The 56445-nt window shown below is 70.8% G+C and carries 48 protein-coding genes and 2 pseudogenes (2 of these 50 running past the window's edge); 24 read left to right on the top strand and 26 right to left on the bottom strand.

All coding sequences use genetic code 11. From position 1 onward, the window contains the following. Positions 1–1126, top strand: the 3' portion of a protein-coding gene (locus ACTOQ3_RS26415) for an ROK family protein (protein WP_440086051.1). It extends 137 nt beyond the left edge of the window; the window shows 1126 of its 1263 coding nt (coding positions 138–1263); its start codon lies beyond the left edge, outside the window; its stop codon occupies positions 1124–1126. A 465-nt stretch (positions 1127–1591) separates the two neighbouring features. Here ACTOQ3_RS26415 and ACTOQ3_RS26410 read toward each other — a convergent pair whose 3' ends face one another. Further along, positions 1592–3010, bottom strand: a complete 1419-nt coding sequence (locus tag ACTOQ3_RS26410) for an oxygenase MpaB family protein (protein WP_440086050.1) — start codon at positions 3008–3010, stop codon at positions 1592–1594. After that, on the bottom strand, positions 3007–3741 hold the full coding sequence (gene uppS / locus ACTOQ3_RS26405; protein ID WP_440086048.1) for a polyprenyl diphosphate synthase: 735 nt from the start codon (positions 3739–3741) through the stop codon (positions 3007–3009). Before uppS ends, ACTOQ3_RS26410 begins: the two co-directional genes overlap by 4 nt. Before the next feature lie 85 nt (positions 3742–3826). Between uppS and ACTOQ3_RS26400 the strand changes: the two are divergent. Further along, positions 3827–4138 (top strand): annotated as a pseudogene (locus tag ACTOQ3_RS26400) (acyl-CoA dehydrogenase family protein); the annotation flags it as partial. A gap of 151 nt (positions 4139–4289) precedes the next feature. Here ACTOQ3_RS26400 and chrA read toward each other — a convergent pair. Genes chrA through ACTOQ3_RS26385 form a run of 3 tightly spaced genes read right to left on the bottom strand, consistent with a single transcriptional unit; the run spans position 4290 to position 6722 of the window. Then, positions 4290–5669, bottom strand: a complete 1380-nt coding sequence (gene chrA / locus ACTOQ3_RS26395) for a chromate efflux transporter (RefSeq protein WP_440086047.1) — start codon at positions 5667–5669, stop codon at positions 4290–4292. A gap of 13 nt (positions 5670–5682) precedes the next feature. Further along, on the bottom strand, positions 5683–6114 hold the full coding sequence (locus tag ACTOQ3_RS26390) for a chromate resistance protein ChrB domain-containing protein (RefSeq protein WP_440086046.1): 432 nt from the start codon (positions 6112–6114) through the stop codon (positions 5683–5685). After that, on the bottom strand, positions 6111–6722 hold the full coding sequence (locus ACTOQ3_RS26385; protein ID WP_440086045.1) for a Chromate resistance protein ChrB: 612 nt from the start codon (positions 6720–6722) through the stop codon (positions 6111–6113). Before ACTOQ3_RS26385 ends, ACTOQ3_RS26390 begins: the two co-directional genes overlap by 4 nt. 164 nt (positions 6723–6886) lie before the next feature. Between ACTOQ3_RS26385 and ACTOQ3_RS26380 the strand changes: the two genes are divergently transcribed. After that, positions 6887–7642 (top strand): ABC transporter permease, encoded by a 756-nt coding sequence (locus tag ACTOQ3_RS26380; RefSeq protein ID WP_440086071.1) that lies wholly within the window; start codon positions 6887–6889, stop codon positions 7640–7642. A gap of 12 nt (positions 7643–7654) precedes the next feature. On the opposite strand, the gene ACTOQ3_RS26375 is transcribed toward ACTOQ3_RS26380, so the two are convergent. The 3 genes from ACTOQ3_RS26375 to ACTOQ3_RS26365 are packed head-to-tail and all read right to left on the bottom strand — an operon-like array spanning position 7655 to position 10104. Then, positions 7655–8566 (bottom strand): M56 family metallopeptidase, encoded by a 912-nt coding sequence (locus ACTOQ3_RS26375; protein ID WP_440086043.1) that lies wholly within the window; start codon positions 8564–8566, stop codon positions 7655–7657. Next, positions 8563–8934 carry a BlaI/MecI/CopY family transcriptional regulator gene (locus ACTOQ3_RS26370; RefSeq protein WP_440086042.1) on the bottom strand — a complete coding sequence of 124 codons (372 nt, stop codon included), beginning with the start codon at positions 8932–8934 and terminating at the stop codon, positions 8563–8565. The genes ACTOQ3_RS26375 and ACTOQ3_RS26370 overlap by 4 nt, the downstream gene beginning before the upstream one ends. Positions 8935–8964: 30 nt before the next feature. Beyond that, on the bottom strand, positions 8965–10104 hold the full coding sequence (locus ACTOQ3_RS26365) for an MFS transporter (RefSeq protein ID WP_440086041.1): 1140 nt from the start codon (positions 10102–10104) through the stop codon (positions 8965–8967). A gap of 107 nt (positions 10105–10211) precedes the next feature. Between ACTOQ3_RS26365 and ACTOQ3_RS26360 the strand changes: the two genes are divergently transcribed. Then, positions 10212–10994, top strand: coding sequence for a cytochrome c biogenesis protein (locus ACTOQ3_RS26360; RefSeq protein ID WP_440086040.1), 783 nt, complete (start codon positions 10212–10214; stop codon positions 10992–10994). A 76-nt stretch (positions 10995–11070) separates the two neighbouring features. Here the strand turns inward: ACTOQ3_RS26360 and ACTOQ3_RS26355 are convergent, their stop codons facing one another. Together ACTOQ3_RS26355 and ACTOQ3_RS26350 are read right to left on the bottom strand one after the other, a co-directional pair. Beyond that, a complete protein-coding gene (locus ACTOQ3_RS26355; protein WP_440086038.1) occupies positions 11071–11379 on the bottom strand; it encodes a class I SAM-dependent methyltransferase in 309 nt (102 codons plus the stop codon). Between the two features lie 34 nt (positions 11380–11413). Next, on the bottom strand, positions 11414–12520 hold the full coding sequence (locus ACTOQ3_RS26350; RefSeq protein ID WP_440086037.1) for a cation diffusion facilitator family transporter: 1107 nt from the start codon (positions 12518–12520) through the stop codon (positions 11414–11416). A gap of 48 nt (positions 12521–12568) precedes the next feature. Between ACTOQ3_RS26350 and ACTOQ3_RS26345 the strand changes: the two genes are divergently transcribed. Further along, the gene (locus ACTOQ3_RS26345; protein WP_440086036.1) at positions 12569–12928 is read left to right on the top strand and encodes an ArsR/SmtB family transcription factor; all 360 of its coding nucleotides are present in this window, start codon (positions 12569–12571) and stop codon (positions 12926–12928) included. Between the two features lie 119 nt (positions 12929–13047). Here the strand turns inward: ACTOQ3_RS26345 and hisG are convergent. From hisG to ACTOQ3_RS26330, 3 genes and pseudogenes are all read right to left on the bottom strand, one after another. Then, positions 13048–13890, bottom strand: a pseudogene (hisG, locus tag ACTOQ3_RS26340) (ATP phosphoribosyltransferase); the annotation flags it as partial. Between the two features lie 219 nt (positions 13891–14109). Then, positions 14110–15147, bottom strand: coding sequence for an ATP-binding cassette domain-containing protein (locus tag ACTOQ3_RS26335; protein ID WP_440086035.1), 1038 nt, complete (start codon positions 15145–15147; stop codon positions 14110–14112). 6 nt (positions 15148–15153) lie between these two features. Next, complete coding sequence (locus tag ACTOQ3_RS26330; RefSeq protein ID WP_440086034.1) at positions 15154–15336, bottom strand: hypothetical protein; 183 nt, start codon at positions 15334–15336, stop codon at positions 15154–15156. A gap of 498 nt (positions 15337–15834) precedes the next feature. Between ACTOQ3_RS26330 and ACTOQ3_RS26325 the strand changes: the two genes are divergently transcribed. From ACTOQ3_RS26325 to ACTOQ3_RS26305, 5 genes are read left to right on the top strand one after another with little or no spacing between them, the layout of a single operon-like run. Beyond that, positions 15835–17130: a CHAT domain-containing protein gene (locus ACTOQ3_RS26325; RefSeq protein WP_440086032.1), complete on the top strand. Its 1296-nt coding sequence runs from the start codon at positions 15835–15837 to the stop codon at positions 17128–17130. Between the two features lie 10 nt (positions 17131–17140). Beyond that, on the top strand, positions 17141–17506 hold the full coding sequence (locus tag ACTOQ3_RS26320; protein ID WP_440086031.1) for a hypothetical protein: 366 nt from the start codon (positions 17141–17143) through the stop codon (positions 17504–17506). Next, positions 17503–18123, top strand: coding sequence for a hypothetical protein (locus ACTOQ3_RS26315; RefSeq protein WP_440086030.1), 621 nt, complete (start codon positions 17503–17505; stop codon positions 18121–18123). The genes ACTOQ3_RS26320 and ACTOQ3_RS26315 overlap by 4 nt, the downstream gene beginning before the upstream one ends. Next, entirely contained in the window at positions 18116–20728 is a 2613-nt protein-coding gene (locus ACTOQ3_RS26310) for a hypothetical protein (RefSeq protein ID WP_440086029.1), read from the top strand. Before ACTOQ3_RS26315 ends, ACTOQ3_RS26310 begins: the two co-directional genes overlap by 8 nt. After that, entirely contained in the window at positions 20725–21912 is a 1188-nt protein-coding gene (locus ACTOQ3_RS26305) for a hypothetical protein (RefSeq protein WP_440086028.1), read from the top strand. Before ACTOQ3_RS26310 ends, ACTOQ3_RS26305 begins: the two co-directional genes overlap by 4 nt. 119 nt (positions 21913–22031) lie before the next feature. On the opposite strand, the gene ACTOQ3_RS26300 is transcribed toward ACTOQ3_RS26305, so the two are convergent. Next, positions 22032–23240: a hypothetical protein gene (locus ACTOQ3_RS26300; RefSeq protein ID WP_440086026.1), complete on the bottom strand. Its 1209-nt coding sequence runs from the start codon at positions 23238–23240 to the stop codon at positions 22032–22034. A 219-nt stretch (positions 23241–23459) separates the two neighbouring features. Further along, positions 23460–24524 (bottom strand): tyrosine-type recombinase/integrase, encoded by a 1065-nt coding sequence (locus ACTOQ3_RS26295; protein WP_440086025.1) that lies wholly within the window; start codon positions 24522–24524, stop codon positions 23460–23462. 157 nt (positions 24525–24681) lie between these two features. Between ACTOQ3_RS26295 and ACTOQ3_RS26290 the strand changes: the two genes are divergently transcribed. Continuing rightward, positions 24682–25827: a hypothetical protein gene (locus ACTOQ3_RS26290; RefSeq protein ID WP_440086024.1), complete on the top strand. Its 1146-nt coding sequence runs from the start codon at positions 24682–24684 to the stop codon at positions 25825–25827. A gap of 105 nt (positions 25828–25932) precedes the next feature. Here ACTOQ3_RS26290 and ACTOQ3_RS26285 read toward each other — a convergent pair whose 3' ends face one another. Then, on the bottom strand, positions 25933–26706 hold the full coding sequence (locus ACTOQ3_RS26285; protein ID WP_440086023.1) for an IclR family transcriptional regulator: 774 nt from the start codon (positions 26704–26706) through the stop codon (positions 25933–25935). A 174-nt stretch (positions 26707–26880) separates the two neighbouring features. Between ACTOQ3_RS26285 and ACTOQ3_RS26280 the strand changes: the two genes are divergently transcribed. From ACTOQ3_RS26280 to ACTOQ3_RS26270, 3 genes are read left to right on the top strand one after another with little or no spacing between them, the layout of a single operon-like run. Further along, positions 26881–28152, top strand: a complete 1272-nt coding sequence (locus ACTOQ3_RS26280; protein WP_440086022.1) for an MFS transporter — start codon at positions 26881–26883, stop codon at positions 28150–28152. Beyond that, complete coding sequence (locus ACTOQ3_RS26275; protein WP_440086021.1) at positions 28149–29081, top strand: PDR/VanB family oxidoreductase; 933 nt, start codon at positions 28149–28151, stop codon at positions 29079–29081. The genes ACTOQ3_RS26280 and ACTOQ3_RS26275 overlap by 4 nt, the downstream gene beginning before the upstream one ends. Positions 29082–29092: 11 nt before the next feature. Then, positions 29093–30280: a cytochrome P450 gene (locus tag ACTOQ3_RS26270; protein ID WP_440086020.1), complete on the top strand. Its 1188-nt coding sequence runs from the start codon at positions 29093–29095 to the stop codon at positions 30278–30280. Between the two features lie 112 nt (positions 30281–30392). Here ACTOQ3_RS26270 and ACTOQ3_RS26265 read toward each other — a convergent pair whose 3' ends face one another. Genes ACTOQ3_RS26265 through ACTOQ3_RS26230 form a run of 8 tightly spaced genes read right to left on the bottom strand, consistent with a single transcriptional unit; the run spans position 30393 to position 42759 of the window. Next, positions 30393–31868 carry a rhamnulokinase gene (locus ACTOQ3_RS26265; protein WP_440086019.1) on the bottom strand — a complete coding sequence of 492 codons (1476 nt, stop codon included), beginning with the start codon at positions 31866–31868 and terminating at the stop codon, positions 30393–30395. Further along, entirely contained in the window at positions 31865–33895 is a 2031-nt protein-coding gene (locus tag ACTOQ3_RS26260; protein WP_440086018.1) for a bifunctional aldolase/short-chain dehydrogenase, read from the bottom strand. The genes ACTOQ3_RS26265 and ACTOQ3_RS26260 overlap by 4 nt, the downstream gene beginning before the upstream one ends. 47 nt (positions 33896–33942) lie before the next feature. After that, entirely contained in the window at positions 33943–35124 is a 1182-nt protein-coding gene (rhaI, locus tag ACTOQ3_RS26255) for an L-rhamnose isomerase (protein ID WP_440086017.1), read from the bottom strand. Between the two features lie 59 nt (positions 35125–35183). Continuing rightward, entirely contained in the window at positions 35184–36950 is a 1767-nt protein-coding gene (locus tag ACTOQ3_RS26250; RefSeq protein ID WP_440086016.1) for a glycoside hydrolase family 3 protein, read from the bottom strand. Positions 36951–37002: 52 nt separating this feature from the next. Then, on the bottom strand, positions 37003–39687 hold the full coding sequence (locus tag ACTOQ3_RS26245; RefSeq protein WP_440086014.1) for a glycoside hydrolase family 78 protein: 2685 nt from the start codon (positions 39685–39687) through the stop codon (positions 37003–37005). Positions 39688–39689: 2 nt separating this feature from the next. Next, positions 39690–40517 (bottom strand): carbohydrate ABC transporter permease, encoded by an 828-nt coding sequence (locus tag ACTOQ3_RS26240; RefSeq protein WP_440086013.1) that lies wholly within the window; start codon positions 40515–40517, stop codon positions 39690–39692. Continuing rightward, positions 40514–41467, bottom strand: coding sequence for a carbohydrate ABC transporter permease (locus tag ACTOQ3_RS26235; protein WP_440086011.1), 954 nt, complete (start codon positions 41465–41467; stop codon positions 40514–40516). Before ACTOQ3_RS26235 ends, ACTOQ3_RS26240 begins: the two co-directional genes overlap by 4 nt. After that, positions 41461–42759, bottom strand: a complete 1299-nt coding sequence (locus ACTOQ3_RS26230) for an ABC transporter substrate-binding protein (RefSeq protein ID WP_440086010.1) — start codon at positions 42757–42759, stop codon at positions 41461–41463. The genes ACTOQ3_RS26235 and ACTOQ3_RS26230 overlap by 7 nt, the downstream gene beginning before the upstream one ends. A gap of 306 nt (positions 42760–43065) precedes the next feature. On the opposite strand from ACTOQ3_RS26230, the gene ACTOQ3_RS26225 reads away from it, so the two are divergent. Together ACTOQ3_RS26225 and ACTOQ3_RS26220 are read left to right on the top strand one after the other, a co-directional pair. Further along, entirely contained in the window at positions 43066–44016 is a 951-nt protein-coding gene (locus ACTOQ3_RS26225) for a helix-turn-helix domain-containing protein (RefSeq protein WP_440086009.1), read from the top strand. Between the two features lie 287 nt (positions 44017–44303). Next, positions 44304–45356, top strand: coding sequence for an AraC family transcriptional regulator (locus tag ACTOQ3_RS26220; RefSeq protein WP_440086008.1), 1053 nt, complete (start codon positions 44304–44306; stop codon positions 45354–45356). Here ACTOQ3_RS26220 and ACTOQ3_RS26215 read toward each other — a convergent pair. Next, entirely contained in the window at positions 45346–45750 is a 405-nt protein-coding gene (locus tag ACTOQ3_RS26215) for a hypothetical protein (protein ID WP_440086007.1), read from the bottom strand. The genes ACTOQ3_RS26220 and ACTOQ3_RS26215 overlap by 11 nt on opposite strands. Here ACTOQ3_RS26215 and ACTOQ3_RS26210 point away from each other — a divergent pair. Beyond that, a complete protein-coding gene (locus ACTOQ3_RS26210; protein WP_440086006.1) occupies positions 45749–46873 on the top strand; it encodes an MFS transporter in 1125 nt (374 codons plus the stop codon). The genes ACTOQ3_RS26215 and ACTOQ3_RS26210 overlap by 2 nt on opposite strands. A 508-nt stretch (positions 46874–47381) precedes the next feature. After that, positions 47382–49499, top strand: a complete 2118-nt coding sequence (locus tag ACTOQ3_RS26205) for a beta-glucosidase (protein WP_440086005.1) — start codon at positions 47382–47384, stop codon at positions 49497–49499. 91 nt (positions 49500–49590) lie between these two features. Here ACTOQ3_RS26205 and ACTOQ3_RS26200 read toward each other — a convergent pair whose 3' ends face one another. Beyond that, positions 49591–50505 carry a LysR family transcriptional regulator gene (locus ACTOQ3_RS26200; protein WP_440086004.1) on the bottom strand — a complete coding sequence of 305 codons (915 nt, stop codon included), beginning with the start codon at positions 50503–50505 and terminating at the stop codon, positions 49591–49593. 245 nt (positions 50506–50750) lie between these two features. On the opposite strand from ACTOQ3_RS26200, the gene ACTOQ3_RS26195 reads away from it, so the two are divergent. The 6 genes in view from ACTOQ3_RS26195 to ACTOQ3_RS26170 are tightly spaced (at most 8 nt apart) and all read left to right on the top strand, a layout consistent with a single transcriptional unit that may run on beyond the window. After that, positions 50751–51755, top strand: coding sequence for a fumarylacetoacetate hydrolase family protein (locus ACTOQ3_RS26195; protein WP_440086002.1), 1005 nt, complete (start codon positions 50751–50753; stop codon positions 51753–51755). After that, positions 51755–52723, top strand: coding sequence for a cyclase family protein (locus ACTOQ3_RS26190; protein ID WP_440086000.1), 969 nt, complete (start codon positions 51755–51757; stop codon positions 52721–52723). Before ACTOQ3_RS26195 ends, ACTOQ3_RS26190 begins: the two co-directional genes overlap by 1 nt. Positions 52724–52730: 7 nt before the next feature. Further along, a complete protein-coding gene (locus tag ACTOQ3_RS26185) occupies positions 52731–53858 on the top strand; it encodes an FAD-dependent monooxygenase (protein WP_440085998.1) in 1128 nt (375 codons plus the stop codon). After that, positions 53855–54901, top strand: coding sequence for an amidohydrolase family protein (locus ACTOQ3_RS26180; protein WP_440085996.1), 1047 nt, complete (start codon positions 53855–53857; stop codon positions 54899–54901). The genes ACTOQ3_RS26185 and ACTOQ3_RS26180 overlap by 4 nt, the downstream gene beginning before the upstream one ends. Next, the gene (locus ACTOQ3_RS26175; RefSeq protein ID WP_440085995.1) at positions 54894–55832 is read left to right on the top strand and encodes a VOC family protein; all 939 of its coding nucleotides are present in this window, start codon (positions 54894–54896) and stop codon (positions 55830–55832) included. Before ACTOQ3_RS26180 ends, ACTOQ3_RS26175 begins: the two co-directional genes overlap by 8 nt. Positions 55833–55840: 8 nt before the next feature. After that, positions 55841–56445 carry the 5' portion of a fumarylacetoacetate hydrolase family protein gene (locus tag ACTOQ3_RS26170; RefSeq protein WP_440085994.1) on the top strand. The gene runs 331 nt beyond the window's last position, so 605 of the gene's 936 nt are visible here — the first part of the coding sequence; its start codon is at positions 55841–55843; the stop codon falls past the right edge of the window.

The raw sequence follows: 56445 nt of genomic DNA, 5'->3' as shown, positions 1-56445 counted from the left end.
GGCGACGGTCACCGGCCTGACCCGCCCCACCATCACGCGCATCGCCGAGGACCTCCTGGCCGGTCAGCTCATCACCGAAACAGGCCTGACCCACAACGGGCGCGCGGGCCGTCCCCGCGTCGGCCTGACCCTGTCCGGCAGGGGACCGGCCGGGCTCGGGCTCGACATCCGCGCCGATGCGCTGGCGGCCTGCGTCGTCGATCTCACCGGCACCGTCCGCCATCTCGCGTTCGCCCCTTCGGCGTACGCCGGAGCCGACGCCCCCGACGTGCTGGCCCGCCTGGCACACATGGCCCGTGCCGCGATCGAGGCCGCAGCTGCGCAGGACCTCACCGTCGTCACCGCCACCCTGGCCGTCCCCGGCCCCGTCCACGCCGGCATCGTACGGTCCGCGCCCGAGCTCGGATGGCGCGACGTCGACGCCGAGGCACTGCTGCGCGCCGCCCTCGACCCCCTTGATCTACCGCTCACCGTCGACAACCAGGCGAACCTCGCCGCACTCGGCGAGCTGTACGCCAGCGACAACACCCTCAGCAGCTTCGTCTACGTCTCCGGTGGGCTCGGTATCGGCGCCGGCATCGTCTTGGACGGGCACCTCATGCGCGGCGCCCGCGGCTGGAGCGGCGAACTCGGGCATGTCGCGGTGTACCCCGACGGCAAGCCCTGCCCGTGCGGCTCGCGCGGCTGCCTGCAGGCGTACGCGAGCCTCCCCGCGATCCTCGGCGACGAACCCGCGCCCGCCGGCACCACGCCCGACATCGCCATCACCGACCGCGCCGAGACCGGTGACCCCGCCACCCTCGCCGCGCTCGACGGCGCCGGCACCACGCTGGGCATCGCTCTGGCCGACATGCTCAACATCCTCGACATCGACACCGTCCTGCTGGGCGGCAGCTTCTCCCTCCTGGCGTCCTGGCTCACCACGAACGTCAGAGTGGAGATCGACCGACGTGTCCTCAGCGCCGCGTGGGCACCCATCACGGTCCGGCCCGCCCTGCTCGGCCCGGACGCCGCCGCCATCGGCGCCGCCCTGACCTCCATCGACCAGGTCAGGCAACACCCTACCGACTGGCTGACCCGCCGATCATCCCAACCATGGCACGCCGCCTCCGCTCCGCCATCGTGAGCCGAACGCCTCCCGGCCGTACACCGGCTACAACCGGCGGCGGGGAAGTGAGTCATCAGTAGCCGAGGGTGCGGTCGACAAAGCCGCGCGGATCCCGCCGGCTTCCCTCCCGGAGCAAGGAACTCACTCCCCCCCGAGAAACGATCACGATGATCCCAGGAAGCAATCTTCCGAGCCCTTACTCCATCTCGGGTCGCTGAGTAGGCCCGGGGCGCGGTACCGGGATCGCCGAGACCGGACGCAACGCGGTCTCGCCCGCTGTGATCGGCCGCCACTGTCCCGAGGGGGTGGTGAACCGGCGACGGACGTCCGTCCAATTCCTGCGGGACGGCTGGGTCGTCGGTTCGGCGGCGTCGGAGACCTTCGAACGGTGCCGGACTTCCTCCCGCCACCACGATGACGAGGATCCCGGCCGCGACCATGATCTCGTTCCCGCCGGTGAGCGAACGCGATCATGCCGACCAGCTAGGACAGGAGGAAGGTGTAGGCGACCGAGTGCTGCTGCCCGGACATGAAGGACAGGAACTGGCTGACGAAGGCGCTGCGCGAGTAGCTGTCCCCCCTGCCGGTCAGGTCGCGGTGGAAGGCCGTGCGGAACAATGCCTGATACTCCTGGACGCCGATCATCTGGTCGTCGTCGACGTCGGTGACGTCGAACAGCACCTCGGCGATCTTGACCAGCCCGGAGCTGGGCAGGCAGGCGGCCGAGGCGGCGTATTCCTGGCGCGTGACACGCCCGTCGCCGTCGGCGTCGAGACCGGCCCGCAACTCCCCCCACCAGGCGGCGTAGGCGCTGTAAAGCCGTTCCTCGTCCCGTTCCTCCAGGTCGAGCCGAGTGGCGACCTCTCTGGCCATGGCGGCCAGGTCGGGCCAGGCGAGGTAGCCGTCGCCGGTCTGGTCCAGAACCTCGGCGAAGAACCGGTCAGCCGAGCGTGTGGCTTGATCGGCCTCCTCGGAAGCGGGGGTGATGAGCCTGAGCATGGCCGCGGCCTGGCCGGCCTTGCGGCGCAGGTCCGCCCACGGCCCGGCCCCATCGCCGTGGTGGGGATCCAGCAGACTCATGAACGAGCTGGTGTGCACCCAGCCGTCTGGAAGCAGGCGAGTAGCCAATCCGGCGGTCAGGTAGACCCCGTGCATGAGCGCCCGCGTCCCTGGGAGGTCAGGCAGGGCGACACGCCGGCAGAAGGATTCCGGCAGCGAGGCGATGGTGACCGCGGCGGCCACAGGGCCTGCCACAGCCCGGCCCGCGGCCCACACCGCGGGATGGCCGCGCAGCAGGGGCGGTGCGGGCACGTTGGCGAAGAGCCGGTAGAGGATGACGCGCACCGCCTCGGTGCTCTCCAGACGATGGTCGATCATGTCGTCGTAGTAGTGCCAGAAGTCCTGCAACGTCGCGGGAAGCTGGTCGCTGTCGCCCTCGAGCAGGGTCAGAAGCGTTCGGAACTCGGTGTAGAGCCGTTCTACGGCGGGCCCGTCGAGCGACTCACCGCTCAGCCGGTACATCGTCACCGCCGACTCGAACAGGGTCGCCACCACCCAGGCGCGTGCTTCGGCGTCCATCGCGTCGTAGCCGCGACCTTGCGGGTCGGTGCCCGAGATGCGGGCGTGCAGACGGTTGAGGCGAGCCGCCTCCCGGCTGCGGACATGCCGATCCGGGTCGAGCAGCCGTTGCGTGCTCACCACGGTGTTGCGCAGACGCCGCCACGGATGAGTCACGAATGTCGAGTTGCCGATGAGCGCCGCGCCGATCTGCGGGTGCGCGGCTTCCAGAACCGTGGCGCGGGTCACCGCAAGGCCCCAGCGTGCCTCGTTGACGAGGCGGTGCAGCATCGAGTTCGGACCGAAGACGTCGACGGTCTCCCGCGCGGTGGGCTGGTTCGTCAAAGTCCCTCTCCCGTCGTGGTGATCGGCTGGCGGACATCGCCGAACCGGCGCCGGCGCCGCCGGTAGGCGTCGAGGCATTCCCAGAGGTGGGTCGCGCGAAAGTCGGGCCACAGCACCTGCGGGAAGACCCATTCGGCGTAGGCCACCTGCCAGAGCATGAAGTTGGAGATCCGTTGCTCTCCGGAGGTGCGAATGACCAGATCCACATCCGGCGTGTCGGAGTACGGAAGATGCCGGGCGAAGGTGGCCTCGGTGACCTGCTCGGCGGGTACGGCGGCGCGGATCAGCGAACGGGCGGCCTCCACGATGTCGTGGCGTCCCCCGTGATCGAAGGCGATCGTCAGCGTCATCTGCCTGTTGTCACCGGTAAGAGTCATCAGATCGGTGATGTCTTGAGCCAGCAGGGGTGGGATCCGCGGATCGGTCATGCCGAGGAATCTGCACCGGACACCTCGCGCGTGCAACGCCGGTGCGTGCTTACGGATGGCCCGGCGCACGAGCCTCATCAGGATGTCGACCTCGCCCGCCGGTCTCCGCCAGTTCTCGGTGGAGAAGGCGTACAGGCTCAGCCACTCGACACCGGCCGAGCGTGCCGCCTCGATGGTGTCGATCACGGCCGTCTCCGCCGCCTCGTGGCCCGCGGTGCGCGGCAGCGATCGCCGCGTGGCCCACCGCCCGTTCCCATCCATCACACAAGCCAGATGACGCGGCACTCCGCTGATAATTTCCATAGCGAAGCGTGACTATAGCATTACCGAAAGTATCGTCGGGTGTCGCGGGCCGTGACCCTCGGATAGCGGCGAAGCGCGGGTCGCCGACCTGCAACTCGTCCAAGCGCTCGTCTTCGAGGCCCTGCTCGCGAACAGGACCACCCGCCCGCCGGTGTTCGAGGCCGTGGCCCTGGTGGAGGCCGGGTCGAACGCCGGAGTCGAGACCGGCCTGGCCAAGGTGGCCACCGCCCGGATGATCCAGCAGGTCACCGACGCGGCCATCCAGGTTCACGGCGCGGCCGGACTCGGGCCTGACACCCCGCTGCCCGCGCCGTTTCGCACCGGCCGGATGGCCCGCCTCCTCGACGGCCCCGACGAACTGCACGTCAGCGCGGTGGCTCGCCGAATCCTCGGATGAACCTCGCCCGCGCGACCTCCACACCCGCCCCCGTCATCACGACGATGAAGATCCGCGTGGATATGAGCCAAGGCCGGGCGGTCCGGCCGTGATGGACGGTCCGCCCGGCGCAGAGCCCACGGTCATCGGGCACGGCAGCCTGTGGTTCCGCTCAGGGCAGCAGGAGGGAGGCGATGCCCAGGGCCGCGCAGATGCCCAGGATGCGTAGCATCGGCCAGCGCAGCGCGAACGTCATGACCAGGGCCGCGGCGGTGATGACCAGCGCCACGACGTTGACGGTGGCGACTTCGGGAAGCTGGACGCTGAAGGGGCCCTGGGCCCAGGTGAAGGTCCGGGTGAACAGGGTGTGCTGGGCGAAGTAGAGGGCCAGGTTGGCGATGACGCCGACGACCGCGGCGGTGATGCCGGTCAGGGCGGCACTGATCGCGGCGTTGTGGCGCAGCCGCTCGATGTGGGGGGCGCCCAGGAAGATGAACAAAAAGCAGGGCACGAAGGTGACCCAGGTGGTCAGCAGGGCGCCCAGCAGCGCGCCCGCCCAGGGGTTGAGCATGCCCGGATCGCGGAAGGCGCCCAGGAAGGCGACGAACTGCACGACCATGATGAGCGGCCCGGGGGTCGACTCGGCCAGCGCCAGGCCGCGCACCATCTCACCGGGGGTGAGCCAGGCGTAGGTCTGGACGGCCTGCTGGGCGACGAAGGCCAGCACCGCGTAAGCGCCGCCGAAGGTGACCAGGGCGGTGCCGGAGAAGAACAGCCCCTGGGTGGTGAAGACGCTGCCGGTGCCGGTCAGCAGGGCGACGGCGGCCACCGGCAGCCACCAGGCGACCAGCCCGACGGCCAGGATCTTGCCCGCCGAGCGCCAGCTGGGGGTGGCGTGGTGCAGCGCGTCGTCGGAGATCAGCGGCGCGGGCCCGTCGTCGGCGCCGTGCCCGCCACCGCCCTTCTTCACCAGGGCGGGTCGGAACCTGTACACCGCCCAGCCGATGAGCGCGGCCGCGGCGACCACGACGGGGAAGGGAACCGCGAACAGCGCGAGCGCGGCGAAGGCGGCCACCGCGACGGCGACGAAGAGCGGGTGGGTCAGCGAGCGCCTGGCGACCCGGATGACGGCCTGGGCCACGATGGCCAGCACGGCCGGCGCGATCCCGGCGAACAGGGCGACCACCACGGAGGTGTCGGCCCAGATGACATAGACGGCCGAGAGGGCCAGCAGCGCGAGCATGCCGGGCAGGACGAACAGGGTGCCGGCCACCAGGCCGCCGCGGGTGCCGTTCAGCAGCCAGCCGACGTAGATGGCCAGCTGCTGGGCCTCGGGGCCGGGCAGCAGCATGCAGTAGTTGAGGGCGTGGTTGAAACGCTGCTGGCCGATCCAGCGTTTCTCCTCCACCAGGGTGCGCTGCATGACCGCGATCTGCCCGGCCGGGCCGCCGAAGGTCTGCAGGGAGATGCCGAACCAGGCGCGCACCGCCTGGCGAAACGGGATCACGTCCCCCGAGGTGGTGGAAGTCGTGGTGGGCGGGTTGGTGGTCATCGGGTGCTCCGGTTCAGGCGGGTGGGCGGCCGAGCAGGAACGCCCGCCGGTAGTACTCGTACAGTCCGTCGAACAGCGGGCCGGTCAGCTCCAGGACGCGCTCGTCGTCGCAGACCATGGACAGCCCGCGCAGGACGACGTCCAGGCCCGGGGCCTCGGGGGCGTCGTAGCGCTCGTCGTCGACGTCGGCCTCGTGCACGATCTCGGCGATCTTCCACAGCACCGGGTCGGTCAGCTCGTAGGTGCGCAGGATCGTCTCGAAACTGCAGTCGGCGCCGTGGTGGGACAGCTTCACGCCGCGCATGTCGAACGGGGTCGCCTCAGATGGCACCTGGGCCGGGTCGTCGACGAAGGTGAAGCGCGCCTCGGCGTCGAGGTGGCGGCGGATCAGCCAGGCGCACGCCGCCCGGTCGATGTGCACCCCCGCCCGGGTCGCCCACCTCATCGCGGGCCCGCCTTCGAAGTCGGTGCCGTCTCGGCGTCTTGGCCCCTGACGGCCGCTGGGTCCTCATCGGCCCTGCCCACCACCGGGTCGTCACCGCGGCGGGCGGAAACCTGCTCAGACGCCTGCTCGGGCGAGGTCAGGGCGCGAACCGCCTGGTGGGCCACGTCGCGTTCGGCGGGGGCGAAGAAGTCGCGGCGGCCGATGCGGCGCAGCTCCGCGCGCAACCGGCCCGCCACCCGCGAGCGCTCCCCCGCCCCGGCGCCCTCGACGGCGCGGGCCGCGGCGACGACCGCCAGGTACTCGGTCCGGCGAGCCGCCTGCATCTGCTCGGCGATCGCCCGCTCCTGGGCCAGGCTCGCGGGGGTGGCCAGCCAGACCGTGGCGGTGCCGTCCGCGGCGCCGATCTCCTCGGCGATCCAGTCGAGCTGCTCACGGGTGCGCGCGTCGGCGGGCAGCGCCACCAGGCCGTCGCCGAGGCGGGCCACCCCCAGCCGCTCCAGCTTGCGCCAGACGGCGATCCGCGGCGCCGAGGGCTGGCGCGGGATCCGGTAGGCCAGCAGCACCCACTGCCCTGCCTGGCCGGGCGGCGCCAAGGGATCATGATCCACGAAGCACTCCTTGGTATCGGTAACTATGGTCACTGTAACCACGGTTACTATTAAAGGGGAAGAGGGTAGGCACGGCACTCACCTGGCGCAGGCGCGACGACCAAGCAGGGCAAGGAGAGCGCGGATGGGGCAGGAAGGGTTCGTCCTGGAGCAGGTCAGCCTGCATCGCGGGGGGCACACCGGTCCTGGCCGAGATCTCCGCGCACCTGCCGCGGGGATGTTGCACGCTGGTGACCGGGCCCAGCGGGGCGGGTAAATCGAGCCTGCTGCGGTTGCTCAACCGTCTCGCCGAACCCAGCGCCGGACGGATCTTGCTGGACGGCCGGCCACTGAGTGGCCATGACCCGCTGCTGTTGCGCCGCCGGGTCGCTCTGGTGGCCCAGCACATGGTGCTGCTGACCGGTTCGGTGGCCGAGGAGCTGGCCGTGGGATGTCCCGGCCTGGATGCCGCTCGCGCCGCCGACCTGCTGGAGCAGGTGGGATTGGGTGCCTCCTTGCTGCCCCGCTCCACCGAGGGCCTGTCCGGGGGGCAGGTCCAGCGCCTGGGCCTGGCTCGCGCGCTGGCCACCGGTCCGGAGATCCTGCTGCTGGATGAGCCCACCTCGGCGCTGGACGCCGCCGCCTTTGCCCCGCACGCCCGTACCGCCCTGCGCACCGCGGTGATGCCCGCCGTCGACGCCACCAAGGTCGTCGGGCTGATCAGCCTGCCGGGCGCCATGACCGGCCTCATCCTGGCCGGCGTGGACCCGCTGACCGCTATCCGCTACCAGATCGTGGTGATGTACATGCTGCTGGCCGCCGCCACCTTGGCCGCCCTGGTCTCCGCACGTCTGGCTCGCACCGCCCTGTTCGACGACGCCCACCGCCTCCACGATCTCCCCGCCGCCTTGCCGACACCGCCCCCCGAACGCCCCCGCTGACGCGGACGACGGTCACATCGGCAGCAGGAACAGGCTGAGCGGGGTACTGGCCACGGTCAGCGCGGCGGCGAGGGCCAGCACGCGCAAAGCCAGGGGCATCCGCGCCGGGGTGCGCAGACGGCTGATGCGAGCGTCCATGTCCTGACCGGCGCCGCCGAGAGTGCCGGCCGGCGACAGGATACGGTCACAGTCGCGAAAGCGCCGCAGCGCCTCCACCAGCACGAGGCGGTCGCGCTCGTGGGCCGCGCGGTCGTCGGCGCGCATCTCCACCAGCAGCGCCACCGCCTCCAGCATCACCTGGATGCCTCGGCTCCACGGAAAGGCACGCCGCAGCGCGGCGAACGGGAGCAACACCAGGTCATGGCGCTCGCGGGCGTGCGCGCGCTCGTGGGCGAGCACGGCCTCCAGCTCGCGGGGCCCGAGCAGTCCCAGGGTGCCGGTGCTGACGACGATGGTCGCGCGACGGCCGGGAAGGCAGTAGGCGGCGATGTCGGGATGTTCCAGCACGAGGGCCTGCCGGGCACCGGGATCGGTGCGGGCCACCAGGCGCAGCAGCGCGCGGTGGCGACGCCGCAGCGAGGCCACCGACAGGGCGCTCACGGCGAACGCCACCAGCACCCAGGCGGCCATCGCGACCCCGGCGACGGTGAGGGTCACCTGTGCGGCCGACAGGTCGTGCCGCGGGCGGCCACCGGCCAGGTCGGCGGCGAACCGCCCCAGGGCGGGCAGCACTCCGAGCCGGTAGGGGGCCAGTCCCACCGCGACCGCCGTACCGACGACCGACAGCAGCGTGGACAGGCCGATGGCCTGCCAGATGAACAGGGCGGTTCGCGGTGCCCGCCACGACCAGGTGCCGCGAGCCATCACGAGGGCGGCGGCCAGGCAGGTGAGCAGGACGATCAGGTGGTGGACGACGTACGTCATGACGGTGTGCCGCCGGGGTGGTGCGGCAGTGCCTCGCGCAGGGCTTCGGCCTCGTCGTGGCTGACCGAGCGGGCGAAGCGGCTCAGTGCGGCGATGCGGTCACCGGTCTCGCTCAGCGCCGACAACATCAGCTCGGCGATGTAGACCTCGCGCCCGGCCGCGGCCGTGTAGCGCCAGGTCCGCCCGTCGTCGTCGCGTTCGCGCCGGATGAAGTCCTTGCGCACCAGCCGGTTCATCACCGTCATCACCGTCGTGTAGGCCAAGCTCCGATCGCTCAGCCGGTTGACCACGTCCCGGACGGTGAGCGAGTCGTCACTGCCCCACAGCACGTCCATGATGGATCTTTCGAGGTCACCGAGACTGTTCACGCATCCTCCCTTGGCGTCGTCGAAGCCTATCTAGGCGCGCTCGCCGTCCCGGACGGCTGCCGGGGCGGCCAGGACGCAGGCCGCCGCCAGACCCGCCAGGCCCGTCCCGGCCAGGTAGGGGGCGACGACCGTCAGGTCGAACAGCGCTCCGGCGCCGGCGGGTGCCAGGACACGGGCCGCGGCCGACGCCGACTGGCCCAGGCCCAGGCGGGCTCCTCGCTGCTGCGGCGGGCCCGCCGCGGCCAGCAGGCTGGCCAGGGTGGGCGTCACCATGCCGTGACCGGCCGCCAGCAGGCACACCGCCACGACGCACCACACCTGGGAGGCCAGCGCGACGACGGGCATGCTGATCGCCATCACCGTCACGCCGGCCGCCGCCACCGGGGCCTCTCCCCAGCGGCGCGCCAGCAGCGCGACCGGCCCGGCCTGCACCACGACCATGGCGAGCCCGGCGGCGGCCAGCACCAGGCCGATCGCCGAGACACTCCAGCCGAACCTGGCCTGCCCCAGGAAGGCCAGGGTCGTCTCCATGCCCACGAACGCGGCCATGGCCAGAAACTGCGTGGTGGTCAGCAGCAGCACCTGCCCGGCGGGTGCCCGCGAAGGTCGCTCCTCGCGTGGACGGCGAGCCGGTTCGGGCAGAAAGAGGGCCGCGGCCAGCAGGTTGACCGCTGCCAGGGCCGCCGCGGCGTAGGCCGACGCCGCGAAACCCCACGGCGCCAGCGCCGCACCCAGCGCGGGGCCGACCACGAACGCCATCGCGATGGCGGCCCCCATCTGGGCCATGGCGCCCGTGCGCCGCTGCGGCGCGACGGCGTCGCCGATGTAGGCCTGGGCGACGGCGATGCTGCCGCCGAAGGCCCCGGCCAGCAGCCGACCCGCCAGCAGCCATCCCAGTGATCCGGCCGCCCCCGTCAACGCCAGCGACAACACCGATCCGATCAGGGCCACCAGCACCAGCGGGCGCCTGCCGTAGCGGTCCGACAACCGGCCCAGCACGGGCGCCGAGACGAACTGCGCCAGCGAGTACGACGCCATCAGCGCCCCGAACCACAGGCCACCGGCCCCCAGCTCGGCGGCGTAGAACGGCAACGCGGGCAAGATCAGCGTGAATCCCAGCAGGTCCACGAAGACCGTCAAGCAGATGACCAGCTGCGCCGAACGCCGCACCGCACACTCCCTGATTTTTCGGCGGGGGCGAATCGGCCACCGCTACTACAGCGTGTAATGCTACAGCGTGTAGTAGATGCCCTTCGGGAGAGCAGGGAGATGAGGCAATGAACCAGCAGCTGGCCCTGATCAGTGACGCCGCGATGTTCGTGGCACTGATCGTCTACGTATTGGCGTTGGCCGCCTTCGCCGTCGAACGAGCCGTGCTGCGCCATCGCCCACCCGTCGAGGTTCCGGCAGTGGTCAGGGTGGGAGCGCCCACCGCGATCCCCCCACGGCTCGCGCCTGTTCCCGGCGGCCACACGCGACGGCAGATCGCGGGCCGGGCGGCGGCCTTGTGGCTGGTCGTGGCCACCGCGCTGCACACGCTGGCGGTCGGCCTGCGCGCAGCGGCGACCGGGGCGATGCCATTGGGCAACATGTACGAGTTCGTGACCGCCTCCGCGCTCGCCGCCTCGCTCACCTACCTGATCGTCGCGCGCGCTCAACCGGTCATCCGCTCCGCCGGCCTCTACCTCGCCGGCGCGATGAGCGTCGCGCTCGGCTCGGCGATCACCGGCCTGTACGCCCAGGCCGGTCCCCTCATCCCCGCGCTGCGCTCGTACTGGCTGCTGATCCATGTCACCGCGGCCGTCGTGGCGTTCGGCGCGTTCACCCTGGGGGCGATCACCTCCGGGCTGTTTTTGCGCGCCCGGCATCGTGGCGTCGCGCACGGGCCGTCGGCGGCGGCGCTCGACCTGCTGGCCAAGCGCCTGCACGCCCGGGCCACCCGGGGATGGGGTGCCCACCGCGTGGCCGCCATCGCGATCGGCGCCTACGCCTGCCTGCTCTTCAACCTGGTCGGGGTGAACCTGCTGTTCAGCTCCCTGCACTCCTACGCCGGGCTGTGAGCACGGGACGCGGTGGCCACCATTGAGGCCGGGGGATGAGCGCCACGGCGACCGCACCACCCGCCGACCTTCGCGTTCAGTCTTGCCCGAGGCTACGAGAGGCGGCGGGTCGTACGGCGCGCAGGTAGTACAGGGCGGGTCCCAGCGGGCCGGTGCCCCGCAGGTCGAACCCGGCCTGCTCGATCAAGGTGGTGAGGCGGCCGCGCAGGTCCTCGCGCATGGCGGGACCGGTGAGGCGGCCGACCAGGTGAGCGGCCCACCGGTTGGCCGGCGGGCGGGACTCGGCGATCAGCAGGAGCCCGCCGGGACGCAGGACGCGGAACATCTCGCCGATCGCGGCGGGCACAGCAGGAGCGGGCATGTGGTGCAGGGAGAAGCTGGCCACGACGAACTCCTTGACGGGGCGAAAATCCCTCAGGCTAGCGATGGGAGGCCAGCGGGGCGTGATGGTCGGCGCCATCGAGACTGTCGGGGTCGGCGTGCACGGTGGCGGCGCCGAGGCGGGGCAGATGATGGATCAACCGGTGCTCGGCCTCCACCGCCACGGCGTGCGCCCGCAGCAGCGACAGGCCGGGATCGACCACGATGTCGACCTCGGCGCGCAGCGTATGACCGATCCAGCGCAGCCGCATCGATCCGACCCGCCGCACGCCGGGAGTGGCGGTGAGGATCTGCTCGCCCTGGTCCAGCAGGGCCGGATCGACCGCGTCCATCAGGCGGTGGTAGATCTCCCGGGCCGCGTCCCGCAGGACGAAGCAGATCGCCACCGTGATCACCAAGCCGATGACCGGGTCGGCGATCGGATAGCCCAGTGCCGCGCCGCCCGCGCCCAGCAGCACGGCCAGCGAGGTGAAACCGTCGGTGCGGGCGTGCAGCCCGTCGGCGACCAGAGCAGCCGAGCCGATCTTCCTGCCGACCTTGATCCGGTAACGGGCCACCCACTCGTTGCCGAGGAACCCGACCACCCCGGCGCCGGCCACCCACCCCAATGCCTGCACCTCCTGGGGGTCGATCAGGCGCCGCACGGCCTCATAGCCGGCGAACGCGGCGGAGGCGGCGATGATCACTACGATGGCGATGCCCGCCAGGTCCTCGGCCCTGCCGTATCCGTAGGTGAAGCGGCGGGTGGCCGCCCGGCGCCCGAGGGAGAAGGCGATCGCCAGCGGGATCGCGGTCAGAGCGTCGGCGACGTTGTGCAAAGTGTCGCCCAGCAGGGCGACCGAGCCGGAGAAGGCCACGATCACCACCTGGATGGCGGCGGTCACCATGAGAACGGCGAAAGAGATCGCCAATACCCGCATCCCCTGGCTGCTGGACTCCAACGCCGCGTCGCTCTTGTCGGCGCTGTCGTGGCTGTGCGGGGTGAAAGCGTGGCCGACGCGCCCGGCCAGGCGCCTGAGCCGGCCGCTCGCGGACGCTTCTTCGTGCCCGTGCCCGTGCCCGTGCCCGTGACCATGTCCGTGACCATGTCCGTGGTCGCCGGGCTCACGGGGAAACAAAGAATCGGCGTTGTGCTGACCAGACATCGCTACCTCACTTGCGAGCGGTGACTCTGTCGAGCAGTATATGTATTCATGTATGCACGCGACAACGTCTCAGGTGCCACCTCCTCGCAGGAGCAACCCACCGGCGCCCAGGTGGAGGCCGCCGTCGAGGCCTTCCGGATGCTCAGCGACGCCACCCGGCTGCGCCTGATGTGGCTGCTGTCCTCCGGCGAGTACGACGTCGGCTCCCTCGCCGAGGCCCTCGCGGTCGCACGCCCCTCGGTCTCCCAGCACCTGGCCAAACTGCGTCTGGCCGGGCTGGTTCGCACCCGCCGAGACGGCCGCCGCGTGCTGTACCGGGCTCGCGACGTCCATGTCCGCACCCTCATCGGTGAGGCTCTCTTCCACGCCGATCACGAGGTCTCCGGCATCCCCCGCCACCCGGACTGACCACGGGCCGCCCCGCCCGCCGACCATGACGCGTCGGCCCGCGTATGGCAGGGGGTACAGCTTGTTGCGTGCGCGGCGCCGCCTGCGACGCGAACGCCCCCGGAGGTATCGCGATGACACAGGCGGCAGGCGTAGATGTCGGTGACCAGGAGGGCACGCGCGCCGATCCGCCACAGCCGGTCCATGCTCAGCTGGTGCCCCGCGCGGGGGATCATGACACGGACGGCGGCCCAGCCCTCGCGGTGCAGGGGCGAGACCACGAAGGTCTCCATGCCCGGGATCGGCGCGATCGCCTCGTCAATACGCCTGGACGGGATGCGGTAGTCCATCATCACGTAGTCGCGGGCAACCAGAACACCGCGAAGCCGCTGCACGAGCTGCCGCAGCCCGGTACTCTCCGGCGCCCAGACCTGCTTGATCAGCACGGCCTGCGAACGCAGAATCGGGTCACCGAAGATCTCCAGCCCGACGTCAGGCCACGTTGTCTCCGGCTCAAGCGCGTCGGCGACAGCGTCGGCGACGCCGAGCCGGATTGCGGTCTCGTCCGCGCCGTCCAGCGAGACGACCCGAGCATCGACCTTCCGCTCGGCCAGATACTTCTCCAGCAGCCGCGGGTAGGCGGTGGCGACCCGTAGGCCGGTGAGGTCTCGAACACTTGTGAACTTCCCTGCCCTGGCCAGGAGGTGAAGCGTCGACTCACCGAAGCCGAGCGTGGTGATCTCCTCGGCGGAGGCCTCGGACTCCAAGAGCATGTCCTGGCCGGTTATACCGGCATCCAGCATCCCTTCTCCGACGTACACGGCGATGTCACGAGGATGCAGGAAAAACACCTCACAGGAGTTCTCCGGATCTGAGACCACACGCTCGGTGCTGTCTTGGCGCGGCCGGTAACCGGCTTCCTGCACCATCGTCTGGGCGGCCTCGGCCAGGACGCCCTTGTCGGGAACGGCGATGCGCAACATGGCGTACGCGCCCCGCGATCGCAGGTGGCGGGCAGACCCGCACACCTGCGCGACGTCTGAGCCTTCGCACTGGATTCGCGTCTTGTCCGATGGTTCCAAGAAGGACTCTGTGCGGGTCTGCATGCTCTCTCTCGCGATCAGCGGTACGCGCTCCGGGGTGGGGGCCGGTCATCCGAGGCCCGCACCACCACGCCAAGGGGTGAACGGGGGTTAAGACGGTCAGGACCCGGTGACGGCCATCCCGTAGGGAAGCTCCAGCCGGTGCTGGGCCAGCAGCGTCGCGTCGGCGAGAATCCGGCGGCTCGGGCCGTCGGCGACGATGGTTCCGCCGGACAAGATGAGCGATCGTTCACAGAGTTCGAGGGCGTAGGGCAGGCCGTGGGTGACCATGAGCACGGTGACGTCCAGGCCGCGCAGGATGTCGGCCAACTCGCGGCGCGAGGCCGGGTCCAGGTTGGATGAGGGCTCATCCAGGACCAGGATCTCCGGCCGCGTCGCCAGCACGGTCGCCACCGCGACCCGGCGCCGCTGGCCGAACGACAGATGGTGCGGGGGCCGGTCGATGAGGTGGAGCAGGCCGACCTGCTCCAAGGCGGCGTTGACGCACCGGTTCAGCTCTTGTCCTCGCAGGCCGAGGTTGGCCGGGCCGAAGGCGACGTCCTCGCCGACCGTCGGCATGAACAGCTGGTCGTCGGGGTCTTGGAAGACCAGTCCGACGCGGCGCCGGATCTCGCGCAGGTTCTCCCGCCTCACGGGCAGCCCGCCCACCGACACCGTGCCGAGCCCGGGGGTGAGGATGCCGTTGAGGTGCATCACCAGTGTGGTCTTGCCCGCGCCGTTCGGGCCGAGCAGCAGGGCGCGCGGTTCGGTGGTCGCGGCCGGCAGAATCGACGCGATCACTCCGAGGGTCGCCTTGGCCAGGATGTTCCACGCGGCCAGCAGCCCGTCAACGCTCATCGGCAGGCCGAGCACGCTGATGCGCTCACCTTCGGAGAGAAAGGGCAGCGCCACGGCGAACGCCACGAACGGCACTTCGACGACCATCCGGCGAAGGATGAAAGCCGCCGGTAGCCGCGCCAGCAGGGCGACTGCGCCCAAGATGAGCGCGTAAAGGCCGAACGCGGCGAATCGCTGCCGGTCGGTGGCCACCACGACCAGGGTGAACGCGATCATCGCGACCAGCTTGCAGTGCGGCGGCAACCGGTGGACGGCCGTGTCCAGCGGCCGGTAGAGCTGATGGGTGTGTCCGCCGGCCACAGCCGCTCACTCCTTCGTCGTAGAGGTCGTCGTAGAGGTCGTCGTGGGGGTCGTCGGCTGGAGCATGGCGAAGTCGGTGTGGGCCTGCTTCTCGTGCGCGGCCGGCGCCCGGTAGATGCTCGCCAGGCTAGGGTGCTGTCCCTTGCGCTTGCCGGTGGGGATGATCAGGTTCGGGCAGATGTCCTCCACCGACTCGCCGTTCGTGCGGCGGCAGGCTCCCGGGCCGGACGAGCGGGGTACTCGTGGGCCCGGCCCTCGCCGCTGCGGGCACGACACGACCACGCAGAGCCCACGCATCCGCCCCTGCGGGTTCACTGATGGAGAAGTACATCCTGTGACCGGCGCCGCCTCTGCCGGAGACAGGTCGTTCGTCTCATTGATCATGAAGTATGTCTTCGCTTCGCCCGTAGGGATCAGGATGATCGTGCCTGCTCAGGGCGCCAACCGCCTCAAACAGATGAGAAAAACTGCAGGATGCTTCATCTTGAACGAGACGATCTCACCGTAATCAGGAGGGTAATATCGCTGGTGTGTTCGAAAAAACGAGCTGAAATTAGATTTGCCGATATGCCTCAGATTGAGTGAGACGGGACAGCGGACGATGATCGGGACGGCCTTCACCGGTCGCAGCGCCGCGGTTACAGTACGAAGAACGACCGGGACCTCTGGAGGGCGTGATGCGATGTGATGCCCGATGAACGGACGGACATGTCCCGCGCGGTCGACCGGCGGGTTGCTCTGGCCCGCGAGTGGGACGAGCTCGTCCGTCAGGTCCGCGAACTCGACGGGTTCGAGGACTTCCTCCGGCCGCCGCGCCTGCGAAACCTGCTGCCGGCCGCCGCGCACGGCCCGGTCGTCGTGGTCAACATCAGCCAGTGGCGTTGCGACGCGCTCATCGTCGGCGCCGGCGGCGTACGGTCTGTGACCCTGCCAGGGGTGACACTGAAGGCCGTCACCGAGCGGACCGGTGGCTATCTCCGCGTGCTGCACGTCGTGGACCAGGCAGCCCACGACCTGTACGCCGCCAGAGAGCTCTACGACGATGGCGACCACACCCCCGAGACGATAAGGCGCTACACCGAGGCCAAGCTCGCCCTCGGACGGGCCGCCAGAGCCCGGGAGACGATGCTCACCGGGCTCCTGGCCTGGCTCTGGGACGAGATCGCCGCGCCCGTCCTCGCCGACCTGGACCTCACCGGCGCTCCGGCGAACGGGCGGCCCTGGCCGCGCGTGTGGTGGTGCCCGACAGGGCTGCTGACCCTGTTGCCCCTGCACGCGGCCGGCTATCACGACGGGACGGGCCGCGCCGTGGTGGACAGGGTGATCTCCTCCTACACACCCTCCCTGCGCGCCCTGCGAGAAGCCCGGCAACCCCTGGACCTGCGGCCCGACGACGAGCGCATGCTGGTCGTCGCCCTGGAGGAGACGGCCGGCGAAGTGCCGCTCACCGACGTGGCGCGCGAGAGGGACCTGCTCGCCTCCCTGTTCGCCTCCCGGATCACCCTGCTGGAGGGCGAGGTCGCGACCACGGAGGCGGTACAGGCCGAGTTGCCCCGGCACAGGTGGGCGCACTTCTGCTGCCACGGCGGCCAGAACCTCGCCGCCCCGTCGCAGGGCGGGCTGGTCCTGCACGACCGTAGTCTCACCATCGCCGACATCAGCGCGCAGCAGTACCGCGGCGAGTTCGCGTTCCTGTCGGCGTGCATGACGGCCACCGGCGGGGTCGACCTGCCCGACGAGGCGATCACCCTGGCCGCCGCCCTCCACTACACCGGCTACCGGCAGGTCATCGGCACTCTCTGGTCGGTGTACGACGACATGGCGGCCGACGTCGCCGAGGCCGTGTACGCGGATCTCACCTCGTCCGGGCGGTTCGAGCCGGACCGCTCCGCCCACGCCCTGCATGGGGCGATCCACCTGCTCCGCGACGTCCGACGCCTGCCACCGAGCGCCTGGACACCGTTCGTCCACATCGGTCCCTGAAGGAGAGTCCATGACGGCCAGCGCCTCTTCGCCGGCGGACGGCGAGCCGCTGCCCTACAAGGAGATCACCGACGAGGCGTACGCCCGGCTCGCCGCGGACAGCTTCACCGTCGAGGAACCGTATCCCGGCACCCTGATCCTCCGCGGTCCCTGTCCTCGCTGCCGGGCACCCATCGAGATACCCCTCGTAAGCGGCATCGTGCGGTCCTCCCGCTCGGCACGCGACCGGTTGCGGCGCAGGCCGCGACCGCCGGCGGCCTCGGAGACGGTCGAACCGATGATGTGCACCTGTGAGGACGATCACCCCGCCCGCCCAGAGGGCCGCTACGGGTGCGGCGCCTACTGGACCCTCACCATCTCGGCGCAGCCGCGGTGAGTCGCCGTCTCTCCCCCGGCCCCGGCCCGGCCGCCCCGGCCCACCTGCTGGCCGCCCAGGATCGGGACCATCTGCTGCGCACCGAGCTCCCCCGCGTCCGCGAGGCCGCGGCGGCCTGGCGCAACGGTCTCGGCGGGCTGCTGGCCGCGCTCATCGGGTTCAGCCTGGTCAAGGGCCGCACGGACGTCGGGCAACTCGACCGGGGATGGGCCGTCGTGGTCGGCGTGCTGCTCCTGGTCGCGTTGGTCGTCGGCGCCGTGGCCGCGCTTCTGCTCATCCGCGCGGCGCACGGGCGGCCCTCGGTCGCCTCGACCAGGACGCTCCCGCCGCGCCGCGCCGCCGACCACCTCGAAGCGCTCGTCTCGGCCGCGGCGATGCGCCGCGGCATCGCGCTGACACTCCTGTGCGCCGCGCTCCTCGTCGCCGCGGTCGGCGCGACCTGGTACGGCCCCGAGGCCGGCAAGCCGTCGCTGTCGGTGACCAGCCCGGCGGGTACGACATGCGGGTCCGTCGTACGCGTCGGCGGCGGCCGCGCCGTCCTGAAGACCAAAACCGGGGAGGTCACCGCGGACCTGTCCGCGGCTACGGCGATCGAGGCGGTCGAGAAGTGTGAGTAACCGCGACTACAAGGACGCCGACCGCCTGGTCCGAACCGCGTGGCGGCGGATCTCACGGTTCGCCGACCGCGGCGACCGGAACGCCTTCGCCGGCCCGTCCGCCCTGGCCGAGACGGCGGCGCTCATGCGGATCACGGCGTCCGGCGAGCTTGGTGACGCGACTCGGCAACATCGGCTGCTCGAGACGCTGGGCTGGTCGTGCTGGTGCCTGTATCGCGCCGCACCGCGGGAGCACCTCCCGTACCTGCAACTCGCTCTGGTGTACTTCGAGACCGCGGCCCGGCTCGGGAACACACGACTTCCGGAGCCGCTGCGGTCGGGGTTCGCCGTGGGCCTCCGGCACGCGGCGGACCTCTGGGGCAACCGCGCCCACGCGACGCTGAGCAGCGTGGCCGAGCCGGACGGACCGGCTCTCGACGAGGCGGTCGAGCTGCTGCGGCTGGCCATCGCGTACACGCCGGACCAGAACGATCCCACCCACGCGAGCGACCTCACCAACCTGGGCGCGGCGCTGAGCCTCCGCCACCACAGGCACGGGCACCCCGGTGACCGGGAAGAGGCGATCGCGATCCTGGAGCAGGTCGCGGCGCGGGACGACGCCGATCTGCCGTCGGTCCTGACCAGCCTGTACCACCTCCAGCTCCGGTCAGAGCCGCCGCCCGGCGCGGGCACCCCGTACGCCCCCGCGGTCACCGCCCAGCGGCTGGTGGACAGCACCGGCCCCGAGGCCCCGGAACGCGCGGAGAGGCTGATCTACCTGGCCACCTCACTCGGGCGAGCCGCCGAGCGCAGCGGCCGGACCGAGGATCTCGACCGCGCCATCGCGGCCGGCAGGGAGGCGATCAGCCGCTCGGAGCATCTGCCGGAGATCCGGCCTGTGGCCTGCGCCGCCACCGCGGGCCTGCTGCATGACAGGTTCGAGCTGACCGGCGAACGGGCGTACCTCGACGAGGCCGTGGAACTCCTGCGCGCGGCCGGCCGGATGCCGCCCGCCCCCGGCCTGGACGCCGAAGGGCTCCTGCGCGCGCTCGCCACCCTGCTCGCCGACCGTTATCGCGGCTTCGGGGCGCCCGGTGACCTCGACGAGGCGATGCGGCTGGCGCACCGGCTGACGGCCGCGGCCCCGCCCGGCAGCGACGACGCCCGGCAGGCGCGCAGCCTCATGGCGCGCGTCCTCGCCTTCCGGTTCGAGAACATCGGGGAGCTGGACGGCCTGCGGGAGGCGGTACGCCTGATGTGCGAGGTCACCGCCGACGCCGACGCCACTCCGGCCGACCACAGGCAGCTGGCTGTCGTGCTGCGCAAGCTGCACGAACGCAGCGGCAGCCGGGAGGCGCTGCGCGAGGCCATCGCGGCCCACCGCACGGCGACGGCCGAGGCCCCCGAGGGCGAGCATCGGGCGGCGGCCTCGTCCAACCTGGCCTTCGCGCTGCGCAACGAGTTCGAGCTCAGCGGCGACCGGCACAGCCTCGACGAGGCGATCGAAGTCGCGGAGGACGCGGTCGCGGCCACGCCCGAGAACACCCTTGACCGGATCGACCACCTCGTCAACCTCGCCACCGCGCTGCACACCAGGTACGGCCACTTCGGCGACTCGGCCGACCTGGACCGGGCGGTGGACCTCTACCGGCAGTCCCTGGCCGGCCCCCTCCCCAGCCCGGACCGGCAGGCCGTCTCCCTGACGAACCTGGCGCAGGCGCTGCTCGACCGGCACCGGGCACGTCGTTCGGACGAGGATCTGACCGCCGCGGTCGCCCTCATGGAACGTGCCGCGGACCTGCTGCCCGAGGGCCATTCGCTCACCCCGACGGCCCTGGCCGGGCACGCCTCGGCCCTGGCCACCCGCAGCTCGGGCGACGCGCCCGGCCCCGACCTGCGCCGGGCGATCGGCCTGCTGGAACGCGCGCTGGCCGGGGTGGCCGACGACGACCCGATGCGCTCGTTCCTCTTTTCCAACCTGGGCAGGCACTTGCGGGACAGGTTCTCCGAGACGGCCGACCCCGCCGACCTGCGCCGGGCGGTGGAGGTCTCGGAGGCGGGGCTGGCCCACACCCCGCCGGAGTCACCGGTCCACGCGGAACTCCTGCTGAACCTGGGCGGCGCCAACGCCCACCTGTTCGACCAGTCGGGCGATCCAGCGGCCCGCGACCGGGCCCTGGACTGCTGGCGGCGAGCCGCGCTGTCGCCCACGGCGGCCACATCGGTCCGGATGACCTGCGCGATCGCCTGGGCCAGGATGTCCGCGCGGACGTCACCGGGTTCGCCGGACACGATCGAGGCGTTCGGCACCGCGATCCAGCTCCTGCCCGTGCTCACCTGGCCTGGGCTGCCCCGCACGGATCAGGAGCGGATGCTGCGGCCGACGATGCTCCTGGCCGGGGACGCCGCCGGCGCCGCGCTCGACGCGGGGGACACCGCTCTCGCCGTCGCCTTCCTCGACCAGGGATGCAGCGTCCTGTGGTCCCATCTCCTCGCCGCCCGCTCGGACCTGTCGGCGCTGCGCGAGAGGGACGCGACGCTGGCCGGCCGCCTGGAGTCCGTCCGCCGGCGACTGGCCGGCTCCGAGCCCGGCTCCGTCCCCGTTTCCGGAAGGGCGGTGCCATGACGCGCGAGGAGGATGTGCGTGCCGCCGTGCGAGATTGCCTGGACGCCGCCGGCGACACCCGCGAACTGGTCTCGCGGATTTCCGGCAATCCTCTGGTGGAGACGCCGGAATTCGCCTGGCGGCTGCACGAGTTGCTCCAGGGCGCCGGGCCCGACGCTCGGGCCGCGGCCGCCGTCGTCATGATGATTGACCGGCACCGGTCGGCGAGGACCGCTCTGGGCATCGAATACTCGCTCGGGAAGTACGTGTCCGACCGTGTCATCGAGGGCTGGGAGGCGCTGATCGACGCCCGATGCCTCCCAGCCGCCGCCGCGGCGGTCGTCGAGTTCTCGATGACGGCGGAGGACGGGTTCGACGCCTTCGCGCAAGCACTCGTCGCCGATGCGCTGTTCCGCCAGGACGAGGTCGGCGCCGCCCGCTACTACGCGCGCTGGGAACTCCTGCGCGAGTGCCGGGCGATCGGCGTGCCCGCGGCCCTCGCCCGGCGAACCGTCGCCGGTCTCACCGAGGCGCTGCGGGCGATGATCGGGTACGTGGCGGGGACACCGGTCACGGCCCCGGCCGTGACCGCGCCTTCGGCGGGCGAGGTATTTCCGCCCGCGGTGCACGGCCTGCTCCAGGGCGCCGCCGCCCTGTCTCATGTGTTGTCGGGCCGGGACGTGCCCGCTCTCGATGTGGCCGTCGAGCTCACCCGGCGGGCCCGGGAGGCGACGCCGGACCTGGCGCCGTACGCGCCGCTGCTTCGCGGCTTCCACGCGGCGCTGCTCCTCAGGCGGCACGAGCGGACGGGCAGCGGGAACGACCTGGAGGCCGCCGCCGACGGCCTGCTCGCCGCGGGAGAGGGGTCAGCGTGGATCGAGCCGTACGCGCCTGTCCTGGTGGCAGCGGCCAACGCGTGCCTCGCGCGGCTCTGGGCGTCGGACACCACCCATGACCAGCGGCGTCTGGACACTTTGATCCGCTTCCAGCGCGCGGCCGGGATGTTCGCAACGGGCGAGGCCGCGGCGGAGCTGTCGTGGTGGGCCGGGCGAATGAAGGAGCTGGCCCGGTCCGGCACCGGCTCGGTGACCTCCGGCGATGTCTCGCGCCTGGAGAGGGCCCGGACCGCCCTTCCCGCCCGCGACGGACCGGGAGGCGATTTGCCGTTCCCCCGGCCGCAAGGCCTCACAGCGTTCGGTGCATGACGAGCTTGGGGTGCCGTTGAAGCTGGACGCGAACCTCGCGCGCCCGTACCTCGGTCTCGGCTGGACGAGGAAGGCCGTCCGCCTCACACTCGACACCGACGCGGAAGGGGGCGAGCGTCTCAGGGGCGCTCAGGGAAGTTCTCATGAGGCGGGATGGCACCCGGATCCTCGGCTGACGGGGCCTGCGGAGGTGTCCGAAGGGTGAGGAGGCGGCTGATCGTCTGCTGGGCGGTGGCTTCGCGCTGTTCGGCGGCCTGGGCGCGGTGTTCGGCCCGTTCCAGCGCCTGCCGCAGAGCCTTCAGCCGGGTGTCGGCCACCGCGATCGCGGTCTGTGCCTGGTCGCGCTGGGCCTGGGTTCGCCGCAGGTCCGCACGTTCGGTGGCGAGCTCCTCCTCCAGGCGGGTGAGCTGCGCGGTGAGTTCCTCGCGTACGCGGCCGGTCTCGGCGCGGGCCGCCTCGGCTTCCCGGTGGGCCTTCTCGCGGGCGCGCTCGGCGCGCTCGGCGCGACCGGTGGTGGTGTTCAGGTCGGTACGCGCCTGATCGAGGTCGGCGGTGCGGTCGGCCAGGGCGTTTTCCAGGGTGGCGGTCTGCCGGTCGTGTTCCGCGGCCACGGTGGCGTTGTGGCGGCGTTCGGCGTCCAGGACCCCCTGCAGGGCGTCGCGCTCGGAGGTGATCCGCCGGACCGCGCGCTCGGCGGCGGCGGCACGCTCGGCGGCCGCGGTGGCGTCCTGCTGGGCGCGGGCCCGGGCGGATTCGTGCTCGCCGGCCGTACGCCAGGCCGCGCGTTCGGACTCCTCGGCGCGCTGTTGCGCCGCGGCTGCCTTCTCCACGGCCTTCTCACCTGCGGCGATGGCGGCCTCGGCGCTGTCGTGGGCGGCGGCGGCGCGCCGGTCGGCGGCGGTGACGCGTTCGGTGGCGCGCTGCTCGGCGGCCGCCGCGGCGGCGCGGGCCTCTTCGGCGGCCTGTTCGGCGGCGTCGATCTGGGTGAGCGCGCCGGTGGTCGCGGCGGTCAGCGCTTCGGTGAAGGCGGCCAGCTGGGCGCTCCACTGCTCACCCGCGCTCAGCAGATCGCCGTTCAGCGCGCCGGTGCGGCGCAGGGCTTCGACGACCACCGGGGTGTGGGCGGCGGTGCGGGCACGGTGCGCGGCGGCGCGGCAGGCGTCTCCGCAGTACAGGGCCGGACGGCCGCTGCGACGGCCACCGCGGCCCAGCGGCTCGAGCCGGTTGGCACACCCCGAACGGGCGCACACACGCCCCGTATCGGCATCGTCCAGACTCGCATCGTGGGCCCGATCGGTCTCGGTCGCGTGGGAGGAGTCGTCGCTCACCCGCAAAGGGTACACCGTACCGTTTGCAAACGATCATCTTTTCATTCGTTCGAAACGAAATTAGAAATGATGGCGGGATCCGCCGCTACGAGGCACGGGGATTCCCTGCCGCTGAACACTGGCCATGACTCAGCGTAACTGACATAACGCGACGTCTCCGGGAAGGCGGGACGAAGGGATCGGTGAAGGTCCGGGGGTGTCGTCCGGTTTCGGGTGGGCTCACAGGCCGACGCCTCGCATGGCGTTGTCGCGCCAGCGGTCGACGGCGCGGATGTAGCGCAGGACGACCGGGGAGGCGGGGGCCCAGCGGCCGTGTTTGGCGATGACGGAGACGGGGACGCCCGCGGCGTAGGCGACGGTGGCGCCGCCGGCGCGCAGGCTGTGCGCGGTGAAGGTGTCCGCGCCGGGGACGGCGGCGCGGACGGCGAGGTCGCGGACGATGACGTTGACGGCGTCGGCGCCGAGGCGGGGGCCGAGGTTGCCGTGGCGGTCGATGCGGCGCAGCAGCCGCCCGGAGGTCTCTCCCGCCTCGGTGAGCACGGTGATCCAGTCGCTCCAGACGGCGACGGGGTCGGTCAGGGGGTGGCTGCCACGCGGGATGGCGACGGTCTCGCCGCGGCTGTCCTTGTCGGTTTTGGAGGTGCGGATGGTGACCTCCAACCCGTCGGGGACCTGCCGGACGTCGTCGCAGGTCAGGGCGACGAGCTCGGAGCGGCGGCCCATCAGGGCCAGGCCCAGCACCAGCAGGAGCCGGTCGCGCAGGCCGGTGCGGGTGTTCAGGTCGCAGGCGCTGACCATGGCGCGCAGCGCGTCGATGCCTACCGGTGGGGCTTCGCGCTGGCCGCGGGTGCCGGCCTCGGCGCGGGCGCGTTTGTAGGCGCGCAGTCCCAGGCGGGCGGCGTCGGTGAAAGGCTGGTTGTGGTGGCCGGCCAGGCGGTGCATGGTGCGCACGCAGGCGATGGCCTGCTCGATGCTGGCGGGAGCCCGATCGGCCGCGCACAGCGTCTCGACGTATTCGGCCAGCGTGTTGCCGGTGGCGGGCATCTCGACCCGGCCGTGCTCGATGCACCAGGTGGAGAAAGCGGTCCATTGGCGTTCATACGCACGCCGGGTGTTGGGAGGGACACCGTCGGCGATGCGAGCCCGGGCCTCTTCGCTGAGCACGTGGTCCGCCGCGGTGTACCGCCTTCCGTCGGCGGTCGTGATGGCGCTCTCCGGCCCCCGCTCCCCCACTCGGACGACCTGCCCGGTGAGCGGTTTCTCGCGATGTCCGTCATCCGTCACTCGGCAGCCTCCAAAGGCCTCGTTTCGAGGGGGTCGCCCTGACCCGCGATAAGTGATGTTATCGCGGGTCAGCCCGAACGCGCACCGTCCTTAGGTTTTCATTTTTGCGCGTACGAAAATCAAACGTTCGCGAACGGTACGTTGATAATCTCATTGAGTGATCGATGGCCCTTCCGGCACGCTTGAGCATCCCGTGAACCTCGACATGAGTAGCGACACCTCCGATACCGGACGGATGTGCGCCCGTTCTGGGTGCGTCAACCGGCTGGAGCCTTCCAGCCATAGTGGCCGCCGCAGTGGCCGTCCGGCGCTGCATTGCGGGGACGCCTGCCGCGCCGCCGCGCACCGCGCCCGCACCGCCGCCCACACACCGCTGGTCACCGAAGCACTACGGCGAACTGGTGCGTTGAGCGGCGATCTGCTGAGCGCGGGCGAGCAGTGGACGACTCAGCTGGCCGCCTTCACCGAGGCACTGACCGCGGCCACCACCGGTGCGCTCACTCAGATCGACGCTGCCGAACAGGCCGCGGAAGAGGCCCGGGCCGCCGCCGCGGCCGCCGAACAGCGCGCCACTGAACACATCGCCGCAGCCGAACGGCGCGTCGCTGCCGCCCAAGACAAGGCCGAGGCTGCGATCGCCGCAGGTGAGAAGGCCGTCCAGCAGGCCGCTGCGGCGCAACAACGTGCCGAGGAGTCCGAACGGGCGGCCTGGCGCGCGGCCGGTGAGCACGAATCCGAACGCGCTCGCGCCCAGCAGGACGCCACGGCAGCTGCCGAACGCGTCGCCACCGCTGAGCGCACAGTCCGGCGGACCACCTCTGAGCGCGACGCCTTACAGGGAGTCCTGGACGCCGAACGCCGACAAGCCACCGCCGCAGCCGCCGAACACGATCGGCAGACCACCACGTTGAAATCAGCGCTGGCCGAGCAGGCCACCACTCTTGATCAAGCGCGTACCGACCTGAAAGCCGTTGGTAGCCGCGCCGAACGCGCTGAGGTCGCCCGTGAGCAGGCGTACCAGGAAGCTGAGGCGGCGCGCGCCGAGACCGGCCGGGTCCGTGAGGAACTCACCGCCCAAGCTCAGGCTCTGCAGCAGATCCGTGACCAACGCGACGAGGCCCGGACCGCCGCCGCGGTGGCCACCGCCCAATTAGGGACCTTGCAGCAGGCGTTGGAGCAGGCCGACCACCGCGCCCAGGCCGCCGAACAACGCGAAGCCGCCGCGCAGCAGACAATCAGCCAGCTCCTCGTTAGCCAGGCCAGCGAAGCCCATCCACCACAGCAGAGCCAGACAACGACCTGAACCGCCCCGGTTTTTATGGACGCTCTGATGTACCTCAAAGGGACAACTTTGCACCCACCCAGTGTGGTTCATCCGAAGGCTGAGGCGGATGCCTTCCGGCGTCCGCTACGGCTCGATCTGCTGCGACAGGCCGGCCTGCACGTCGAGGGCTCGGCTGAGTGCCATCCCGGTGATCTGCAGTGGCCGGGCCAGCGACCATGCGTGCTCCTCGTTGGGCACCACCAGGCCGAGCGCGGCGACTACGCGTCCGGCTACCCGCACCGGCACGGAGATCCCGGTGGCGTTCGGGCGGATGTGGCCCGGGGAGAAGGCGAACCCGTTCTGGCGTACCTCTGCGAGGGCCGTGCGCAGGGTCCGCTGGTCGGTGATCGTGTGCGGGGTGTACGGCTGCAACGGCCCGCGCAGCACCCGGTTCCTGAGGTCGGCGGGAGCGTGCGCCAGCAGGACCAGGCCCGCCGATGAGGCGTGCAGCGGCAGTCGCCCGCCGATCTGGGTGACGGTGACGACCGCGCCCGGCGCGATGAGGCGTTCGATGAACAGCACCTCCTCGCCGTCGAGGATGCCGAGTTGCGCGGAGTGGCCGACCACGCTGTGCAGATCGCTCATGAACTGCATGGCGGTCTCCCGTAGCGTGCGTACCGGTGAGGCCCGCTGGGCGAGTTCCCACAGCCGGTTGCCGATCCGCACCCGGCGCTGCTCGTCTCGGGCCAGGAGCCCATGCCGGGTCAGCTCCTCGACCAGGCGGACGGTGGTGGCCAGCGGCAGCGCGGCCCTGCGGCTGATCTGGCTCACCGTCAGCATCGGCTCTTGAGGGCTGAACGCCTCAAGGATGCGCACGGCGCGCGTCAGTACCGACTCACCGCTGGACGATCTGGCCATGCTTTCCATCATCGCTGGTCAGGGTCCTTTTGGCGCGCCGTCGTCCATTGAATGGATGTGCGGTGGAAGGGCGCCCGTAACAGGCTCATCATCGGCTGCTAACCCACCCCCCGAAAGGCCGGTTAGATGCGCACTCATCCTGAGGTGTCGCGCGCTCGTATGGACGAGGCCCCGATGTCGCGCCTGCAATGGTCGGCGATCGCCGTGTGCGTCCTGCTGAACGTGCTGGACGGCTTCGATGTCCTGGTCATGTCCTTCACCGCCGCCACCGTGTCGGCCGAGTGGTCCCTGTCGGGCTCGCAACTGGGCCTGCTGCTCAGCGCGGGACTGGCCGGGATGGCGCTGGGATCGCTGTTCCTGGCGCCGCTGGCCGACCGGATCGGACGGCGCGCGCTGATCCTGGCCTGCCTGGTGGTGGCCGCCTCCGGAATGCTGCTGTCGGCCATCAGCCAGAACGCCGTTCAACTGGGGTTGTTGCGTGTCCTCACCGGTATCGGCATCGGCGGCATCCTGGCCAGCAGCAACGTCATCGCCGCCGAGTACGCCAACCGGCGCTGGCGCGGCTTGGCCGTCAGTCTCAATTCCACCGGGTACGCCGTCGGCGCCACGGTGGGCGGCGTCGTCGCGGTGGCGTTGCAGGACTCGTCGGGGTGGCGGTCGGTGTTCGCCTTCGGGGGCATCGCCACCGCTCTGCTCATCGGCGTGGTGCTGTGGCGGTTGCCCGAGTCGCTGGATTTCCTGCTCACCCAGCGCTCGCCGCGCGCGCTCGACCGGCTCAACAGCCTGCTGACCAGGATGGGGCGGCCCCGGCTGGAATCGATGCCCGAGCACCCGTCCGCCGCCGAGCCGGCGCCCCGCATCCAGCAGATCCTCTCCCGGGCCCAGCGTCGCAACACTTTGCTGGTGTGGGCGGGTTTCTTCGCCGTGATGTTCGGCTTCTACTTCGTCACGAGCTGGACCCCCAAACTGCTGGTGGAGGCCGGGATGTCGGCCACCCAAGGCATCACCGGCGGGTTGTTGCTCAATCTCGGCGGCATCTTCGGCACCACGCTGCTGGGCCTGCTGGCCGCTCGTTTCGCGCTCAGGCGCGTACTTCTGGGCTACGCGCTCGCCACGGCGGCGCTGCTGGCGGTATTCGTGCCCGCCATCTCGGTGTACGCCCTGGTGCTCACGCTGGGCGTACTGATCGGGTTGTTCATCAACGGCTGCGTCGCCGGCCTGTACGCCCTGACCCCGTCCATCTACCCGCCGCAGGTGCGCGCGACCGGCGTCGGCTGGGGCATCGGCGTCGGCAGGATCGGCGCGATCGTGTCTCCGCTGGTGGCGGGGTGGTTGCTCGACGCCGGTTGGGGAGCCGGGCAGCTCTACCTGCTGGTGGCCGTGGTCCTGGCCGTCGGCGGGCTGGTCGTGTACGCCTTCCGCATCCCGTCCGAGGAGAACCGATGACCTCACTGGACCTGAGAGTCGCAACGAAGACGCAGGTGGCCGACGGTGTCGTGGCACTGACCCTGGAGCACCGGTCCGGCGGTCGGCTTCCGGACTGGACGCCCGGCGCGCACGTCGACCTCATCCTGCCCAATGGGCTGACCCGCCAGTACTCGCTGTGCGGCGACCGCTGGGATCCGCGCACCTATCGGATCGGCGTGCTTCGTGAGCCGGAGGGCCGGGGCGGATCGGCCTACGTCCACGACGTACTGGCCGAGGGAGAGACGGTCGCGATCGGCGGGCCGCGCAACAACTTTCCCCTCGTCCCGTCCGAGCGGTACCTGTTCGTCGCCGGCGGCATCGGCATCACGCCGTTACTCCCCATGATCTACCAGGCGGAGCTGCTGAACACGGACTGGCATCTGCTGTATGGAGGGCGGACCCGGGCGTCGATGGCTTTCGCCGACGAGCTGGCCCGCTACGGCGACAGGGTCACCCTCGCCCCGCAGGACGAACGCGGCCTGCTCGGCCTGCCCGAGCGGCCCGCGCCCGGCACCAGGGTCTACTGTTGCGGCCCTGTCGGGCTGCTGGAGGCGGTGGAGCGGCGGGCGGCGCACTGGCCCGCCGGATCACTGCGCACCGAACGGTTCACGGCCAAGAACGTGGGCGCGCCCGCCCGCGACGAGCCGTTCGAGGTCGAACTGCGCCGCTCGGGACTGTCGGTGACGGTCGCTCCCGGCCAGTCCGTCCTGCAAGCGATCAACGACGCCGGAGTCGGTGTGCTGTCCTCATGCCGGCAAGGCCTGTGCGGCACCTGCGAGACCGGCGTGCTGGAGGGGGTGCCGGATCACCGGGACGCACTGCTGGAGGACGCCGAACGAGCGGCCGGGGACTGCATGTTCGTCTGTGTCTCCCGATCCCGTTCCGACCGCCTCGTCCTCGATCTGTGAAGGATCCCGCCATGACCGCCCTGCCGGTGCTCGACGCCGACCCGTTCGCCCATGACGTGCTGGAAGATCCCGTGCCGCTGCACGCCGCCTTGCTGGCCGCCGGCCCTGTGGTCCACCTGCCCCGATACGACGTCTACGCTCTCGCCCGTCACGAGCATGTGCACGCCGCGCTGACCGACTGGCAGAACTTTCCCTCCGGGGCCGGAGTGGGACTGAGTAATTTCCGCCACGAGAAGCCATGGCGTCCGCCCAGCCTGCTGCTGGAGGCCGATCCGCCCCGGCATGATGCCCCGCGCACCGTCTTGACCAGGATTCTTGGTCCGCGGGCGCTGCGCAGATTGCGCGAGCGATGGTTCGCCGAGGCCGAGAGCCTGGTGGAGAAGGTACTGGCCGAGCGGGAATTCGACGCGGTCACGGCGCTCGCCGAGGCGTTCCCGCTGCGGGTGTTCCCTGACGTGGTCGGCATTCCCCGCGAGGGCCGGGAGAACCTCCTGCCCTATGGCGACCACCTCTTCAACGCCTTCGGCCCGGCCAACGACCTGGTGGCCAAGGGCGATCCCCGCGTGGGCGAGTTGACGGCCTGGGTCAACGCCCAATGCCGGCGCGAGGTGCTGGCCGGCGGCGGTTTCGGTGCGCAGATATGGGCGGCGGCCGACCACGGTGACATCACCCACGCGCAGGCGCCGCTGGTGGTGCGCTCCCTGCTGTCTGCTGGGGTCGACACCACCGTCCACGGCCTGGCGGCCGTGCTGTACGCCTTCGCCACCCACCCTGACCAGTGGCGGCGGCTACGTGAGGATCCGAGCCTGGCGCGAGTGGCGTTCGACGAGGCCGTGCGCTGGCAGTCGCCCGTGCAGACCTTCTTTCGCACCGCCGACCGCGACGTCCGGATCGGCGACGCGGTCATCCCCGAGGGCAGGAAGATCTTGATGTTCCTCGCGGCGGCCAACCGCGATCCGCGCCGCTGGGACGACCCCGACGTCTTCGACCTGTCCCGCGATCCTTCTGGGCACGTCGGATTCGGGATGGGCCTGCACCAGTGTGTCGGCCAGCACGTCGCCCGGCTGGAGGCCGAGGCACTGCTGGCCGCGCTGGCCCACAGGGTCGAGCGCTTCGAGATCACCGTCTCGCCCCGACGTCATCACAACAACACCTTGCGCGCCTGGCGCTCGCTGCCGGTACGCGTACACCTTGCGTGAGCAGGCCTCACGATCTCGATCCGGCTGCGGCGACTGATTTCCCACGGAGCCGGGTGAGCGGGCGGTCCGGGACGTATCCATGGGACGGGTCACGAACAGAACGACGTGCAGCTCATTCCCTGCCCCTCAGACGGGTCTCCGCCGCCGTCCACGCACGGGCGTCGCCGCCTGGCTCATATCGCACAAGGTGTTGGGTGTCGCGGACCAGGGCCCGTAGGTCCGGCAGGCCGGGGCCGGTCACACCCGCGGCGCGGGCTTGGATGAGCACGTTGCCCAGCGCGGTGGCCTCCACCGGTCCGGCCACCACCGGTAGGCCGCAGGCGTCGGCGGTCAACTGGCACAGCAGCGCGTTGCGAGCGCCGCCGCCGACGATGTGCACGGTGTCGACGTGCCTGCCGGACAGTTCCTGGGCCTGCCGTACGGCGCGACGGTGGGCCAGGGCGAGGCTTTCGAGGATGCAGCGCACCGTGGCAGCCGGGGTCCGCGGCACGGGCTGGCCGGTGGCGTGGCAGAGGGCCGCGATGCGGGCGGGCATGTCGCCGGGCGGCAGGAAGAGCGGGTCGTCCAGGTCGACCAGGGATGTGAACGCCGGCTGCTCGGCTGCCCGGCGCAGCAGGCCGGGCAGGTCTGTTTCGCCCCAGGAACGCAGCGCCTCCTGCAGCGGCCACAGCCCCATGACGTTGCGCAGGTAGCGGATGGTGCCGTCGACGCCGACCTCGTTGGTGAAGTTGGCCCGTCGGCTCGCCTCGCTCAGCACCGGCCGGTCCAGCTCGACACCGACCAGGGACCAGGTACCGCAAGAGATGTAGGCGAAGTGCTCCGCGGAGGCGGGCACCGCTACGACGGCCGAGGCGGTGTCGTGTGAGGCGACGGCCACCACCTGCGGACTACCGGGCACATCGACCCCGGGCAGCACCGGGCCGATCCGGGTGCCGGGCTCGCGCAGCGGCGCGAACAGCTCCGGCCTGATGCCCGCTTCGACCATCAGGTCGAAGGCCCAGGCGCGGTGGCGCAGGTCGTACAGCTGGGTGGTGGAGGCGTTGGTGACCTCCGCACCGATCTCGCCGGTGAGCCAGTAGGTGAGCAGGTCGGGGATGAGCAGCAGCCGGTGTGCCATCTCGTACTGGGGCGTGCCCGTGGCGGCGGCTACCTGGTAGAGGGTGTTGAAGGGCAGGTGCTGCAAGCCCGTGGTGGCGTACAAGCGTTCGGCGCCGAGCCGTTCGGCCACCTGGTCGGCGACGCCGTCGGTGCGGGCGTCGCGGTAGTGCACCGGGTTGCCCAGCAGCGAGCCGGAGAGGTCCAGCAGCCCGTAGTCGACCGCCCAGGAGTCGACGCCGATGCCGGTGACCGGTCCGGCCGCGCGCAGTCCCCGCAGCACGCCCGCGTACAGCGCCAGGATGTCCCAGTGCAGGGTGGCGCCTACGCGGACTGGCTCGTTGGCGAAGCGGTGCGCCTGGGTCAGATCGAGTCGGCCGGAGCTGAGGCGGCCGACCATGACGCGTCCGCTGGAGGCGCCGAGGTCGACGGCCGCGACGGCGAGGTCGCCGCCGGCCGTGCGGGAGGGGAGCGTTGGGGGCGCCGCTGTCATCGTAGGAACGCCGCGGCGACGCCGGCGTCGACCGGGATGTGCAGGCCGGTGGTGTGCGACAGCTCCCCGCCTGTCAGCACGAACACGGCGTTCGCCACATGCTCTGGCAACACCTCCTTCTTGAGCAGGGTGCGCTGAGCGTAGAAGGCGCCGAGTTCCTCCTCGGGCACGCCGTACACGGCCGCGCGCCGAGCTCCCCAGCCGCCGGCGAAGATCCCGGAACCGCGGACCACACCGTCGGGGTTGACGCCGTTGACGCGGATACCGTGCTCACCGAGCTCGGCGGCGAGCAGCCGCACTTGGTGGGCCTGGTCGGCCTTGGCGGCACCGTAGGCGACGTTGTTCGGACCGGCGAACAGCGAGTTCTTGCTGGAGATGTAGACGATGTCACCCCCCATACCTTGGGCGACCATCACCCTGGCCGTCTCGCGGGAGACCAGGAACGAGCCCTTCGCCATGACGTCGTGCTGGAGGTCCCAGTCGGACTCATCGGTCTCCAGCAGCGGCTTGGAGACCGACAGCCCGGCGTTGTTGACCACCAGGTCCACCCCGCCGAACGCCAGCACCGACGCCCGCACCGCCCGCGCCACCGCGCCCGCATCGGTCACATCGGCTGTGACGGCGAGCGCCGTGTCTGTGCCGCCGAGCTCGGCGGCGACCCTCGCCGCGGCCTCGGCGTCGCGATCGGCCACCACGACGCACGCGCCCTCGGCGGCCAGCCGGTGGGCGATCGCCCGCCCGATGCCGGACCCGCCGCCGGTGACGAGAGCGATCCGGGTGGCCAGCGCCTTGGACTTGGGCATGCGCTGGAGCTTGGCCTCCTCCAGCGCCCAGTACTCGATCCGGAACTTCTCCCCCTCGTCGATCGGCGCGTACGCCGAGACGGCCTCGGCGCCGCGCATCACGTTGATGGCGTTGACGTAGAACTCGCCCGCCACCCGGGCGGTCTGCTTGGTGGCGCCGAAGCTGAACATGCCCACACCGGGTACCAGGACGATCGCCGGGTCGGCGCCGCGCATCGCGGGGCTGCCGGGTACGGCGTGCCGCTCGTAGTAGGCGCGGTAGTCCTCGCGGTAGGCGGCGTGCAGTTCCTTGAGGCGGGCGATCACGTCCTCCAGTGGCGCGGTGGGCGGCAGGTCCACCACCATCGGCCGGATCTTGGTGCGCAGGAAGTGGTCGGGACAGGAGGTGCCGAGCGCGGCCAGCCGGGGGTGCTCGGCGCGGGAGAGGAAGTCCAGGACGACGTCGGTGTCGGTGTGGTGGCCGACCTGCGGCCGGTCGGTTGAGGCCAGGCCGCGCAGGACCGGGAAGAGGGCGGCGGCCCGCTCCCTGCGCTCGTCTTGGGCCAGGGGCTCGTGAACGACAGGACCGAACGGCTCGGGCCGGCCGTGCTCGGCGATGTACCGCGCCGCGGTTTCGATGATCTCCAGGGAGTTGCGCTCGCACTCCTGGCTGCTCATACCCCAGGCGGTGATGCCGTGGCCGCCGAGGATGATCCCGATGGCCCGCGGGTTGGCCCGGTGGACGGCGGCGATGTCTAGGCCAAGCTGGAAACCGGGGCGCCGCCAGGGCACCCAGACGACCCGCTCGCCGAAGATCTCCTTGGTCAGCGCGGGACCGTCGGCGGCGGTGGCGACGGCGATGCCGGAGTCGGGGTGCAGGTGGTCGACGTGCGCGGCTTCCACCAGGCCGTGCATGGCGGTGTCGATGCTGGGCGCGGCCCCGCCGCGGCCGTGCAGGCAGTAGTCGAACGCGGCGACCATTTCGTCCTCGCGTTCCACCCCGGGATAGACGTCCGCGAGGGCGCGCAACCGGTCCAGGCGCACCACGGCCAGCCCGTCCTCGGTCAGGGTGCCCAGGTCGCCGCCGGAGCCCTTGACCCAGAGCAGTTCTGCCGAGGTCCCGGTGACGGGATCGATGGTCTCACTCTTGGCGGAGGTGTTGCCGCCGGCGTAGTTGGTGTTTCGGGGGTCGGCGCCGAGCCGGTTGCTACGGGCCAGCAGATCGTGCACTGCGGGATTGGTCATGATGATCTTCCTGAGAGAGGTGCCGGTGAGATGGGCGGGTTCGGAGTTCAGGCGCCCCAGCCAGCCTGCTGTCCGCCGGCACGTTCCGCGGAGATCTTCTCGAGGTACCCGGAGCGGGCGTAGGCGGCGATCGGGTCGGGGTCCAGGCCGAGATCGACGCGCAGGTCGGCCAGCAGTGGCCGCACGTCGGTGTTGTAGGCGTCCATCAGGACGGCGTTGGCGCCGAGCACGTCACCCGAGTGCTGGGCGGCGGCGAGCGAGTCGCGGTCCACCAGCAGGGCCTTGGCGGTGGCCTCCTGGACGTTCATCACCGAACGGATGATCGCGGGGATCTTCGGCTCGATGTTGTGGCACTGGTCCAGCATGAACGCGATGCCGTACTCCGGCCGCAGCGCGTCAGCCCGCACGATCTCGTACATGATCCGAAACAGCTGGAACGGGTCGGCCGCGCCGACCATGAGGTCATCGTCGGCGTAGAAGCGGGAGTTGAAGTCGAAGGCGCCGAGCTTTCCCTGCCGCAGCAGGAACGCCACGATGAACTCGATGTTGGTGCCCGGCGCGTGATGGCCGGTGTCGATGACGACCTGGGCCTTGGGTCCCAATTCCAGGCAGTGGGCGTAGGCGGTGCCCCAGTCCGGCACATCGGTGGTGTAGAAGGCCGGTTCGAAGAGCTTGTACTCCAGGAGCATCCGCTGGTCGGCGCCGAGACGGTCGTAGACCTCGCGCAGCGCCTCGGCCAGCCGGTCCTGGCGGGCGTGGATGTCGTCTTGGCCGGGGTAGTTGGTGCCGTCGGAGAACCACAGTTTCAGGTCCCGCGAGCCGGTGGCGTCCATGATGTCGACGCATTCGAGCAGGTGATCGGTGGCCTTGCGGCGCACGCGCGGGTCGGGGTTGGTCACCGAGCCCAGCTTGTAGTCGTCGTCTTGAAAGACGTTGGAGTTGATCGCTCCCAGCGCGATCCCCTGGTCGGCGGCGTGGGCGGCCAGGGCGGCGTAGTCATCCACCTTGTCCCAGGGGATGTGCAACGCCACAGTAGGAGCCACACTGGTGAGCCGGTGCACAAGGGCCGCGTCGGAGATCTTCTCGTACGGGTCACGGGGGACGCCCTGCTGGGAGAACACCTTGAAGCGGGTCCCGGAGTTGGCGTACGCCCATGACGGTGTCTCGATGTGCTGTGCTCGCAGCGCTCGCTTGACGTCGTCGGTGCTCGTCTGGTCCCTCTGGATCATGATGGTGGCTCCGTTCTTCGGGCGGTCATGTGGATAAAACGTTTTAATCTTGTGGAAACTCATGCTGACGCCGCTGTCCCGTCCTGAGCCTGCCAGTGGGTGTCATCGGGAAACTCCAGGCCGTGCCCCAGCGGGAAGACAGGATCCTGGGTGTCACCAGGGACGTCGGACCTGCTGTGACGCACCGCCTCCATCGACCGGGGCAGTTCGACGGGGAGCCTGCCACGAGGTACGCGACGGCCGAAGACGACGTCCAGCAGGGCCTCATCACAGGCGCCGAAACTCCCCAGCAGCGCGGCCGCGGCCTCGGCGATCTCCGACAGGACGGCCGGACGCTCCAGGTGGACGTCGACGACGATCGGTACCCGGCCGGCCAGGTCCCGCAGCCGGCCGATCACGGCGTCGGGGAAGGCCAGGCTTCCCGCGTGGAAGAACGACTCGAACGCGCCGGGCCGCGGTTCGTACGGCGCGGCGAGCCGGACGAGCGCGACCTCCGCGTCATCAGGGGTGGCGACCACTTCGCCGTAGGCCGCGGCCGTTCGGCCGTCGAGACCCTCGCAGTAGATCCTCGCTCCCGCGCGCAGCGGCAGCGCGCCGTTCTTCAAAACGGTGACGGCCTCGCTCTGCGCCCGCAGCCCGGCATTCCGGAACTCCGATCGGCCGACGACCTCCTCGGCTTCGTCCGGGTCCACGAACCGCCGGTCGAACAGGCCCAGCGTGAACTTCTCCCGGAGCAGGCGGCGCACGGAGCCATCGACGCGCCTTTCGGTGACGGAGCCGTCGCCGACCAGTTCGACGACGAGTTCCGGGCAGCGCTCCCCGCCGAACTGGTCGACGCCCGCCTCCAGTGCCCGTCGCGCCCGACCCGCCGGGGTGAGGTGTTCCACCCCCCAGGCGCGCGCGGGCATCGGCTCGCCGCGAAACGACCCGTCGGTCAGCACACCCCAGTCGGTGCACACCACACCGTCGAAGCCGTACCGCTCCCGCAGCAGCCCGGTGATCACCCCCTTGTTGAAGGCGAAGGCGACCTCCTCGTACGGCGTGCCGACAGGTACGCCGTACGAGGGCATGACCTGGGTGGCGCCCGCCGCGAGGGCCGCCTCGAAGGGGGCGAGGTGGTACTCGAAACGGCCGCCGGGGTAGACCTGCTCGCGCCCGTGGGGGAAGTGCGGGTCCTCGCCGTTCTTCTGCGGCCCGCCGCCCGGGAAGTGCTTGACCATGCACGACACACTCCGCGGGCCGAGAGCATCGCCGCGCAGTCCCCGGATGTAGGCCCGCGCCAGGCGGGAGACCATGGTGGCGTCCGTACCGAAGGTGCCGCTCACGCGGGCCCAGCGCGGTTCGGTGGCCAGGTCGAGCTGCGGGTGCAGGGCCAGGCGGATGCCGACGGCGAGATACTCCCGGCGGACCGTGTCGGCGAACCGCTCGACCAGCGCCTCGTCGCCGATCGCGGCCAGGCCCAGCGGCTCGGGCCACCGGGAGAACGCCCCGGCCGCCGCGGCGATCCCGGGGGTGTCGGAGAAGGAGTGGCGGGGGTCGCTGGAGACGGTCACGGGGATGGCGAGCCGGGTGGCGAGCGCCTCCTGCTGGACGCGGTTGTGCCACTGGGCGATCTCGCGGGGCGAGCCGCCGCCGACGAGGTTGAAGTGGCTCATCAGCCGCTCGCCGACGCGGGTGGCGACCGGTTCGGGGAAGGTGTCGTCCAGCGTGGCCATGTCGTGAAAGAGCAGTCCCGCCTTCTCTCGCAGGGTCATCCGGGCGAGGAGGTCCTCGACGCGTTCGGTGACGGAACGGGACGAGTCCCGGTACGGCTCGGCGGCTGTCATGCCGGTGCTGTCTCCCTGTTCTTGCGTTCTTCCCGGCGTTCTCGGGGCCGTCTCAGGCGCCTTCGACGACCAGGTCCGCGGTGTCGTCCGGCCGCGGGCCCGGCGGGCCGAAGAAGGCGGGCCGCTCGGCGACCGGGTCGTCGTCGGCGTCGCGGAAGGCACACGCGAAGTGGTGGCGTCCCGCGCCGACCTCGATCTCCCCTCCGGGCTCGTCGGGCAGGACCACCGTGGCCGTCGCCCCCACGGGGACGAGGACCTCCAGGTCGAGTCGGCCGCCGGAGCGTTGCCAGCGCACCTGCGCCCTGCCGTAGGGGGTGCGGAGCGCGGCGCGCGCGTGGCGAAGACCCCCGCCGGGCAGCGGGCGCACCAGGATGCGCCGGTACCCAGGGGCTGCGGGGGCCAGGCCCGCGACGGTGCGGTGCAGCCAGTCGGCGACCGCGCCCAGCGCGTAGTGGTTGAAGGAGGTCATGTCGCCGGGGTTGACCGTGCCGTCGGGCAGCAGGCTGTCCCAGCGCTCCCAGACCGTCGTCGCCCCCATGGTGACGGGGTACAGCCATGAGGGGCACTCGCGCCGCATGAGCAGGTGGTAGGCGTCGTCGACGGCGCCGGCCGCGACCAGGGCGTCGCAGATGAGCGGGGTGCCGACGAAACCGGTACCGATGCGGTGGCCGCTCTCGCGCACGAGCTCGACCAGCCGCCGACCCGCGCGGGCACGGCGCCCGGCCCCGGCGATCAGATCGAACCGCAGAGCGAGCGCGTAGGCGGTCTGCGAGTCGCCGACCAGGCGCCCGGAGGGCGAGAGGTACTCGGCGTCGAAAGCGGCGCGCACGCGGTCGGCGAGGTCGCCGTAGCGGCGGTGGTCCTTCTCCTCGCCCAGCAGCGAGGCCGTCTCCGACAGCAGGCGCGCCGAGTGCGCTAGGTAGGCGGTGGCGACGAGGAAACGGTCGGTACGGGTCTCGAAGGGACGCTCCGCGGGGGCGGCGGGGTCGAGCCAGTCACCGAGCTGGAAGCCGGTGTTCCACAGGTGGTCATCGCCGGCGCGTTCGGCACATTGGTCGACCCAGGCCCTCATGCTGGGGTACTGCCCGCGCAGCAGTTCCAGGTCGCCGTAGCGCTCGTACAGCGTCCAGGGCACGACGACGGCCGCGTCACCCCAAGCGGCGACGGGTTCGGCCGGGAACGACAGCGGGACCCACGGCACGTAGACCGGGACCGTGCCGAGCTCGGCCTGTTCGGCCGCCAGGTCGGCCAGCCAGGAGGTCAGCATTCCCGCGCAGCCGTACAGGAAGGCGGCGGTGGGGGCGAAGACCTGGATGTCGCCGGTCCAGCCCAGGCGCTCGTCGCGCTGCGGGCAGTCGGTGGGGATGTCGACGAAGTTGCCGCGCATGCTCCACAGCACGTTCTCGTGCAGCCGGTCCAGGGTCTCGTCGGAGCTTTCGAACCAGCCGGTCCGCTCCATGTCGGTGTGGCAGACGACCGCGCGCACGTCGGCCGGGCCGATCTCGCCCGGCCAGCCGTCGACCTCGGCGTAGCGGAAGCCGTGGACGGTGAAGCGCGGCTCCCACTCCTCGACGCCGCCCCCGCGCAGGGTGTAGGTGTCGACGCAGGAGGCGGCGCGCAGCGGGCGCACGCACAGCTCACCGTCTTCCAGCACCTCGGCGTGGCGCAGGGTGACGGTACGGCCGGCCTCGCCGCGGACCCGGATGCGCAGCCGTCCGGCGATGTTCTGCCCGAAGTCGAGGATCGTCCTGCCGGAGGGTGAGGTGAGGACCCTCACCGGGGCCCGGTGCTCGATGCGGCGCACGGCGGGACCGGTCGGCGCCGTCAGCAGGGCGGGATCGTGCGGCACGACGCGGGCCGCCTGCCAGTCCGAGTCGTCGAAGCCGGGTGAGGACCAGCCGCGCTGCTCCAGCCGGGCGTCGTGGCGTTCGCCCTCGTACAGGCTCGCGGCGGTGACGGGACCCGGCGCGCAGCGCCAGTCTTCGTCGGTGACCACCACGTCAACGGTGCCGTCGCTGTAGCGGATCTCCAGCTGGGCGACGAGCGCGGTGTGCTCGCCGTACACCCGGGTCCGGCCGCCCTCGAAGCCGACCTTGCCGCGGAACCAGCCATCGGCCAGGGTGGCGCCGACGGCGTTGCCGCCTTCGCGCAGCAGAGCGGTGACGTCGAAGGTCTGGTAGCGCAGCCGATGGGAGTAGCTGGTCCAGCCCGGTGCGAGCACGTCGTCGCCGACGCGCCAGCCGTTGAGCTCGACCTCGTACAGGCCATGGGCCGTGACATACAGGCGGGCCGCGGCCACCGGGGCGCGCACGGTGAACTCGCGCCGCAGCAGCGGCGCGGGGCCGTCCGGCGCGCCCAGCAGCTCCGGCGGCGGCGCGGTCGCGCCCGCCCGCCAGTCGGCCGTCTCCAGCAGGCCCGCCTCCACCCAGGACCAGGGGCTCCAGTCGCTGACCGAGCCGTCGCATCCGTGCACGCGCACCCGTGTCCCGCGCCGCTCGCGCGAGACCAGCTCCGTACCCGGCCAGCCGACCAGCACGGACTGCCCGGACTCGATCGGCCCGGTCGCGCTCCCGTCGTCGAGCTCGATCTCATAGGCCCGCTGAACCCAGCCGGGCAGGTCGGTGCGGACCGTCCACGACAGGCGCGGGGCGCTCTCGCCGATGCCCACGGGGTCTCGGTGGTGCTCGTAGCCGGGGGCGGTGACGTTCAGGAAGGACACGGACGTGGTGCTCCTCATGTTCAACCCTTGACCGCGCCGGCGGTCATGCCGGCCACGATCTTGCGGTTGAAGAAGACGAAGGCCAGCAGCGGCGGGATGGTGATCAGGACGATGTCCATGAACAGCAGATTCCACTGGGTGCTGTACTGGCTCTGGAAGTTGTAGAGGGTGACCTGCACGGTGGCGTTCTCGTCGCCGGGCAGGAAGTAGAGCGGGTTGACGAAGTCGTTGAAGACGGCCACCGACTGGGTGAGGACGACGGTGATCGTGACCGGCCGCAGCAGCGGGAAGATCACTTTGAAGAACAGGGTCAGGCCGCCGCAGCCGTCGATCATCGCGGCCTCGTCCAGCTCCCGGGGGATCGCCGCGATGAACGCGCGAAACAGCAGCACCGCGTACGACAGGCCGAAGGCGACCTCCACCAGGATCAATCCGGGCATCGTCTTGAACAGGCCGATCGCCTGCAGCAGCCAGATGGTCGGCACGATCGCGGGCGGGATGATCAGCCCGGACAGCACCAGGAAGTTGGCCAGCGTGCCGATCCTCCCGGCTCGCCGCTGCAGGACGTAGCCGGCCATCGCGGCGAACACCACGATCAGGGCCACCGACGCCACGGTGAGGATCGTGCTGTTGACGTAGGCGCGCAGCAGCACGTAGTCCCGTGCCGAGATCACCTCGATGAGGTTGGCCACGATCGGCCAGCTGGTGGGCCAGGAGAAGTCCAGGTCGGCGGCCTGCTTGCTGTCCTTGACGGCGGTCAGCAGCATGAATGAGAAGGGGACGAGGAAGACGACGGCGGCCACGACGAGCGCGGCCACCTCGGCGCCGGTCTTGCGCAGGCTTCTCATGGGGCGACCTGCCTTCTGCCCAGGAACCAGTTGAGCGGGATCACGATGGCGGTGACGACGACGAACAGCAGCACGTTGCCCGCGGTGGACAGGCCGAAGAAGCCGGCCTGGTACTGCTTGTAGATGATCGAGGCGATGACGTCGCTGGTGAAGCCGGGACCGCCGCGGGTCATCGTCCAGATCAGGTCGAACGAGCGTAGGCCGCCGATGAAGGAGAGGATGATCACCGAGTAGGTGGCCGGCCAGCTCAGCGGCAGCGTGATGTGCCGGAACCGGTGCCAGGCGCTGCCGCCGTCGACCGCGACCGCCTGGTAGTAGTCCTGCGGGATGGACAGGATCCCGGCGATGTAGATGACGGTGGCCAGGCCCACGCCCTTCCAGACGTCCACCAGCGCCACCGACAGCAGCGCGGTGCCCGCGTCGCCGAGCCAGTCCGGGCCGGAGATCCCGACCAGCGCCAGGACCTGGTTCACCAGCCCGGTGTCGGGGTTGAGCAGCACGCTGAAGGTGATGCCGACCGCGACCGTGGAGACCAGCACCGGGAAGAACACCACCGAGCGCAGGAACCCGCGCAGCCGCAGCTTGGAGGTGAGCAGCACCCCCAGGCCCAGCCCGAGCACGACCTTCAGGCCACTGGTCACCGCCGCGTAGACGACGGTATTACGAAAACCGACGCTCAGGTTCTGCTCGGCCAGGAAGTCCCGGAAGTTGTCCAGGCCCACGAACTCGCTGTCGAACAGCGTCCAGCGGGTGAGGGCGAAGTAGAAGGCCATCACCGTCGGAATGAGGAAGATCACGATGTAGACGACGGCGGCCGGCAGGTAGAGGGCGTAGGGGTAGGCGGGACCGGCCTTCCACCGGCGGTGGGCGTGGGCGCGCCGGGCCGGGCGGCCGGACCCCGCGCCGCGGGGTCCGGCCGCCCTGGTGTTCGGCCGTTGCCTGGTTACCACCCTTCGAGTCCCAGCTGCTTGGCCTGCTTCTCCACGTCCTTGTCGTACTGGGCGGCGCCCTCGGCGGCGGGGGTCAGTCCCGAGCCGACGGCGACGGTGATCTGCTCCAGGGAGGGCCCCTTCACCGGGGACAGGAACTCCAGGGCGGGCGTGCTGGCGTCCTTGTCGATGTAGGCCTGCAGGTCCTTGGCCGCCTGGATCGCATCGTCGGGGAGCTTGGCGCCCTCGATCCGGTACGGTCCGGCGGGCTTGACGACCTTGCCCACCGCCTCGGTGGCGGCGGGTGAGGCGACGAAGGCCAGGAACCTCTTGGCCGCGTCCAGGTGCTCGGTGCTCTTGGCGATGTAGATGCCCGGCGGCTCCCACAGGGTCGCGCCGTTCGTGGCCGCGTCGGCGCCCGGGACGGCGAAGAAGCCGATGTCGGTGGCGACCTGCGGGTTGTCCTTCAGCAGGGGCGGCAGCGTGGCGCTGAGCATCGGGTAGTGCGCCCCCTTGCCCTCCACCAGCATCTTCAGGCCCTGCTCGTTGGTGGCCGAGCCGAAGCCCTTGTTGGCATACCCCTTGGCGTGCACTTCGGCCAGGTGCTCGAAGCCCGCCAGGGCGGCCGGGGTGGTGGCGAACTTGGCCGTGCCCGCGGTGTAGTTCTGCGCGAAGTCCGGTACCGCGGCCTGGACGTTGTGGAAGTCGCCCAGCACGAACAGCTGCGAGGTCCAGGTGTCCTTGAAGGTGGTGATCACCGGGGTGATCCCGCCCGCCTTGATCTTCTCGTTGTTGGCCATGAACTCGGCCCAGGTCGTGGGCACCTTCAGGCCGAGCCTGTCGTAGACCGTGCGGTTGTACAGGATGCCGCCGCCCATGCCGGCGCCGGCCGGCACGCCGTAGACCTTGCCGGCCTGGCTGACCACCGGCAGGTAGTCCTTCTGGACGTTCTTGAGCACCGCGTCGCCGGTCAGGTCGACCATGCTCTGGGCGGGGTTGAGGGCCTGCAGCAGCGAGCCGGAGTTGTACCAGAACACATCCGCCATGTCGCCCGTGGAAAGCCGGGTCTTGACGATGTTGTCGCCCTCGGTACCCCCCGGCCGGGTCTCCAGCTCGATCTTGACGGAGGAGTCGGCCTTCATGAAGGCGTCGGCGAGCGCCGTGGCCCCGTCGAGGGTGAGCGGGTCCTTGTCGACGAGGAAGGACAGGGTGACCGGGCCGCCGTCGGCGGCGGGCTCGGAGCCCGAGCCGTTACCGCAGGCGGTCAGCAGGAGGGACGCTGAGATCAGCGCCAGTGATGCCTTGAGTTTCACTTCGTCTCCCTGGGGTTCTGCTAAGACTGGCCGGACGACCGCGGCGGTGAGGCTGTGCGCGTGAGCCGCCGAACCCCCGAACGCCCCCGGCGAGGGGCCCGTGCGGCATCCCGCGTGGCCCGACCGGTGGAACGTTTTAATCGGCTGCGAAAGCCCCTAGTCCAGCGCCGGATGTTTCCAGCAGGTTTCTCGGTGTGTGCACTGGATCGTGCACCCTGCAGAGCTCGGGCGGATAGGCCGCTATTCGCCAGTTAGTAGCACGAAATTCACCTCGGCTGGTGAGGTGGGGCCAGGTAGGGTGCGCCCATGCATAACGATCCGGTGGCGGAGGCAGAAGGGCTGCTCTACTTCACCGACGGCTCGCTCGCCTACGCCGGCCGGTACCTCCACCACGGCTTCTTCCACACCCACACCCACAGCTTCGTCGAGGTGGCGGTCGTCACCGGCGGCAGCGCCGTCCACCACACGACGACGGGCCGGGAGCCGCTGAGCCGCGGAGACGTCGTCCTGCTGCGGCCCGGCGCCTGGCACGGGTACGAGGAGTGCGACCGGCTGGAGCTGTACAACTGCTGCTTCAGCGCCGAGCTGCTGAACCGGGAGCTCGCCTGGATCAGGGAGGACGCGCTGCTGGGCTACCTGCTGTGGACCGGCCCGTACTCGATGGGCTGCAGGGGAACACTCTCCTTCAACCTCTCCGAGGACGCCCTGCAGGAGTGCCTGACCCACCTGGACGGGCTGGAGCGGCTGCACACGCGCCCGATCTCCCGCCACCGCGGCGACATCATCGGCCACCTGTCGGTGCTCCTGGGAAACCTCGCGCGCGCCGCCGCCCGGACCCGGGAGGGCGCCCAGGAGTCCGCCGGCCCCGCCCATCCGGCCGTCATGCGGGCGATGCGGCTGATGGAGGCCAGGGTGGCTCACGACTGGACGCTGACGGAGCTGGCCGAGCACCTGCACCTGACCCCGCGATACCTGGTACGCCTGTTCACGACCGCGACAGGGCTGCCGCCGATGGCGTACCTGGCCAGACAGCGGGCCGAGACCGCCGCGGCCCTGCTCCTGCTCGACGACAGGCCGATCGCCCAGATCGGCGAGCAGGTGGGCTGGGGAGACCCGAACTACTTCGCCAGGAGATTCAAGGCCCACTTCGGCATGAACCCCTCCGGCTACCGCAAGAGCTTCACCCACCGGTCCGTCACGCTGAGCGACGAACTCCGCCAGGAACTTCGGCCCGGGACACCCGGCGGGACCGCCTGACGGACGGCGCCCACCGGGATGACCTCCCGCAAAAGGGGGGGCGGGATGCCACCTGGCCATCCACCTGGCGAATGCGGTTATCCGACTTATCTATTTCCCAAATCTTCCCGCTTGTCGCAGAGTGATGAGAACCATAAGGGCGAACGGGCCCGGAGAAGCCTCTCCTCTCCACATTCCTGCGGACGCTCGCCGTCCGCCTCCTGCCCGTTCGCGCTGCCGGGCTCCGGGCCTTCGCCCCCGCGAAAGGAGACTCGTGGTGAACGCGTTTCCCGCCGGTTCTCCCACCGGTGAGGCGAATCCGCTCCTCGGAGAGCTTCTCCGGCCGCCACCGCTCCCGCTTCGGGCACGGTGATCTCGTGAACGGCGGGCAGCCGACCACCCCGCATGCGCGCCACCGGGTGGCTCCGTACCGGACCCATGCCAGGAGCGCTCAGACGACCTGCCAGGAAACCGGCCCCCTCGATCTGCGGATCGACCGCTTCCAGCCCGGATCGGTGACCGAGCCCCCTCATGCGCACCCCCATGCCGAAATCGCCGTCGTCACGGCGGGGAAGGCGATCCACCGCACGCCCGCCGGAAGGCACAGCGTCCGGCAGGGCAGCGTCATCCTCCTGCCCGCCGGAACACCGCACGCCTACGAGGAGTGCGACCGGCTGGAGTTGTACGCCTGCGGCCTGCGGCTCGGTCTGCTCCTGCGCGAGCTGGCCTGGATCAGGGATGATCCGCTTCTCACCCGGCTGTTCGGCGACGACGCCGGACGCGATGGACCGTACCGGAAGAAGCCGGATGTTCCCGCAGCCGGCCGAGAGGCGACGATCCCGGGCCGCCGGGAACCGGTCCTCGATCCGCGGGCACTGGCTGACTGCGTCATGCATCTCGATACCCTGCGCGAGCTGACCGCCGAATCCGCGACGACCCACCGTGCCGATCTCATCGGACGGCTCCTGCTGTTCCTCAGCGCGCTCACCCGCGCCGGGACCGGCCCACCCGATCAGGACGACACGACCGAGCCGGCGATTCCCCCCGCGGTGGCCGAGGTCATCCGGCGGATGGAAAACGACCTCGGGCACGGCTGGTCACTCGGCGAGCTGGCCGACGCCTCCTTCCTGACACCGGGATACCTGGTCCGTCTGTTCAAGGCGAGCGTCGGCATGCCCCCCATGGCCTACCTCACCCACCTGCGGGCCGAGACGGCGGCGACGCTGCTCATGCAGACCGACCACCCGGTGTCGCGCGTCGGGTACCTGGTCGGCTGGCCGGATCAGAACCACTTCGCCCGCCGCTTCAGGGCGCACTTCGGTATGAGCGCCACGAGCTTTCGCGAGAGCTTCACCCGCTGACCCGGTCGCGACCGCGATCCGCGGAGCAACGGTACGACCGAGGAACGTCCTCGTCGCGAAAGGTCACTTCGGCGGCCCCGGCCCTCACCCCGGTACCCGCACCGATCGCGGGCAACCGCGCCATCCGGCGGGCGATCAGACGAATCCAGGCCCAGGCACGGGCCAGGCACGACGCGGGCGCCGTCACGGCGGTGATGTGGGTGCTCGCCTCGGAATAATCCACGACATGGATGGGCGGTATCAGAAAGTTCCGTCTTCCGCGCACCACGGCCGATGTCCACAGTGATGCGTGCCACATCCCCCCGTAACCCAGCGAGGCCCGCATGTCCCAGCCGGTCACCGCCCGCCAGGCGGGATTACCCCAGCTCATCTTGCTGCTCATCGGCAGTTGCATGCCTGTGCTCGGCGCCGTCCTGCTCTCACCGGTTCTGCCCCGCGTGAGCCAGCACTTCGCCGCCATCCCGGGCGCTCACATCCTGGTCCCAGTAATCTTGACCATCCCCGCGCTGTTCATCGCGCTGGGCGCCCCCTTCGCCGGCGCCGTCGCCGACAGGTTCGACCGCAAGCGCCTGCTCACCGTCGCCATGGTCGCCTACTCGGTCTTCGGCACCGCCCCCCTCTACCTGGACTCCCTCCACGCCATCCTGGTCAGCCGCATGCTGGTCGGCGTATGCGAGGCGGCCATCATGACGTGCTGCACCACTCTGATCGCCGACTACTGGTCCGGTCCCCGCCGCATCCGCTACCTGGGTCTGCAGACTCTGGTCACCACGATCGCGGCGACCGCCTTCTTCGTCCTGGGCGGCCTGCTCGGAGCCGACAATTGGCGCACGCCCTTCTGGCTGTACGGGGCCGCCGCGCTGGCCGCGATCCCCATGGTGATTCTGCTGTGGCAGCCCGCCGTCTCACGACACGAGGCACGCCAGCCCTGGCCCTGGCGTACCCTGGCCGTCCCCAGCCTGGTCACCGTGGGCGCAGGCATCGTCTTCTACACGCTGATCGTCCAGCTCTCCTACGTCCTGGACGGTGTGGGCGTCACCGACACCGCCGCCGTCGGCGGTATCACCGCGCTGATGTCGCTGGCGACCGCCGTCGGCGCCGGACTGTTCGCCAAGGTGGCCGCCCGCGGAGCGAAGACCCTGCTCGTCGTGGAATTCGTCCTGTCCGGGCTCGGCCTGCTCCTGATCTTCGCCACGGATGCCGTCCCGGTGATCGTGGTGGGGGCGGCGCTCACCGGCTTCGCCACCGGCCTGCTGCTACCGACCCTGGTCACCTGGGCGGTCGGCACGTTGTCGTTCGCCCAACGTGGCCGAGGCACCGGTCTGTGGACCGCCGCTCTCTTCCTCGGGCAGTTCCTGTCCCCCCTGCTCGTCAGCGCACTGACCGCGGTGACCGGAGGACTCGGCGCGTCGTTGGCCGTCATCGGCGTGGCGACGCTGGTACTGGCCGGCCTCGTCGCCACCGTCCTGGCCGTACCGTCGTCGCCGCTCAACACCGTCCCGGCCGAACAGTCGTGAAGCCGGGCACACCGATCCCGGTCTCATAGGCGGCCGATACCCGCGCTCTCAAGCCGACCCCGGACGCCCACCGGCGCCCGGAGCGGAATCTCCATCATCTCCCCTCCGCTCCGGATGTGGCGAAGAGGCGAACACTCGCCGGTCGGCCTGCGACGACTTCGAGCACATGCGCAGCGGAGGGGGTCTTCGGCGTCGCCAAAACCCCTCGATGCGTGACATACGCGTGTCGGCGGCGGCGCCGCAGCCGACGGTAATTTCGTGCTACAAGAGGTTCATCCTGGCCTATCTCCGTGTTCACCCGGCGGCTGATGATCCGTGCAGAGCGCGAAACCTGTCGGAAACACCTGGACGACGGTTCCGCGCCATCCCCCCACCTTCAGCCTCGGAGGATCAGGTGCACCATCGCACACGACGAAAGAGGCGACTCGCCCTCGCCCTCTGCATCGTCATCCCCGCCACCGCCCTGCACATCACGACGGCGAACGCCACATCGGCCGCCTGTTCATGGATGGACACGACCAAGTCCGCCGACACACGCGCACGCACCCTTCTGGACAACTCCACCCTGGAGCAGAAAATGCGCTGGCTGGTGGAACAGCCCGCCGCCAGCCCGCAGCAGACCCAGTTCCCCGACGGCGTCCTCTACCCCGCCCAGGTCGCCTGCGCTCCCGCCCTCACCTACACCGACGGGCCCTTCGGAATCCGCGGCGACACGGGCGTGACCGCCTTCCCGGCCCCCATCGCGCAGGCGGCGAGCTGGAACGCGGCCCTGAGCACCGCCAAAGGACGCACCCTCGCCGACGAGGCGTTCCGCAAGCGACGCAACGTCTTCCTCGGCCCGAGCATCGCGAGCGGACGCACCCCGCTCAACGGCCGCACCTCCGAGTACCTGGGCGAGGACCCCCTGCTGAGCGGTGACCTCGCCGCGGCCGAGATCCAGGGAATCCAGAAGGGAAATCCCCAGGCCCCCGTCCTGTCGGTGCTCAAGCACTTCGTCGGCAACGAGCAGGAGACCGACCGCACGCTGAGCTCGTCGAACATCGACGAGAGGACCCTTCACCAGATCTACAACCTGCCCTTCGAGATCGCCGTCACGAAGGGTTCGCCCGGCGGCGTCATGTGCGCCTACAACCAGGTCAACGGCGTCTACTCGTGTGAGAACCCCACCCTTTTGACCGATCACCTGCGCAAGGAGATGGGATTCGGCGGGTTCGTCGTCTCCGACTTCTGGGCGGTCACCTCCACGGCCGCGTCACTGAAGGCCGGCCTCGACCAGGAGCTGAACAAACCCTCCTACTGGACGCCGGAGAAACTGAAGGCCGCGCTCACCGCCGGGCAGATCACCTCAACGCAGATCGACACCGCCGCCTTCCGGGTCGTACGGGCGCTGATCTCCGCCGGACTCTTCGACCGCCCCCTGCCGGCCACGGCCGCCGCCAACGTCTCGACGGCGGCGAACCAGGCGGTGGCACGCCAGGTGGCCGAGGAGGGCAGCGTGCTGCTCAAGAACGAGGCGGCCGCCCTCCCGCTCGGCGGAACGAAACAGACGATCGCCGTCATCGGGCCGACCGCCTCCCGGACCCCGACGAACGGCGTCAGCGCGAGCACCGTCTGCTCGGCCACCTGGCTCATGCCCCCGGGCGGGACCTACGTCGACTGCCCCACCCCCGTCGCGCCGCTCGACGCGATCACCGCGCGGGCGGCCAGGAACGGCAGCCAGGTCGTCTTCGACAACGGAAGCGACCCGGCGAAGGCGGCCAGGACCGCCGCGAGCGCGGACGTGGCCGTCGTCTTCGGCTACTACACCGAAGGTGAGTTCGCCGACCTGCCCGACATCTCCCTGGACGGCGGCGGCGACGCCCTCATCTCGGCGGTGACCGCGGCCAACCCGCGCACCGTCGTCGTACTGGAGACCGGCGGCCCGGTCCTGATGCCGTGGCTAAGCAAGGTCAAGGCCGTCATGCAGGCGTGGTATCCCGGAGTCCAGCAGGGCAACGCGATCGCCTCCCTGCTGTGGGGAGACGTCAACCCGTCGGGCAAGCTGCCGCAGACCTTCCCCGCCGCTCTGTCGGACCTGCCCACCGCCGGATCCCCCCGGCAGTACCCCGGTGTGCTCCCCGGCGGCGGGACGGTCCGTCCCGACGGCGACCAGAGCATCCGCCAGGTCGACTACTCCGAGGGGCTCAAGGTCGGCTACCGCTGGTACGACAGCAGGAACATCGCACCGCTGTTCCCCTTCGGGCACGGGCTGTCGTACACGACGTTCTCCTACAGCACCCTCAACGTCACCCCGCCCCAGACCGACGGCAAGCAGCCGATCAAGGTCAGGTTCCTGGTGACCAACACCGGGACGCGCACCGGCACCGAGGTCGCCCAGGTCTACCTCGGACTGCCCGCCCAGGCCGGTGAACCGCCCAGGCGGCTGGCCGGCTGGGCCCGCGTGACCCTGGCACCGAACACGTCCCGAATGGTGGAGGTCGTCGTGGATCCGACGGCGCCGAACCGTCCGCTGTCCTACTGGGACGCGCAGGCCGACCGGTGGACCACCCCGTCCGGACAGTACACGATGCAGGTCGGCGCCTCTTCGCGCAACATCTCCCTCACCAGCACGTTCCGCGTCTCTTGAGTGACCGGGCGGCATAGGGCCCGGCGGTAGCCGGCCGTCGCCGGGCTTGGTACGGCGACGGCCGGAGGTTCCGGTAAACGGGTGGAGCGGCTCACTGCCGCTCCACCCGTTTACCGACTTCGGCAAAAACCGTGCGCAGCCACCGGTGACCCGCGTCCGCTTGGTGGACCGCGTGGTACCAGAACGCCTCGATGACGGGCACCGCCTCGTAGGGGCAGGGCAGGATCTGGAAGTCCTCCAACCCGGCCAGCCGCAGGGCCAGCCGTTCCTGCAGCAGGCAGATGCGCCGGGTGCCGGGAATGAGGAACGGCAGGGATTGGAAGTTCTCCACCACGATCTCGACTCGTGGCTCCACGCCGAGCATGGTGAGCTGGCGGGCCGCCGAGGCGATCGCCGTCGGGCCGCGGAAGGTCACCGCCCAGGGAAGTTCTCGCAGGTGGTCCATGGTGATGCCGTCGCGCAGGGCGGGGTGGTCGCGGTCGGCGACGATGACCCATCGGTCGGTGTAGACGTTCACCGCCGGATGGGTGGAGATGAAGCCGTGCGGCATCAGCAGGCCGTCCACCGAGCGCAGGGTGGTGTCGATGTCGTCGACGCGCGGGACGTTGATCTGCAGGAACCGAAGGCGGACACCGGGGGCCTCGCGATCGAGGGTGCGCATCAGCTCCTTGCCCAGGACGGTCAGCGCGTAGTCGGAGCTGACCAGGGCGAACTCACGGTCGCTGCTGGCGGGGTCGAAGTCGGGCCTGGCGGAGAAGACCCGGTCGACGACGTTGACCGCCAGTGCCGTCGCGTCGACCAGTGAGGCGGCGAGCGGGGTGAGCTCGAAACCGTTGCCGACGCGCAGGAGCAGCTCGTCGTTGAAATGGCGGCGCAGACGGCTCAGCGCCGCGCTGGCGGCCGGCTGGCTGAGCCCGATCCGCACTCCGGCACGGGTGACATTGCGCTCCTCCAAGAGCGCGTGCAACGCGGCCAGAAGATTCAGGTCGAGGCTCTCCAGTCTCATCGGACCCTCCGGGATTCATGTGGTGGATGAGATGGTGCGGACCGTCTTTCGCTGTGAATTTGGCCGAGTGTCTCACCGTCGGCGGGGAGCCGCTCGCGGGGCCATCACAAGATCGAAGGCCGGGCCGACGAGGTTTCACCCTACCTCCTGGTATCCGTCCTATGGATATCACCATCTGGAGAATCGATTTCCCAGATTTACCCCGGTGACCCAAGGTTAAGGGCACCGCACCAGGAGGAAACCTCGTGGAAACACATCCGTCTTTCGCCGGCCCGTTCGCGGTCGGCACCTTCTCCGCCGGCAACGGGCCGGCCTTCCCCGGCCTGATCACCGGCGATCGCGTCCTGAACCTGCGTACCGTCCCCGAGCTTCACGCGCCGGACGGTGGCGAGCCGACCACCCGTACCCTGCTGGAGCGGTGGGACGACATGCTGCCGCTGCTGCACGCCGCAACCGCGTCGGCATCGGGTGGGTGGCTGCCGCTCGCCGATCTGCGGGTGCACGCCCCGGTCGAACCCCGGCAGATCCTGCAGTCCGGCGCCAACTACCGCACCCACGTCATCGACCTGGCGGTAGCGCACGAACCCGCGGGCGGCCGCCCCGCCGAACAGGTGAGAGCCGAGGTCGCGGCGATGATGGACCGCCGCGCGGCCGAGGACGAGCCGTACGTGTTCATCGGCCTGCCCTCCTCGATCACCGGCCCCTACGACGACGTGGTGATCCCCACCTGGTGCGCCAAGCCCGACTGGGAGCTGGAACTGGCGGCGGTGATCGGCCGCCCGGCCTTCCGGGTGCCGGTCGAGCAGGCACTGGAGCACGTGGCCGCCTACACCATCGCCAACGACCTCACGGCCCGTGAACTGGTGTTCCGCCGCGACATGCCGGAGATCGGCACCGACTGGCTGCGCGCCAAGAACGCCCCGACGTTCACCCCGCTGGGCCCCTACCTGGTGCCGTCCGCCTTCGTCGCCGACCCCGGCGACCTGCAGGTGACCTTGAAACTCAACGGCGAGGTCATGCAGGACGAGTCCACCAAGGACATGATCTTCGGCGTGGCGCGGCTGGTGTCCCACATCTCCCAGACCGTGGAACTGCTCCCCGGTGACCTGGTGCTCACCGGCAGCCCGGCCGGCAACGGCATGCACCGGGGCCGGCTGCTGCGCCCCGACGACGTGATGGAGGGGACGATCACCGGCCTGGGCGCCCAGCGCAACCGGTGCGTGGCCGACCCGCGCGGGCGGGAGAGCTGATGCTCGACCGCACCGACCCCGAGGGCGCCATCGCCGAGGCTGCCGCCCGCTGCTCCAACTGGGGCCGCTGGGGAGACGACGACGTGCTGGGCACCGTCAACTTCATCGACGAGGCCAAACGCCGCGAGGGCGCGGCGCTGGTCCGCCAGGGCCTGTCCTTCTCCCTGTCCCAGCGCTTCGACACCGACGGCCCGCAAAAAGGCTGGCGCCGCCGCACCAACCCGGTGCACACCATGACCGACACCGGTCTGGACGCGGTCCACGGCGGCCAAGGCTTCCCGCACGGATTCGGCGGCGCCGACGACGTCATCGCCATGCCGCTGCAGTGCTCCACCCAGTGGGACGGCCTGGGCCACATCTTCGACCACGGCAGAGCGTGGAACGGCCGCCCCGCCGACACGGTGGTCACCTCCGCCGGTGACCTCGTCACCGGCATCGAGCACCTGGCCGCGCCCGTCGCGGGCCGCGGCGTCCTGCTCGACGCCGGCCGCGTGTTCGGCGGCGAAGGAGAAGCGGGGGAACTGCCGGACGGCTTCGCGATCACCGAAGAACACCTCCTCGCCACCGCCAAGGCGCACGGCGTCACGGTCGGCCGCGGCGACATCGTGTGCGTGCGCACCGGGCAGCTCACCCGCGCCCGCCGCGACGGCTGGGGCGACTACGCCGGCGGCCCCGCACCCGGCCTGTCGTTCACCACCGCAAACTGGCTGCACCGCACCGAGATCGCCGCGATCGCCACCGACACCTGGGGCTTCGAGGTGCGGCCCAACGAGTTCGACCACGCCTTCCAACCGCTGCACCAGGTCGTCATCCCCCACCTCGGCCTGCTCATCGGCGAGATGTGGGACTTCGACGCCCTCGCCGCCCACTGCGCCGCCGACGGCGTGTACGAGTTCTGGCTCACCGCCGCCCCGCTGCCCGTCACCGGCGCGGTCGGCTCCCCCGTCAACCCCCTCGCCATCAAGTGAGCCCCCCATGACAGCAGTAAGGAACGTCCTCATCGTCGGCGGCGGCACCGCCGGATCGGCCCTGGCCATCCTGCTCGCCCGCGGCGGCGTCACCGTGCACATCGCGGAGATCAAACCGGAGCTCACCGCGCTCGGCTCGGGCATCACGTTGCAGGGCAACGCGCTGCGGGTACTGCGCGACCTCGGCGTCTGGGACCGGGTCGCCGCCGCAGGCTTCGCGTTCGACTCCCTCGGACTGCGCACCCCCGGCGGTCACCTGATCGCCGAGATCCCCGACGCCCGCACCGGCGGCCCCGACCTGCCGGCCACGCTCGGCATGAACCGCCCCGAACTGGCCGCGATCCTCGCCGACGCCGTACGCGCGTCCGGCACCCGGATCTCACTCGGCCTGACCGTGGAAAGCCTCACCGACACCGGCGACGGCGTACGGGCACAGATGTCCGACGGGACCGCCGACACCTACGACCTGGTCGTGGGCGCCGACGGCATCCGCTCCAAGGTCCGCACCCTGCTGGGCGTCGAGGCCGCCATCCGGCCGACCGGCATGGGCATCTGGCGCATCCACACCCGCCGCCCCAAGGACGTCGAGCGCACCGACCTGGTCTACGGAGGCTCCTGCTTCATCGCCGGCTACTGCCCCACCGGCCAGGACACCATGTACGCCTACCTGGTGGAGAAGGCCCGGCCCCGCGAGTCGGTGGCCGACGCCGACAAGCCCTCCCACATGCGGGCCCTGGCCGAGACCTACGGCGGCGCCTGGGAGGAGATCCGCACCGACATCACCGACCCGGACCGCATCAACTACACCTGGTTCGAGTCGCTGCTGGTGGAGCGTCCCTGGAACCGCGGCCGCGTCGTGCTGATCGGCGACGCCGCACACGCCTGCCCGCCCACCCTCGCCCAGGGCGCGGCCCAGTGCCTGGAGGACGCCGCCGTCCTCGCCGAGCTGCTGCTCGCCGCCGACCGCCTCGACCAGCCGCTGTTCGACGCCTTCATGGACCGCCGCCACGAGCGGGCCAAAGCCGTGGTGGAGGCGTCCCTGCAGCTGGCCGACTGGCAGCTGAACCCCGTCCCGGACGCCGACGTGCCCGGCCTGATGGGCCGCATCGCCGCGATGGTGGCCCGGCGCCCATGACGACCCACCCCGCCGACAGCGCACCCGCGGTAACCGTCGACGTGCACGCGCACGTCATCCTGCCGCGGATCGACCAGGCCGTCGCCGGCCAGCCGGGACTGCAGGCGCACCGCGAACTGGACGCCCGCCGCAACGGCCCCGACGCCCTGGCGGTCTCCGGGCGGATGGTCGGCGAACGCATCGGCCGCCTCACCCGGGTGCCCGATCGGCTGGCCGGCATGGACGCCGCCGGGGTGGACGTACAGATCGTCAGCCCCTCTCCCTCGCACTACCACTACTGGGCCGGACCCGCTCTGGCACGGGAGGTCTGCGCGCTGGCGAACGAGGGCGTCGCCGAGCACTGCGCCCAGGCCCCCGACCGGCTACATGGCCTGGGCCTGGTGCCGCTCCAGCACCCCTCGCTGGCGGTGGAATCGCTGGACCACGCCCTCGGCCTCGGCCTGAAGGGGGTGGAGATCTCCTCCCACGCCCCCGGCCGCGAGCTGTCGGACCCGGCCTACGAACCCTTCTGGACACGAGCGGCCCAGACCGGCGCGGTGATCTTCCTGCACCCGTTCGGCTGCACGCTGAACGAGCGGCTGGACCGCTGGTACCTGTCGAACATCGTCGGGCAGCCGGTCGAGAACGCCATCGCCCTGTCCCACCTGATCTTCTCCGGCGTGCTCGACCACCACCCCGGCCTGAAGATCCTGGCGGCACACGGCGGCGGCTACCTGCCCGCCCACCTGGGCCGGGCCGACCACGGCTGGCGGGTGCGCCCGGACGCGCGCGGCTGCGCCCGCGAACCGAGCAGTTACCTGAAGGACCTGTGGTTCGACTCCCTCGTGCACGACCCGGCCGCGCTGCGCGCCCTCGTCCGCGCCGCCGGCCCGGACCGGGTGCTGCTCGGCTCCGACTTCCCCTTCGACATGGGCGCCGACGACCCGGTGGCCACGCTGCGCGCCGCCGGACTCGACGAACCCGCCTTCGACGCGATCCGCGGCCGCAACGCCACCGCCCTCTTCAACTTCGACGCCACCCACCTCAAGGAGCACCGTGCCTGACCGGCTCATCACCCACCTGCGCCACGTCGACCTGGCCGTGCCCGACTACGCCAGACAGCGGGAGTTCTACTCCGGCGTCTGGGGCTTGACCGAGGTCGCCAGCGACACCGGCATCAGCTTCCTGGCCGCCGAGGGCTCACCCGAGCAGTACGTCATCCGGCTGCGCCAGGCCGACGAAAAACGCCTGGACCTCATCTCCTTCGGCGCGGCCACCCCCGCCGACACCGACGCCCTCGCCGCCCGGCTGCGCACCGCCGGCGTCCGGCTGATCAGCGAGCCCGGCAGGATCGACACCCCCGGCGGCGGGTACGGCTTCCGCTTCTTCGACCTCGACGGCCGCACCGTCGAGGTCTCCGCCGACGTCGCCGTCCGCGCCCACCGCAAGCTGGAGGCCAAGGAGGCGGTGCCGGTCCGGCTCTCGCACGTGGTGCTCAACGCCCCCGACATCGACGCCACCCGCGCCTGGTACGAAACCCACCTGGACTTCGCGCTGTCGGACACCCTCGCCCACCCGCACATGGGCAAAGTCATGCACTTCATGCGCTGCAACCCCCAGCACCACAGCCTCGCCATCGCCCGCGGCCCACACGCCTCCCTGCACCACATCAGCTTCGAACTGCGCGGCCTGGACGAGTACATGTACGGCACCGGCCGGCTGCTGCGCGCCGGGGTCAGGATGATCTGGGGGCCAGGCCGGCACCTGGCCGGCGACAACACCTTCTCCTACTTCCTGGACCCGCACGGCAACACCGTGGAGTACACCACCGAGCTGGAGGAGCTGGACGAGGACGCCTGGCACCCGCACGTCTACGACTTCTCCCAGGCCGAGGTCACCGACCAGTGGGGCACCGCCAACCCGATGAACGAACTCATCGCCAAGGAGTCGTTCAACGACGTCGACCGCGGCCTCTTCGTCGCCCCGCCGGTCTGAACCCCGCCATGCGTCTCGCAACCTTCGAGCACTTGGGCCTGCGCCGCTGTGGCGTCGTCGACGGTGACTCCGTCCTGCCCTTCCCACAGGGAACCGACCTCCTCGACGTCGTCCGCACCGGCCACATCCCCGACGGTGGAGCAGCGCTGCCCCTGGCCGAGGTACGGCTGCTCCCGCCGATCGACCCACCCTCGGTCCGCGACTTCGTCGCCTTCGAAGAACACGTCGAGGGCGTCCGCCGCAGCGTGAGCGGCACAGCAGGCGTCCCGGACGCCTGGTACGACGCGCCGGCCTTCTACTTCACCAACCCTCACGCGATGATCGGAGCCCACGACGACGTCCCCGTGCCGCCCGGCTGCCACGCCCTGGACTTCGAACTCGAAGTCGCCGCCGTCATCGGCCGCCAGGGCCGCGACCTCTCTCCCGAGCAGGCACGCGACCACATCTTCGGATACACGATCTTCAACGACTGGTCCGCGCGCGACCTGCAGTCCCGGGAGATGCAGGTCGGCCTCGGCCCGGCAAAGGGTAAGGACGCCGCCACCACCCTCGGCCCATGGCTGGTCACCGCCGACGAACTGGAGCCCTACCGCGTCGCCGACGGCTTCCTGCG

Source organism: Streptosporangium sp. LJ11, from assembly GCF_051918945.1.
In the GTDB taxonomy this organism is placed as follows: domain Bacteria; phylum Actinomycetota; class Actinomycetes; order Streptosporangiales; family Streptosporangiaceae; genus Streptosporangium.
The sequence above is the reverse complement of the archived record's forward strand: the minus strand, read 5'-3'. Positions and strand labels throughout refer to the sequence as shown.

Excerpts from the sequence above, each read along its gene's own strand:
- ACTOQ3_RS26390 (WP_440086046.1), bottom strand. The coding sequence starts at position 6,114 with ATGAGGTGGGCGACCCGGGCGGGGGTGCACATCGACCGGGCGGCGTGC.
- ACTOQ3_RS26240 (WP_440086013.1), bottom strand. The coding sequence starts at position 40,517 with ATGAGAAGCCTGCGCAAGACCGGCGCCGAGGTGGCCGCGCTCGTCGTG.
- ACTOQ3_RS26360 (WP_440086040.1), top strand. The coding sequence starts at position 10,212 with ATGAACCAGCAGCTGGCCCTGATCAGTGACGCCGCGATGTTCGTGGCA.
- uppS (WP_440086048.1), bottom strand. The coding sequence starts at position 3,741 with ATGGAAATTATCAGCGGAGTGCCGCGTCATCTGGCTTGTGTGATGGAT.
- ACTOQ3_RS26270 (WP_440086020.1), top strand. The coding sequence starts at position 29,093 with ATGACCGCCCTGCCGGTGCTCGACGCCGACCCGTTCGCCCATGACGTG.
- ACTOQ3_RS26200 (WP_440086004.1), bottom strand. The coding sequence starts at position 50,505 with ATGAGACTGGAGAGCCTCGACCTGAATCTTCTGGCCGCGTTGCACGCG.
- ACTOQ3_RS26245 (WP_440086014.1), bottom strand. The coding sequence starts at position 39,687 with ATGAGGAGCACCACGTCCGTGTCCTTCCTGAACGTCACCGCCCCCGGC.
- ACTOQ3_RS26280 (WP_440086022.1), top strand. The coding sequence starts at position 26,881 with ATGTCGCGCCTGCAATGGTCGGCGATCGCCGTGTGCGTCCTGCTGAAC.
- ACTOQ3_RS26345 (WP_440086036.1), top strand. The coding sequence starts at position 12,569 with ATGTATGCACGCGACAACGTCTCAGGTGCCACCTCCTCGCAGGAGCAA.
- ACTOQ3_RS26350 (WP_440086037.1), bottom strand. The coding sequence starts at position 12,520 with ATGTCTGGTCAGCACAACGCCGATTCTTTGTTTCCCCGTGAGCCCGGC.
- chrA (WP_440086047.1), bottom strand. The coding sequence starts at position 5,669 with ATGACCACCAACCCGCCCACCACGACTTCCACCACCTCGGGGGACGTG.
- ACTOQ3_RS26185 (WP_440085998.1), top strand. The coding sequence starts at position 52,731 with ATGACAGCAGTAAGGAACGTCCTCATCGTCGGCGGCGGCACCGCCGGA.
- ACTOQ3_RS26265 (WP_440086019.1), bottom strand. The coding sequence starts at position 31,868 with ATGACAGCGGCGCCCCCAACGCTCCCCTCCCGCACGGCCGGCGGCGAC.
- ACTOQ3_RS26225 (WP_440086009.1), top strand. The coding sequence starts at position 43,066 with ATGCATAACGATCCGGTGGCGGAGGCAGAAGGGCTGCTCTACTTCACC.
- ACTOQ3_RS26260 (WP_440086018.1), bottom strand. The coding sequence starts at position 33,895 with ATGACCAATCCCGCAGTGCACGATCTGCTGGCCCGTAGCAACCGGCTC.
- ACTOQ3_RS26250 (WP_440086016.1), bottom strand. The coding sequence starts at position 36,950 with ATGACAGCCGCCGAGCCGTACCGGGACTCGTCCCGTTCCGTCACCGAA.
- ACTOQ3_RS26180 (WP_440085996.1), top strand. The coding sequence starts at position 53,855 with ATGACGACCCACCCCGCCGACAGCGCACCCGCGGTAACCGTCGACGTG.
- ACTOQ3_RS26275 (WP_440086021.1), top strand. The coding sequence starts at position 28,149 with ATGACCTCACTGGACCTGAGAGTCGCAACGAAGACGCAGGTGGCCGAC.
- rhaI (WP_440086017.1), bottom strand. The coding sequence starts at position 35,124 with ATGATCCAGAGGGACCAGACGAGCACCGACGACGTCAAGCGAGCGCTG.
- ACTOQ3_RS26320 (WP_440086031.1), top strand. The coding sequence starts at position 17,141 with ATGACGGCCAGCGCCTCTTCGCCGGCGGACGGCGAGCCGCTGCCCTAC.
- ACTOQ3_RS26375 (WP_440086043.1), bottom strand. The coding sequence starts at position 8,566 with ATGACGTACGTCGTCCACCACCTGATCGTCCTGCTCACCTGCCTGGCC.
- ACTOQ3_RS26285 (WP_440086023.1), bottom strand. The coding sequence starts at position 26,706 with ATGGCCAGATCGTCCAGCGGTGAGTCGGTACTGACGCGCGCCGTGCGC.
- ACTOQ3_RS26305 (WP_440086028.1), top strand. The coding sequence starts at position 20,725 with ATGACGCGCGAGGAGGATGTGCGTGCCGCCGTGCGAGATTGCCTGGAC.
- ACTOQ3_RS26210 (WP_440086006.1), top strand. The coding sequence starts at position 45,749 with ATGCCTGTGCTCGGCGCCGTCCTGCTCTCACCGGTTCTGCCCCGCGTG.
- ACTOQ3_RS26190 (WP_440086000.1), top strand. The coding sequence starts at position 51,755 with ATGCTCGACCGCACCGACCCCGAGGGCGCCATCGCCGAGGCTGCCGCC.
- ACTOQ3_RS26325 (WP_440086032.1), top strand. The coding sequence starts at position 15,835 with ATGCCCGATGAACGGACGGACATGTCCCGCGCGGTCGACCGGCGGGTT.
- ACTOQ3_RS26205 (WP_440086005.1), top strand. The coding sequence starts at position 47,382 with ATGGACACGACCAAGTCCGCCGACACACGCGCACGCACCCTTCTGGAC.
- ACTOQ3_RS26215 (WP_440086007.1), bottom strand. The coding sequence starts at position 45,750 with ATGCAACTGCCGATGAGCAGCAAGATGAGCTGGGGTAATCCCGCCTGG.